The following is a 57671-nucleotide window of genomic DNA, read 5'->3' as shown; positions in this document are numbered from 1 at the left end:
CGCTGGCGGGCAGGCCGAGCATGTCGGTGTAGTAGTCCGCCGGCTGGAGCGTGGCCGAGAACAGCGTGGTGGCATGCGCGCCGGCAAAGCGCGGACGCAGGAACGGCGCGGGCAGCAGGTTGCGCACGCAGAGCTGGGCCTGCACGCCGCCGCGCGGGCCGGGCGTGCGCGTGATCTCGAACAGCGAGTGCTGGCCCCCGTGGTCGGGTAGCTGTTCGGTCAGGCGCAGGAAGTGCAGGGCGTCGAAGTAGAAGCGCTCCAGCGTGGCGTCGTGCTGGCCGGGATGGGCGCTCAGATGTTCGAGGATCGCGCCGCATAGCTGGGCCAGCGCCTCCACCAGCGTGCCGGGGGCAGTCGAGTGGGTTTCGAAGTTCGCGCGGGTTGACGATTCGGCCCGCGCCAGCGCCTGCCATGCCCGATGGACGCGGTTCACCGGCCCCGACAGCGCCTTGGGCGCAGCCAGCCGCGCGCCCCGGAAGGCCGCGGGGTCGAGCGTGGCCGTGTACATGGCGCGACCGCGCTCCACCAGATTGTGGGCCTCGTCCACCAGCACGCTGGCGCGCCAGCCGTTCAGCACGGTCAGCGCGTACAGCATGGCGCTGCGGTCGAAGTAGTAGTTGTAGTCCGCCACGACCAGATCGCTCCAGCGGATCATCTCCTGGGCGAGGTAGTAGGGGCAGACGCTGTGCTGGCGGGCGATCCCGCGCACGGCGTCCCGGTCCAGCAGCGGCACGGCGGCGGCGGCTTCGCGGGCGGCAGGCAGGCGGTCGTAGAAGCCCTGCGCGAGCGGGCAGGATTCGCCGTGGCAGGCCAGATCGGGGTGTTCGCACGCCTTGTCGCGGGCGGTCAGCTCCAGCACGCGCAGGGGCAATGGGTCGCAACCCCGGTCGCCCTCGCTCCGAAGTTGTGCGGCGGCCTGCAATGCCACCGCGCGGCCCGTGGTGCGGGCGGAGAGGAAGAACAGCTTGTCGAGGCGCTGCCCTGGCATCGACTTCAGCGCCGGAAACACCGTGCCGATCGACTTGCCGATGCCCGTGGGCGCCTGCGCCAGCAGCGTGCGCGCCGCCACATTGGCCTTGTAGACCGACTCCGCCAGCACGCGCTGGCCGGGCCGGAAATCGCCATGCGGGAAGGTCAGCGCCRCCAGCCCGGCATCGCGTGCCTGACGGTGGGCGATCTCGCGCTCGGCCCATTGCAGGAAGCGTCGGCAACTGGCCTCGAAGAAGGCACGCAGCGTGGYGGCGTCGTGGCGCTCCTGCTCCACGCGTTCGCGCTGGCTCAGRATGTCGAAATAGACCACGGCGATGTCGATCTCGGCCAGCCCACGCGTCTGGCATAGCAGCCAGCCGTAGACCTTGGCCTGCGCCCAGTGCAGTGCCCGGTGGTTGGCGGGCACCTCGACCCCTTCGCCGCGCACCGTCTTGATTTCCTCGAGGCGATTGGCGGYGGGGTCGTAGCCATCGGCGCGGCCCCGCACGTGCAGCCCTTCGAACGTGCCGGAGAGGGACACCTCGGCCTCATAGCCCGCGCCGCGCCGGCCCGTGACCACGCCGTGSCCGGCCACGCCTTCCTGCGCGGTGGGCGAAGGCGTGAAGCGCAGGTCGAGGTCACCCGCCTTGGCTGTGAACTCGCACAGCGCCCGCACGGCAACCGTGTAGCGGGGCAGAGCACGCGATTCTGGGATGGATRTGGCGGACAAGGCGCAGCAGGCAAGGGCAACGAAAGAACTGTATAAATATACAGTCTTTGCGCCGGAAGGAAAGCACGCGACGCTATCGAAACCTGCTGAAACTTGCCGATGGTGTTGCCACTTCGCACAGGAGAGCCGATGTCCCGCTTCAAGATCGCCACCTTCAATATCAACGGCATTCGCACCCGCCTGCCGGCGCTGCKGGACTGGCTGGCGCGCGAGGCGCCCGACGTGGCCTGTCTYCAGGAACTGAAGACCRTCGACACGGCGTTTCCGATCGACGAGATCCGCGCCGCCGGCTACGGCGCCATCTGGCACGGGCAGAAGTCGTGGAACGGCGTGGCCATCCTCGCCCGTGGCACGGACCCGATCGAGGCGCGCCGCGGCCTGCCCGGCGACGAGGCCGACACCCACAGCCGCTACCTGGAAGCCGCCATCAACGGCGTGCTGGTGGCCTGCCTCTACCTGCCGAACGGCAACCCGCAGCCGGGACCGAAGTTCGACTACAAGCTGGCGTGGTTCGAGCGCCTGATCCGTCACGCACAGGGTTTGTATGACAGCGGCCACCCGGTGGTGCTGGCCGGCGACTTCAACGTGGTGCCGACCGACGAAGACATCTACAACCCGCGCTCGTGGCTCAAGGACGCGCTGCTGCAGCCTGAGAGCCGGGAGTGCTACCGCCGCCTGTTGGCGCAAGGCTGGACGGACGCCCTGCGCACGCGCTACCCGGACGAGCGCATCTACACCTTCTGGGATTACTTCCGCCAGCACTGGCAGACCAACTCGGGGCTGCGCATCGACCATCTGTTGCTGAATGCCGAACTGGCGCCGCGCATGGTCGATGCCGGTGTGGACAAATGGGTGCGGGGCGAAGCGCGCGCGAGCGATCACGCGCCGACATGGATCGAACTGGATCTGGGGGAGGTGCCGGCGAAGAAGGTGCCGGCAAAGAAGGTCGCGGCAGAGAAAGCCCCCGCCAAAACGACAAAGGCGCCCGCCGCAAAGCGACGGGCGCCACGCGCCTGATGCCGGAGGTTGGACCTTACACCGCCACGGCCTCTTCGGCCTTTGCCGATACCGGTACGGGGTGCGCCACGGCGCCAAGCAGCATATCCGCCGCCGCGTCCAGGCGGTCACTCGACCCCGACATCCGCGCCGTGATCATCCCGTTCTGGATCGCGCCATACAACACCTTGGCGAAGGCCGACGGCGGCAGCGGGTAGGGCTGGCCACGCTCGGCTTCGGCGCGGCGCAGCAGYTCGGCAATCCACGCCTCGTGCATGCGGAAGTGATCCTGCAGCAGCGCGCCGATGGCCGGCGGCAGCATCATCACCTCGGCGGACAGCATGCCGACCAGACAGACCTGCCCGTTGTCCGAGCCGCCACGCAGCGGCTCGATATAGCGCTGGGCCTGCTCGGCCAGCGGCAGCGTGGTGTCGATGGCCCCGATCCGCGCCGTGGCGGTCTCGCGGTAGCACCGCACCACCTCCAGTACCAGGTCGTCCTTCGACGGAAAGTAGTAATGGATGCTAGACGTCTTGACGCCAACCAGCTCCGCCAGATCGCGGTAGCTAAAACCGTTGTAGCCCCGGCGCCGAATCAGCACTGACGCGTGTTCCAGCAATTGCTCGCGTACGGGTTGCGTTTTCATGGCGACTGTCTCCCTTATGGGAGACCCTCCGGTTCATGCCGCCGCCGATCAGATCGGATCAGATCAGACCGACAGCGACTGCGCGACGAGAGAAAGCAGTGATCCGCTGGCAATGCAGAGCACTACCCATCCGCCCAGGATCAGGGCGCTGTCACGCAAACTCATGATGAAACTCCTTGTTCGATCTAGGCCGTGCGCCCGGTTTCGCTACCAGGCGATTACCGGGCGCGCGGCGCTGCACTAGGCTCAGGCCAGCGCGCCGTCGGTGTACACGTCGAAGGTGCGCGACGGTTCGCTCGACACACCGGTGCGGTCCAGGCCAGCCACGATGCGGGCGCCGTCCGTGTACGGGTCGAACTTGCCGGCACGGGCGCCGTCGGTGAAGGCATCCACCGTGCGGGCCGGGCTGGCCGAGACGCCCTGGGTGTCCAGGCCGGCAACGGTGCGGGCACCATCGGTGTACGGGTCGGTCTTGCCGACGCGGGCGCCGTCGCTGAACGGGCTGCGTTGGTCATTCACGCGGGCACCGTCGACAAACGGGTTGCGGGGTTCGTTCACGCCGCTGGCACGGGCGCCATCGGTGAAGGGGCTGCGCTGGTCGTTGACGCGATAGCTGTAACCGTAGACTTCGCCGGTGCTGTTACCGGGAGCGGCTTGGGCGGCGCCCGTCACGAAAGCGGCGGCGAGGGCGGCGGCGGAGAGGATGGTCTTGGCGTTCATGGTGTTGCTCCTTGTCTTTGGTTTGACCGGGCGATCTCGGTTAGAGGTGGATCGCGGGGCCGATGTCTTGCTGCGTTGTAACGGTCCTTGCTGCTGCTATCTACTGGTAGGTAGAGGGTCAGGGCTAAAAAAAAGACCGTCTTCCGGTACCAACCAACTACATGTACTGCGTGGACTTGGACTGCATCGCGGGGCTTGTTTCTGTTTGCCGGGTGGTGCAGCGCCGTCCATGAGCCAAATATTATCTACTACTAGATAGATAGGCAAGGACTTTTTAAAGAAATTTCGATTGTGGGGCAGAGGGGTGTCTGGTGTGCCGCGCGTGTCTACATCGTAAATCGATGATTGATAAAGAAAAACGGCGCCGATCCCCGTGTGGATCGGCGCCGTCTGGCGACCTTGCGAACCCTCGGATCAGCGCTTGCCGATCGTGAAAGCGATCTCGCCGAGGCCGTCTACGCCACCCGTGACCACGTCGCCCGGGTTCAGCGCGCCCACGCCGGCGGGCGTGCCGGTGAAGATCACGTCACCCGGGGCCAGCGTCATGCTCTCCGAGATATAGGCGATCACATCGGCCACGGGCCAGATCAGTTCGTCGAGGTCGCCCTGCTGGCGGGCCTCGCCGTTGACCTTGAGCCAGATCGCGCCCTTGGCCGGATGGCCGACCTTCGACACCGGATGCAGCGGGCCGCAGGGGCCGGAAGCGTCGAACGCCTTCGACCAGTCCCAGGGGCGGCTCATCTTCTTGGCCACGTCCTGCAGGTCGCGGCGGGTGAGGTCGACGCCGACCGCATAGCCCCACACCAGATCCAGYGCCTGCGCCGGGGTGACGTTGGCGCCACCCTTGCCGATGGCCACCACGAGTTCGATCTCATGGTGCAGATTCTCCGTCAGCGGCGGATAGGCCACGGTGCCTTCGGCCGCCACCACGGCATCAGCCGGCTTGGTGAAGAAGAACGGCGGTTCGCGGTCCGGATCCTTGCCCATCTCGCGGGCGTGCGCGGCGTAGTTGCGGCCGACGCAGAACACGCGACGGATSGGGAAGCGGGCCTGGCTGCCGGCCACGGCCACGCTGGCCTGCGGGGCCGGCTGGATAACGAATTCGGTCATGTCTCGCTCTTCTCTTGTGGGTCTGGGTTTGATGGGGACGACTTGGCGATTACTTKGCGAACACCTGGCTCAGGTCGCCGAATGCCTTGAACTCGAGCGCGTTGCCCGACGGGTCCAGGAAGAACATGGTGGCCTGCTCGCCCACCTGGCCCTTGAAGCGCACATGCGGCTCGATCACGAACTTGGTGTTGGCGGCGCGCAGCTTGTCGGCCAGCGCTTCCCACGTCCCCATCGGCAGGATGGCGCCGAAATGGCGTACCGGCACATCGTCGCCATCGACCGCGCTGGTGCCGCGATGGCCGCATTCGTCCGGCGAGAGATGCGCCACCACTTGATGGCCGTAGAAGTCGAAATCGACCCAGGCGTCGGAGCTGCGGCCTTCCGGGCAGCCCAGCAGGTCGCCGTAGAACTGGCGCGCGGCGGCAAGGTCGTGCACGGGGAAGGCAAGGTGGAACAGGGGCATCGTGCTCATGGCAATCCTTTCGTGGGCAGGGATGTTTKGATCTGTCGTTGATTGTAATCAGCAGAACTCGTAATATGAAACGAATGATTTCTGGTCTGAGTATCAGAAATTTCGATATGCGMCTGCCTACGCTGCTACGCCCGTGATTCGCTACTTCCGCACCTTCCTGATGGCCGCCGAGACGGCGTCGTTTTCCGCCGCCGGCGCGCGGCTCGGCCTGACGCAGTCGGCGGTGAGCACGCAGATCCGCCGGCTGGAGGAGGATCTCGGCTACGCGCTGTTCGACCGCTCGGGCAAGTCCGTCGCGCTGAGCGAGGAGGGCCGGCAACTGCTGCCGGACGCCACGCGCTTCGTGGCGCTCTATGAGTCGATGAAGGGCAGCGCCCAGGCGCGGCCGGACACGGCGCCGCTGGATCTGGGCGCGGTCTCCACGGTGCAGTCGACGCTGCTGCCCAAGGCGATGCAGCGCTTCCGCGTCGCCTACCCGGACACCCACGTCAACATCGTGCCCGGCATGTCCACGCAGCTGCTGACCCAGGTCGATGCGCGCGAGCTGGACATCGCCGTGCTGGTGAAGCCCCGCCTGGGGATTCCGCCTGAACTGAAATGGGTGCCGCTGCTGCACGAGCGCTTTGTGGCGATTGCGCCGGTGGGCGGCCCGGCGGACCTGAAGACGCTGCTCGCCACCGTGCCGTTCATCCGCTACAACCGGCATTCCACGGGCGGGCARCTGGTGGACCGCTACCTCAAGCGGCACCGGCTGTGGGTGCGCGAAGGCATGGAGCTGGACGAGCCGGCCGTGATCCTGCAGATGGTGGGCGAGGGACTCGGCTGCGCGATCATCCCCGCCGATCTGGTGCCGTTGCGGCAGACGCCGAACATCGAGGAAGTGCCGATGCCCGGCCCGCCGCTGTTCCGCGAGATCGGCGTGCTGGTGCGGCAGTCGGCGCTCAAGCGCGCCCCGGCGGCGGCGCTGATCGACGCCTTCGTGGCCGTCGCACCGCCGCCTGCCCAGGCTGGCGAACCTGGCGAGGCCGGTGTTAAGCCTGCGCCGCCGCCTGAGGCGGGGTAGCGGCCGGCGCCTTGCGGCGCACCGCGAGCGCCATCAACGCAGCCACCAGGCAGGCTCCGCCCGCCACGTACAGTGCGGGCGAATAGGTCAGCAGCAGCGTGCGCGAGAGCCCTGCGCCGAACGCCGCCGTGGCCGCGCCGATCTGGTGGGCGGCGAAGATCCAGCCGAACACCATCGGCGCACGCTCGCGGCCAAACGTGGTGGCAGCCAGCTTCACCGTCGGCGGCACCGTGGCAATCCAGTCCAGGCCGTAGAACATCGCGAAGATGGACAGGCCGTAGAGCGTGAACTCCGAATGCGGCAGCCAGAACAGCGAGAGGCCGCGCAGCGCGTAGTACCAGAACAGCAGCTTGCGGCTGTCGTACCGGTCCGAAAGCCAGCCAGACAGGATCGTGCCGACGAAGTCGAATGCGCCCATCATGGCCAGCGCCGAGGCCGCCGGTACCGCCGTCATGCCGAAGTCCGCGCACAGGGCGATGAAGTGSGTCTGGATCAGGCCGTTGGTGGACAATCCGCAGATAAAGAACGTGCCGGCCAGCAGCCAGAAGGTCTGCGTGCGCGCGGCGTCGCGCAGCACGACGAAGGGGCCGCGCAGCGTTAGCGGCATGGGCGGGCCGGACGGCGCCGGCGCCGTGCCGGGCAGTTCGCCGAACGCGGGCAGGCCGACATCGCCGGGCCGGTTGCGCATCAGCGCGAAGACGAGCAGTGCCAGCGCGGCGCAGGCCACGAGCACCGGAACCACCGCCGTGCGCCATCCCATATGCTCGATCAGCCATGCCGCAACCGGCAGGAACGCAAGCTGGCCGGTGGCCGAACTCGCCGTGAGGATGCCGATCACCAGCCCGCGCCGCGCGGTGAACCAGCGGTTGGCCACCACGGCGGCCAGCACCAGCGCGGTCATGCCCGAGCCGATGCCGAGCATCAGCCCCCAGGCGACGAACAACTGCCACAACTCCGTGGCCACCGTGGCCAGCGCCATGCCGCCCGCGATCAGCGCGAGCGCTGCACAGACCACATTCTTCACGCCGAAGCGTTCCATCAGGATGGCCGAGAACGGCGCCATCAGGCCGAACAGCGCGAAGCGGAAGGCGAGGATCGACGAGATCTGGTCGGTGTTCCAGCCCATCTCCTGCGTCAGCGGTTTCAGGAACGCGCCGGGCAGGCCGAGCGCGGCGGAAGTGGTCAGCATCACGCAGAAGGTGATGGAGGCAACGATCCACGCATAGTGGATGCCGCGCCGGTCCAGCCGGCTGGAAAGGGCTTGCGCAAACATGGGGGTCTTGGTTTGGGTGGGTCGGATGTGTGGAGAAAAGGTGTCCGCGCCGGCCTCAGCCGGCAGCGGGTTCGGGGGCAGGCTCGGCGGCCGGTTCGTCAACATCCGCGCCCAGCAGCCACGCACGCGTGGCATCGAGGATTGCCTCGGAGAGCGGGTCGCCGGTCGTGGCACGGGCCAGCATCAGCGCGCCGGCCATGGCCGACACCTCCACCAGCGCCTGCTGGCGGGCGTCGGCTTCGGGCAGGTCGGCCGGGGCAGTCGAGCGCCATTTGTCGATCAGCGCCGAGAGCCCTTCGCGGTACACGGGGCGCACGGGTTTGTCGGCATCCTCGCGCGCCACATCGGCGGCCAGCGCGGCGGCGGCGCAGCCCTCGGCGGCGTGGTCGCGGTGCACGGGGGTGAGGTAGGCCGCCACCAGCGCGCGCCGGGCGGCCTGGCGGTCGCCGTCCGCGCTGGCGATGCGCCGGTCCCAGCGCTGGTCGCCTTCTTCGAACGCGCGCCGGCAGGCCACGGCCACGAGGTCGTCCTTCGACGCGAAATGGCCGTAGAAGCCGCCGTGGGTCAGCCCGGCATTCGCCATGATTTCTGCCACACTGACTGCGTGCGGYCCGCGTTCCCGGAWCAACTTTGCCGATGCTTCCTCGATGGCCACCTTGTGCTGGCTGGCCACTGCTCGTGATGCGCGCGCCATCTGACGCCTCCCTCTGGAAATCTGACTGAAACTTGCCTTGACCGCAGTTTAGATGACGTCCATACTTTATTCAATAGATGCTGATCATCATTTAAGATAAGTGGCTGGCATCGTTGTTGTCATGTCGTCCCATCGATCCAAGGAGATTCCTGCTATGTCCAAACTGTTCGACCTGTCCGGCCGCGTCGCGGTGATTACCGGCTCCACCAAAGGCATGGGGCTCGAGATGGCCCGCGCGCTGGGCCAGCAAGGCGCCCGCGTGGTGGTCTCGGGCCGCGATGGCGCGGTGTCMGAGCGCGTGGCGGCCACCTTGAAGGCCGAAGGCATCGACGCCACCGGCATCCCCTGCGATATCGCCGACCTCGTCAGCGTGCGCGCCTTTGCCGACAAGGTGCTGTCCACCTTCGGCCGCGTGGATGCCCTCCTGCTCAACGCCGCCGCCAGCGGCGTGGTCGGCTCGATGCTGGAGCAGGGCGAGAAAGAGTTCGATGACGTGATGGCCGGCAACGTGCGCGGCAATTTTGTGCTGGTCAACGCACTCGCACCGCAGATGATCGAACGCCGCGATGGCTCGATCGTCTTCATGTCGAGCATCGCCGGCCGCCGCGGTTCGGCCTTCCTGCCGCTGTACAGCGTCTCCAAGGGCGCCATCGACGCCGTGATGCGCAACTTCGCGCTGACGCTGGCGCCGCACAACATCAACGTGAACAGCATCAACCCGGGCCCGGTGCGCACCGATTTTTCGCGCGACGCGCTGTGGGGGGATCCCGAGCGCGAGAAGGCCCTGAGCGGTGCCATCCCGATGCGGCGCATCGCTGAGGCGAGTGACGTAGCCGGTCTGGCCGTGCTGCTCGCCTCGCCGGCGGGCCGCTACATCACGGGTCAGGTGATCGGCCTCGACGGCGGCGCCACGGCCTGATTTTCGCCCCGCCGCCGTGCTTTGCGCACCGTGCGCGTGCGGCGGCGGCACCGTGTTTGTGCAGTGCGAAAAATAGCGGGGAAAGTGGCTTTATTCCTTCGAATCGGGACCGATACAGCGTGAAATCAGTCCTCGACATCAAGGAGCCCCGTGACCGCTTTCCTCACCCCTGCAAAGCATCTGATGGCGCGTCTCACGATCACGCGCAAGCTGGTGCTGCTGACCATCCTGTTCCTGATTCCGCTCTGCGGCGCGCTGGTYGCGGTGCTGAATCAGTCGGTACAGTCGATCCGTGCCACGCAGGATGAACAGCGCGGCCTGACGCTGGTCGGCCGCGCGCTCGACTTCATGCGCGAGACGCAGGTGCGCCGGGGCGCCGCCAATGGGCTGCTGCTCGGCAACGCCACCTTCCGGCCGACCTTCGATGCCGCCAACGGCAAGGCCGATGGGCATCTCAGCGCACTGCGCGCCGAGGTGGCGCGCGTGACATCGTTCAACGTCACGCAGGATGCGGCCAAGCTCGACGAAGCCTGGGCGCAGATCCGCAAGCTCGGTCTGGAAACCCCCGCCGCGCCGCTGTTCGAGCGCCATACCGCGCTGGTCAAGCAGACGCGGCTGTTTATTGGCGATGTGGCGGACCGCTCTTCGCTGGCGCTCGACCCGGACGCCGGCTCCTATTACCTGATCAACCTGATGGTCGGCCCGATGCCGAAGCTGGCCGAGCTGAGCGCGCTGGCGCGTGGCCGGGGCGCGGGCATCATCGCGCAGGGCGGCTATTCCGATGCAGCCCAGCAGGCCGATCTCGCCGCGCTGGCCGAGCAGATCCAGGACGGCCTGGAAGCCGTGCGGCGCGACATCGCCCGTGCCGAGCGCGGCGCGCCGGCCTTCAAGGACCGCATGGAAGCCGCCACCGCCAAGCTGGCCGCGATGGACAACTTCTACCGCACGCTCAAGGTGAGCATGCTGGGTTCCAGCGGCATCACGATCGATGCGAAGTCGTATTTTTCCGAAGGCACGGCGGCGATCGAGGCGGTGTCGGCGCTCAATCAGGAGTTCGCCGCGCTGACGGGCGAGATGCTGGCCCAGCGCGTGGCCGCCGAGCAGCGCCAGCTGGTGCTGCTGGTCGTCATCGCGCTGGTCACGGTGGGCGGCGCGCTCTACCTGTTTGCCGGCTTCAGCCAGGGCATGCGCACCGATGTGCAGGACGTGGCGACGCTGGTGGCGCGCATCAACGCCGGCGACCTCACCGTGCGCATCGACGCCCATGGCCGGGACGAGTTGAGCGACGTCAAACGGCACCTGATGTCGATGGTGGAGACGTGGCGCGGCATCATCGGCGAGACCAAGGACGGCGCGCAGAACGTGCTGGTGGCGGCGGGGCAGATCGCGCAGGGCAATGCCGATCTGTCGCAGCGCACGGAGGAGCAGGCGTCGTCGCTGGAGCAGACCGCCGCGAGCATGGAGGAGCTGACCGCCATCGTCCAGCAGAACGCGGGCAACGCCRATGAGGCCAGCGCGCTGGCGGCGGAGGCGTCGGCGATTGCGGTGGCGGGCGGGGAGTCGGTGTCGCGCGTGCGCGAGACCATGGGCGAGATCGAGGCGGATTCGAAGCGGATTGTCGAGATCATCGCCGTGATCGACAGCATCGCCTTCCAGACCAATATCCTGGCGCTGAACGCGGCCGTGGAGGCGGCGCGCGCGGGGGAACTGGGCCGGGGCTTCGCCGTGGTGGCCAGCGAGGTGCGCACGCTGGCCCAGCGCGCCGGCCATTCGGCGAAGGAAATCCGCGCGCTGATCTCGCAGTCGACCAGCCGGGTGACGGCGGGCACGGCGCTGGCCGGGGAGGCCGCCGCGACCATGGRGCGCATCGTCACGGCCGTGCAGCGCGTGACGACGATGATGGACGAGATCAGCCGCGCCTCCCACGAGCAGAGCGGCGGCATCACGCAGGTGAATCAGGCGGTGACGCAGATGGATCAGGTCACGCAGCAGAACGCCGCGCTGGTCGAGGAAGCCGCCGCCGCCGCCGAGGCGCTGCAGGAACAGGCGCTGCGCATGGAGCAGAGCGTCAGCGTGTTCCGGCTGGCGGCTTGATCAGGAGGATGGCGGGGAAGTTGGCACGGGCGGSGCGCGCAGCAACGGATAGGGGTTGATCGCCCCGGTCCCGGTGTAGACGCCGAAATGCAGGTGCGGCGGTGTGCCGCGCGCGTTGCCGGTGGTGCCGACGTAGCCGAGCACTGCGCCCGGCGCCACGCGGTCGCCGATGCTCACATCGGCATAGTCATCCAGATGCGCGTAGTAGTGCATCTGACGACCCGGCCCGAGCACCCAGACCACCTTGCCGCCCAGGCTGTTGGTGCCCACGCGCGAGACGATGCCCTCCGTGGCGGCCAGCACCGGCGTGCCGCGTGCGGCAAAGATGTCGATGCCTTCGTGCTTGCGCCCGCCGGAGCGCGCCCCGTGCCAGGTGTCCCGCAGCCCGCGCTGGGCCACGCCCTGCACCGGCAYCGCCAGCGCGGTGGGSGCCGGCATCGATGCCAGCCGCACCGCGTACAGCGCAYTATCTATATAGGGTTTGACGTAGGGCCAGCCCAGCGCGCCCGCYGCCAGCAGCGCAGCCAGCCACAGCCAGCCGGCGTAGGAGCGTGGCTGGGGCTGCGGTTGGGGTTGGGGCTGGCCGGCCGGGCGCGTCACCATGGGTGGCTCCGGCCGGTGGGGATGGACTCACCAGCCGTTGGAGCCGGCGCTGGTGCCGCCGGCGGGCGCTTCGCGCTTCTCGACGCGGATGTTGTTTTCGACTTCGGTAACGCCGAACGTGTTATCGGCGATGTCCTCGATGGCATATTTCTGGCTCCGCTGATGGACGGTGCCGGATAGCGTGACCTTGCCCTTGTCCACGTCGACGCTGACTTCGCCCACATCCACGCCGCTGGTAAAGGTCAGCCGTTCGCAGATCTGGTCGCGAATGCGCTCGTCGGTGCGGGTGTAGCCGCGCGGGACGTTGCGCTTGTCGATGTCATCGTCGTCGTGGCCGAAGAAGTTGCTGACGGCTTCGCCGATCCGGTGGCCGAGATTGTAGAGCGCGCCGTGCTCCTCGCCTTGATCGCGGTCATCGTCATCGTCCGACCAGCGCCGTGGCGAGCGGTAGCCGAGTTCCTCGTCGTAGCCGCTGGTGCCGGCGCTGGTGCCAGGGTAGTCGCGCCCGTAGGACTGGGCGTAGGGCTGGCGGCCGGCGTAGCGGTCAGACCCACCCGAGGGGCGGGATTCTCCCCACTCGTCGCGTGGCTCGGTCCAGTAGCGGGTGTCGCTGCGCAGGTCGTTGAAGTAGGCGTCATGCCCGGACCCGCCGGCCTGCCAGGGTTCGCGCTGCTGGGCGCGGCGCAGCCATTGCTGRTCGGCGCTGCCGAAGCCCTGCTGGCCGCGCTGACCTTGCTGCCCTTGCTGATAGTCGCGTTGACCCCGACCCTGTTCCCATCCGCGCTCGCCGCCGTAGCCGCGTGCTTCCTGATTGCCTTGATAGCCTCGGTTGCCGCGATTGCCTTGCGGGCCGCCGTAGTCCTCGAAGTCCCCATAGTCGCCAAACTCGCTGGCCTGGCGGCGGCTGCGGTACGCCTGCTGGCGGCGCTGGGCGTCGTCTTCCGGCGAGTCGCTGCTGGCGTAGCCGCCGTTGAGCCCGTAGCGCAGGTTGCTGCCCTGCCATTGGCCGCTGTCCCGGTAGGCGCCGGCATAGCCGCTGCGGGGCGGGCCGCCGTCGCTGGTTTGTCCCGGGGTCAGGCGCTGGCGCCGGCGGGCATCGTCCCATTCATCGCTGGCGGACTCGGGCTGCCAGTCCTGATCGCGCGCACGCAGCCCCCGGTTGTCGCTCCATGCATCGTCGCGCCATGGATCGTAAGCGTCGTCGTCGCGGACATTTTCAAAGGCCCGCCAGGTCTGGCCCCGGCGATAACGCTCGGTGTTGTGGTCGCCCATTGCTGATCTCCTGAAGTTGCGGGTGTGCCATTACTGGCAATCCAGAAGAGGGGCAAGATTCGTACCGCGCCGGCTGGCCCTTGTCAGGGCTGGCCTTGCGGGATTTAGGGTGCTGCGGGTGCGCTTCACGCCCATGCAAGCCTTGCGCGGGCGCGTGTAAAGACTGCTCGGCAGCAGGAGGGGAGCAACCGGGACGGGTTAATGGGCCGTCACACGGCGCAGCGAGCCCGGCGGATGGGCCAGCACGGCAGCCGGGATCATCGGCGTGGAAGGTGCTGCCGGTGCGGGATCGGTCCGCTCGGTACGGGTCGGGCGCACCGGGGCGATGCCTTCGACAGCGCCCAGCGCCTGGCCGTTCTCGTAGCCGGTGGACACCGCCTCGAGATAGCCGGGCGAGAACTTCTGCTCGGGCGTGACGGCCGGGGCCGGGGCCAGCGCGGGCTGCGCATACACCGCCGTGTGGGCGCAGAGCGCCAGCACGCGGAGCAGCAGGATGCCGCCACGCATGCGGTAGAGCAGGGCGAGGGGCGTGAGAGGCGAAAGAGGACGAGGCTGGTGGAGGGGCGCGGCGTCGGTGGGGCGCAACTGTGGCGGGATCTTCATGATGGTTCTCCAAAGGAGCTTTCGCTCCGGCTGAAAAGGTGCTGCGGGACGAGCATCGCGGCGCCGCGCTCGTCCTTCCTTTTCGCAGGGAACATGCCACCATCATTTCGGCCCCGGGCGGGCAGGCCGGGCCACTTTCACGGGGAAAACAGGGGGTTGTGGGCCAACACGTCGCGAGGAACGGTTGGGGCCGGGCCAACATCCCACCAACCTCCACCCATCAGATCCAGACGTCGTTTTGCGCAGTGCGCTCGCCCACGTCGTCGCCCGTATTGCGCACGCCGCGCGGCTCGATCAGCAGCATGCGCACCTCGCCATCGGCAAACGGTTTGTGCTCGATGCCACGCGGCACCACGTACATCTCGCCGGCGCGCAGGTCCACGTGGCCGTCGCGGAAGTCGATGCGCAGGTGGCCGTCCAGCACGATGAAGGTCTCGTCGGTGTCGGCGTGGCTGTGCCAGACGAAGTCCCCCRCGATGCGGACGATCTTGAACTGGTAGTCGTTCATCTCGGCAATCACGCGCGGCTGCCAGTGGTCCGAAAACAGGGCGAGCTTCTCGGCGAAGTTGATGGCGCGGTAGGGGGTGGGATTGGGGGTGGGATTGGGAGTGGGGGACATGGGGCGCTCCTTCGGATGGGATGAAGGCCCGAGCATGCGCCGCCGGCGGGCGGGCCGTCTTGTACGATCGTGCAGCTACGGCGTGCGCCCCAGCGTGCGAAGCCAGCGCGCCGGCGTGATGCCGAAGGTGCGCGCGAAGTGCCGCGTCATATGGGCCTGGTCGGTGAAGCCGGCCCACGCGGCGGCGTCGGCCAGGGTCTGGCCGGCCACGATCAACCGGCGGGCCATGTCGAGCCGGCGCATGGTCAGGTAGCGGTACGGGCTGGTGCCGAACAGTCCACGGAAATCGCGCGACAGGCGCCAGCGGTCCCGGCCGGTGGCGGCTTCGAGTTCGTCCAGCGTGACGATGCGCGCCACGTTGTCGAGCAKGAAGGTCCGGGCCGTCTCGGCGGCACGGTAGTCGAGCGCCTGCCAGCGCCCCGGCGTAGTGCCGCCGGCGACGGCCGCCAGCGCGTGGGCCAGGTCGTAGAGCGCGTCGTCTTCCTCGAGCGGGTCGATCGGGCTRTCCATCGCGCGGAGCAGGGTCTCGGTGGCGGCGAACAGCCGGGGGTCGTCCGATCGGCCGCCCGGGATGAACGGCAACGGCCGGCCGCCCAGCGCGCGCTGCACGTGCGCGGGCTCGACATAGATCATCCGGTACTGGAAGCCGGCCTCGGTGCCGGCCTGGCCGTCGTGCGGCTCGTCGGGGTGCAGGACGATGGTGCCACCCGGCAGGCTGTTGCAGACGCCGCGCCGATAGGAAAAGCGCTGCACGCCGGTCAGCGTGCGGCCAATCGCGTAGGTGTCGTGGCGATGCATGTCGTAGCCATGGCCGCCGATAAACGCCTCGATCCGCTCCATGCGCTGGGCGGACGCATCCCGCCGCATCCAGTCGCGCCGGCCCGGCAGTACCCCGTCACCCATGCGTGTGGCCGGGGTGGCTGTGCGAGTGGCTGGGGGCGGCGTGCGTGTGGATGTGGTCCGCCTCCGGGGGCGGGGAAAGATCGGCGCTGCAGCTGGGCGACGACTCATCGTGGCTATGCGGCTCCAGCGCGCCGGGCACGCGGCGGCTCTTCAGGCCATCGGCACGCAGCCAGGCCACGGTGGCTTCGGCGGCGCGGTCGATCAGCTCGCCGCAGCGCGTGTAGTCATAGGGCGAGACATCGAGCGGACAAAGCGGCGGCACCACGGCGATATGCGCGTGGTCGGCCCAGCGCTCCAGGTCATGCACGAGTTGCCGCGCCACCAGCAGGGACAGCGCATTGAGCGCGTGTTCCACGGCGCCGCGCGGCGGGCGGCGCTCGGCGCAGGCGAAGCCGGCCGGCAGCACCACGATGCGCGTGGCGCCCAGCCGCACGGCCGTGGAAACGGGCGTGTTGTTGGCCACGCCGCCATCGATCAGCGCGCGGCCTTCCACCTGCACCGGCGGAAACACGCCCGGAATGGCCGCGCTGGCCAGCACCGCATCGACGATATTGCCCGAGGACAGCACCACTTCGTCGCCGGTATGCATGTCCGTCGCCACCACATAGAGCGGCAGGCTGGCATGTTCGAGCCGGGATTCGCCGAAGTGGCGCGAAAGTAACTTCTGGAGGCCGAACGATTCGACCAGATGCCCGCGCCGCCCGCCCAGCATGCCGAGCATGCTGCGCCAGGACCAGGGCAGCACCTCGGCCCGGCGAATGCCGCGCCAGAGGCTCTCCAGCTTGGCCGTGCCTTCCTCGTGCGGATGGCAGGCGAAATACGCGCCGTTGATGGCGCCGGCCGAGGCGCCGATCACCATGTCGGGCGCCAGGCCCCACTTCACCAGTTCCCGCAACATRCCGACCTCGATGGCACCGAGGCTGCCTCCACCGGCAAAGACGAATGCTGTTTTTTCCATGGCTGGGCGCGCGGGGAGCCATCCTCCCCGGATTCTCGATCTGTTAGTGGCCACAGCATAGGCCACTTCCGGGCGGGAGCGAAAGAGTCTGTTAGTGCGGGAGTGTCGGGCGCTTGTTATGCAATTAACCGCCAGGAATTTAGCGCGACTGCAGAGGCCGGCTGGCAGGGGATGGGGTCGAAGCATGATGCGGACACCGCACGCGGYACGCGAACGCCAAATACGAAAAAGGCGCCGGCAGCGGAATCCCGCTGTCGGCGCCTCGCGGCAGTCCAACCTGGCGCGCTAGAGAAGCAAAAGCCCGATCAGAAGCCGGGAGCCGGCGTTTCCGGAATCTGGTTGCGCAGGCTCAGGTTCATCACGTTCCAGCCTCGGATGGCGGCGATGGTGTACGACAGCTCGGCGATTTCCTGCTCGCTGAACTGCTCGCGCAGGGCCGGCCAGGCGGCGTCGGTCAGGTCCTGGTGGGGCAGTGCGTTGACGGCCTCGGCCCAGCCCAGCGCGGCGCGCTCGCGGGCGTTGAAGAACGAGGCGGGGGCTTCACGCCAGCCGGCGATGGCGTTCACGTGGCGCGGGTCCAGGCCCTGCTTGATCAGGTCGCGCCAGTGCATGTCCACGCAGACGCCGCACTGGTTGATCTGGGACACACGCAACTGCACGATCTCCACCAGACGCGGGCCCAGCGAGCTTTGCTTGACCGAACCCGACAGCGCGATCATGGCCTTCAGGTTGGCCGGGGCGAGCTGGAAGAAGTTAATACGCGATGCACTCATGATGGTTCCTCACGGTAGTTCAAGGGAGTTGGCGTGCGCCCTTTGCGCTTGCCTTTCCCTGTAAGACGTACCGTGAACCCGGCTTGTGACAGCTTTTCCGAAAATTTTTAACCCAGCCATTCCCGGAAGGTGAGCACGAGCATGGCCGCGTTCATGGCGATGATGATGCCGACCGTCAGCGAGGCCAGGATCACCACGCTGCGCGGGTTGGCGTAGGCGCCCATGCGGGCGCGGCTGCTGGTGAAACGCACCAGCGGAATCGCCGCGAACGGCAGTTGCAGGCTCAGCACCACCTGGCTGGCGATCAGCAGCTGCGCCACGCCTTTGTCGGCATACAGCCACGCCACGATCAGCGCCGGCACGATGGCCACGCCGCGCGTGACCAGCCGCCGCGCCCACGGCGCCAGCCGCGTGCGGATAAAACCCTCCATGACCACCTGCCCGGCCAGCGTGGCGGTGACGGCCGAGCTTTGGCCCGAGGCCAGCAGCGCCACGGCGAAGATCACGCTGGCCCAGGCGGCGCCGGTCAGCGGGGAGAGCAGGTGGAAGGCCTCCTGGATCTCGGCCACCTCCGCATGGCCGCTGCGGTGGAACACGCCGGCCGCCGTGACCAGGATCGCACTATTAATAAAGAAGGCGATGGCGAGTGCCACCAGCGTGTCGATGGCCGTGTAGCGCAGCGCCCGTTGCAGCGCCGGCGCATTGTCCTCGACGGTGCGCGTCTTGACCGCCGCCGAGTGCAGGTAGAGGTTGTGCGGCATCACCGTGGCGCCGATGATGCCCGTGGCGATGACCACGGCGTTGGCGTCGGTGAGCGAGCGCGGCGAAGGCAGCAGCCCCCAGCCCACCTCCGACCAGGACGGCTCGGCGATGATCAGCATCGCCACGAAGCACAGCAGCACCAGCGTAATCATGCTGATGACGAAGGCTTCCAGCCGCCGGAAGCCGCGCTGCTGCAGGATCAGCACCAGCAGCACGTCCAGCACGGTCAGCGCCACGCCAGCCAGCAGGGGGATGTTGAACAGCAGGTTGAGGGCGATGGCCGTGCCGATGACTTCGGCGAGATCGGTGGCGCAGATCGCCAGTTCGGCCAGGACCCATTGCGACCAGGCCGACCAGCGCGAGGCGCCGTGCCGGCACGCCTGCGCCAGATCCATGCCGGTGACCAGCCCGAGCCGGCTGGCCAGCACCTGGAGCAGCATCGCCATCAGGCTGGACATCGCCACGACCCAGAGCAGGGTGTAGCCGTAGGCGGAACCGCCCGCGAGGTCGGTGGCCCAGTTGCCGGGGTCCATATAGCCCACGGCCACGAGGTAGGCCGGTCCGAGGAAGCGGACGAACTCCCGCCACCTGGCGGCGGGGCGGCTAGGGATGACGACCGACACGTGCCCATCCTACGAGGTGATGACCGCGCATGGCGCTCCCGTTCACGTTGTGTGTGGCTCAGGTCGCTTGCACGACCAAGGCAGCCAATTTAGCCGAATTTTTCGATCGATGCGCTGAGGGCACATTGCCGGTGCGGTCATCCGGCGCCGGCATCGAGCGGGGCTAGGTGTGCTGCGCCACGGGCTTGGCGCGTGCCGCCTGGGCACGCAGGCAGCGCAGCAGTTCCTCCGCATAAGGCAGCACCACGAACAGGCCGAGCGCAGCGAACAGGCCGATCAGGTAGGACGACGGCAGGGGATCGCGTTTCGGGGTCAGGGTGAGGCGGGGCGGCTCGGCGCCGGCGCCGAACAGCGCCAGGAACTGGTCCCAGTGGGCGGCGGCCAGCATGACCACGGCCGTGATCGGCAGCATYTCCAGCAGGCTGTGCATGTGCTGCTCGTTCGGGGGCACCGTGCGCCGGGTCACCGCGTAGCGGACGTCGACCCAGGCGGTGACCGCGTGGACGACCACAGCGACGATCATGATGGCGAACAGCAGCGCGTTCACCTCGAAGAACAGCACCAGCAGGACCGGGACGCCCACCTGGACCATCATCAGGCTGTGCAGGGCCGATTCCCGGACGCCCGCGTTGATCTCGATGCGCTGGCGCCGATGGAACCACCAGTCGCCCAGCCCCGCGAGGATCCAGAGCGGGATCAGGCCGTACATCAGGATCAGGCGAACCGGTTCTTGCATGGCGTCTCCAGCGGTGGCGGGAGCGCGCCACCTTCCGGCACGGTGCAAGTGCCGTTCCATGCCGAAAAGGGCCCGTGGGAGGCCCGTAGGAGGCAGCCGGCAGCCGGGCGGGATGTAAAAACCGCCCGGTCGTGCAGAAACGTCAGGCCGCCAGCGGCGCGGCTTCGATTGGCTCGAGGGCCGTCGCCCGGGATGCCGGCAGCATGGTGCCGTGCTCGCGATAGTTCAGATGCCACGCAAACGCCTCTTCCAGCAGGTGCGGGGTCTGGCCGCCGCGCGTCTGGGCCCGGCGGAAATAGTCGAGCAGGCCGTCGCGGTAGGCCGGGTCGGCGCAATTGCGGATCACCTGGAGCGCCCGCTCGCGTGGCGCCAGCCCGCGCAGGTCGGCGAGGCCGTGCTCGGTGACGAGGATGTCCACGTCGTGCTCGCTGTTATCCACGTGGGAGACCATCGGCACGATGCTGGAAATCCGCCCGTCCTTGGCCACGGACTTGGTCACGAAGACCGACAGGTAGGCATTGCGCGCGAAGTCCCCCGAGCCGCCGATGCCGTTCATCATGTGCGTGCCGCCCACGTGCGTGGAGTTGACGTTGCCGTAGATATCGCACTCCAGCGCGGTGTTGATGGTGATCAACCCCAGCCGGCGCAGCACCTCGGGATGGTTGCTGATCTCCTGCGGCCGCAGCACCAGCCGCGACTTGTAGCGGTCGATCTCCTCCAGCACGCGGCGATAGACCGGCCCGGACAGCGTCATCGACGACGCCGAGGCAAAGCGCAGCTTGCCGGCGTCGAGCAGCGAGATGGTGCTGTCCTGCAAGACCTCCGAGTACATCGTCAGGTCATGAAATGGCGAATCTACGAGCCCGTGCAGCACCGCGTTGGCAATCGTGCCGATGCCGGCCTGCAAGGGCTGGAGCGACGGGGAGAGCCGCCCGGCGCGCACCTCGCGCTCGAACAGCGCGTTGAGATGGCCGGCGATCAGGCGCGTGTCGCCGTCGGGCGGCAGCGCGTTGGACGGGCTGTCGTCGCGCGCGGTGAGCACGATGGCCGCAATACGTGACGGATCGACGGGGATATAGGGCAGGCCGATGCGCTGCTCGACGGCAATCAGCGGAATCGGCTGGCGATACGGGCGCTGCACCGGGAAGTAGATGTCGTGCAGCCCTTCCAGCGCGGCCGGCATATTGGTGTTGATCTCGACGATGACCTTCTTGGCCATCATCGCGAAACTCGCCGAATTGCCAACCGAGGTGGTCGGCACGATGCCGCCGGTCTCGGTGATGGCGGCGGCTTCGATCACGGCGATGTCCACCGGGGCGAGCTGGCCGCTGCGCAGCTGCTCCACGGTCTCGCCCAGATGCTGGTCGATGAACATGACCTCGCCGTCGTTGATCTTGCGGCGCAGGGTGGCGTCGGACTGGAACGGCAGGCGGCGCGCCAGCACGTTGCTTTCGGCCAGGATCTTGTCGATGTCGTTGCCGAGCGAGGCGCCCGTGATCAGCGTGATCTGGAGCGGGTCGGCGGCGGCGCGGCGGGCCAGGGCGAAGGGCACGGCCTTGCAGTCGCCGGCGCGGGTGAAGCCGCTCATGCCGACCGTCATGCCGTCCTGGATCAGCGCGGCGGCCGCATCGGCCGACATGATCCGGTCCTGCAGGGCGGCCAGGCGAATGCGATCACGGTACATCTCGTCTCCTTGCTTGTTGGCTTCTGTAGCCTGTGGGGGCGTTGTCGGGGCCAGTGTAGCGAGCGCTGAATATTCTCACCATGATTTAAATCGCTAGAAGCCAGTCGGTTTTTTCATGGGTGACGCCGCCGTGCAAAGTGCCGCGCGCCGGGCAATTCGGCAAGCAACGGTGGCCATCGCTTCCTAAAATCTTCATGTGTGTTTCGTAGCCACGCCGGCTACTATCTCAGTCGAGTACGCAGTCGAGTCCTGTCCTACCTAGACCGAAATTGAGGGGAGTCGCATGGAGATGACGCAGGGAGCTTCGCAGCCCGAAGCCAGTCCGGACCCGGTTGCTGATCWGGTCGCCAATCAGGCCGCACATGAGCCGGTGGTAGGGCTGGAGGCGCCGTTTTCGGTGCTGGAAACCCGCAAGCACCAGATGTTTCCGACCCTGACGCCGGCCGAGATCGAGCGCGTGCGGCGCTTTGGCGCGGTGGAATCGTTCAAGGCCGGCCAGACGCTGTTCCGCGTCGGCGACCCGGCGCCGGGCATGCATCTGATCCTGACCGGCAAGCTCCAGATCATCCAGCGCGACGGGCTGGGCAACAGTTTCCCGATCAACGACGAGGGCCCGGGCCAGTTCCTGGCCGAGGTGGGCCAGCTCTCCGGCAAGCCGGCGCTGGTGGATGCCGTGGCGCTGGAGGACTCCACCGCGCTGGTGGTGCCGCCCGAACGGCTGCGCGCGCTGCTGGTGGCCGAGGCGGATCTGGGCGAGCGCATCATGCGCGCGCTGATCCTGCGCCGGGTGGGCCTGATCGAGCGCGGCGGCGGCCCGGTGCTGGTCGGCAAGGGCACCCAGCCGCTGCTGCTGGCGCTGCAAGCCTTCCTGCGCCGCAACGGCTATCCGCACAAGGTGGTCGATATCGACACCGACCCGGACGCCATGGCGCTGCTGGACGTCAGCAACGCGCCCGCGAGCGATTTCCCGATGGTGATTTGCCCCGACGGCGGCATACTGCGCGCGCCGGACGAGGGCCAGCTCGCCTCATGCCTCGGTTTGGTGCCTGAATTCGCGCCGGACCATATCTATGACGTGGTGGTGGTCGGCGCCGGCCCCGCAGGGCTGGCGACGGCGGTCTATGCCGCGTCCGARGGGCTGTCCGTGGCCGTGATCGACTGCCGGTCCCCGGGCGGGCAGGCCGGCGCGAGCGCCCGGATCGAGAACTACCTCGGTTTTCCCACGGGCATCTCGGGCCAGGCGCTGGCCGGGCGGGCCTTCGTCCAGGCGCTCAAGTTCGGGGCCCACGTGGCGATTCCGCTCGAGGTGAGCGCGCTCCATTGCGGCGAGAACCCGATCCGGATCGAGCTGACCGATGGCCGCATGGTGCCCACGCGCACCGTGGTGATTGCCAGCGGCGCCCAGTACCGGCGCGCGGAGATCGAATCGCTGGATCAGTACGAGGGGCGGGGCGTCTATTACTGGGCGTCGCCGGTGGAGGCCAAGCTCTGCAAGGACGAGCACGCGATGCTGGTCGGCGGCGGCAACTCGGCGGGGCAGGCGGCGGTGTATCTCGCCTCGCACGCGGCCGAGGTGCATATGCTGGTGCGCGGCGAGGGGCTCGAGGCCACCATGTCGCGCTACCTGATCGACCGCCTGAAGAGCCTGCCGAATGTCTTCCTGCACACGCACGCGCAGATCACGGCGATGGAGGGCGAGGGCTGGCTCTCCACGGTGCGCTACAGGGAGCGCTCCTGCGGCCCGGACTGCATCTCCCGGCCGATGCGCCACGTGTTCCTGTTTATCGGCGCCGCGCCGAACACGGAATGGCTGCGGTCCTGCAACGTGACCACGGACCCCAAGGGCTTCGTGCTGACCGGCTATGAAGCCCACCAGTCCTGCACCGAGCGCGCCGACTACACGCTGGAGACCAGCGTGCCRGGCGTSTTCGCGATCGGGGATGTGCGCTCGGGCTCGACCAAGCGCGTGGCCGCCGCGGTAGGCGAGGGCGCTGCGGTCGTGGCGCAGATCCATCGCTACCTGGCGGGCATGCAGGCCGGCCAGACCATGCAGGCGGTGGCCTAGGCGGCGCGGGCGGTACTCAGGCCGCCCACGCCACCGTCCGCCATCATCGAACCGCCGTCAGGCCGCCATCGCCGGAATCGGCACGCCGGCGGCGGGCATCGCGTACATCAGCGGTCCCATGGCGGCCTCGATGCGCGCCATCTGCCCGGCATCGACCATCCCGCCCAGCAGCTTGCTGAAGCGCGGTTCCAGCATGCCCGAGACGATGTAGGTCCAGCGGTACGCCTTGAGCACCACGGCTTCCACCTCGGCGGCGCGCGGGGCGTCTGGCGTGCCACGGATCACGCGCATGACGTAGTGCGCGTCGGCGGTGGCCTGGGCCTGCAGGATCTCGTCCACGGCGCCCACCAGCGCGATCAGGTCGTCGATGGCGGCATCACGCGAGGTGCGGCACATGCGGGCGTCYTCGCGCAGCCATTCCAGCTCGTCGAGGTTGGCGTGCTGGGACTCCTCGCGCCAGTGGTACAGGAACACGTCCTTGAACAGGTCGGACAGGTCCGGCGCGGTGCCGATGCTGCCGCGATAGTGCGCCTGTGACAGCAGTTCGACATGGCAGGTCAGCGCCAGCACCGCCCAGGTGCACTTGGAGAGCACGAAGGCAGCCACGGCGTTGGCGTCCGCCCCGAAGGTGTAGCCCGCCGGCATGCCCTGCGCGGCCAGTTGCTCGATGCGGCGGAACAGCTCCTGGTGCTTCAGTTCCTCGTCGGTGAAGCGCACCAGCGCCTCCAGCGCGACCTGATCGCCAACGCTGTGGGCCTGCGTCAGCTCCACCACCTTGGCCGAGACGAAGCGCTCCACCAGCCCGAACATATTGGCGTAGGTGCGGCCCTGCACCTGGCTCACGAAGCGGCGTTCGGCCGCGCTGAGGAACGGTAGTTCGTCGGCCAGGGACAGCCCGTCGGGCAGGAACTTGTGGGAGAGGTCGAAGGTGCGGTCGCGGATGACGTCACGGTCGATGTCCCAGCGGATGCGCTTGGATGCGGCGATACAGCGGGCGTAGCGGGCGGTGTCGGCTGACAGGGATACGGCTTGCATTGCAAAACTCCTCTGGAATGAACGGCGTCCATGCAGAAGGTGCCTGACAGGACGTAGGCGGATCATTCCAGCGGCACGCGCCGCCAACATGAGACGGGTGTCCCGGGTTTGGCGCGCTTCGAGGGTTTTGGAGTGGGGCGGTTGTCCTGCTTTAGGGCTTACCCTCTAACTGCCGTTTCTCGCCGCTTCATTTCGCTGAAGCCCCCGCGGAAGCGCGCCAGCGCCTCCGCCACCCCCCGGTAATTACCCGCGCCCGGGACCCTTGTCCCACGGAATCCCCCCGCACAGACCCTGACGAATCCCGCAAACCGGGACACCCGCCTCATGTTCGCCCGCACCCCGCTGCCCACAATCGGCCCCTCGAACAAGGAGCAGTGCGGCTCAGGCGATCCCCACACCGTTCCTTCATCCTGAGCTGTGATCGCCTTCCTGACGTTGTAGTTGGAGTTTGCGATGTACACGAATCTTGCCAAGACCCTCTTGACCGCTTCCTCGCTGGCCATCGGCCTGTGCAACCTGGCGTATGCCGGGCTGGGCGGCGATCGTTCCTCTTTCACCACCACCGCGGCGCAGGCCGGCATGTCTGCCTGCAAGGGCGGCAAGTTCGATCCGTACCAGGACGGCCTGCGCACCAGCAAGCCGGATCCCTACACCGACGGCGCCCGGATGGATCAGCGCGACCCCTACACCGATGGCGCCCGCATGGGTCAGCGCGACCCGTTCACCGATGGGGCCCGGATGGGCGCTGCCGGTGGCGGATGTCTGCTGCGCAACGCCTGACCGCGGATAATGCGCCGGGCACGGTATGCACCACGTCTGGCTTTCCGCACTTCGCGGGGCCAGCTGGCCGTGGTTTTGCCTGCACGCTGGGGATCGTTGACTAAGATTAGTCAATCGCCCGTTCCAAGCGGACGTGGTGAGCTATCGCCCCGGCGCCCTGCACCGGCCGTACCCTGTCCCGCGCGCGATCCCACCATGCCGATGCTGAAGCAGCAGATACGCCTTTGCACCAGCCTTGACCGGGTGCGACTGGCGTATGCCATCACGGGCAGCGGACCGCCGCTCGTGAAGGCCGCCAACTGGATGAGCCACCTCGAATTCGACGTGGGGAGTCCGGTCTGGAGCCACATGCTGTGCGCGCTGTCAGAGAACCACACGCTCGTGCGCTACGACGAACGCGGCTGTGGCCTCTCTGATCGCCACGTGGAGGACCTGTCCTTCGAGGCGTGGCTGCGTGATCTCGAAACCATCGTGGACGCCACCGGCGTCGATCATTTCCCCTTGCTGGGYATTTCCCARGGCGCGTCGATCGCCGTGGCGTACGCGGTGGCGCATCCCGAACGGGTGAGCCACCTCGTGYTGCACGGCGGCTACGCCCGGGGGCGCCTCAAGCGCAACCTCGGGGCCGAGATGCGCGAAGAAGCCGAGCTGATGGCGCGGCTGGCCGAACTGGGCTGGGGGCAGGAGAACCCGGCCTTCCGCCAGTTCTTCACCACSCAGTTCATCCCGGGCGGCACGGCGGAGCAGCACCGCTGGTTCAACGAGCTGGAGCGCGTGTCCACCTCGCCGGYCAACGCGGCGCGCTTCATGCGSATCTTCAACGACATCGAYGTGGTGGAACTGCTGCCGCTGGTGACCTGCCCCACGCTGGTGCTCCACGCCGTGCGCGACGCGCGCGTGCCGTTCGACGAAGGCCGGCTGATCGCCAGCATGATCCCGAACGCGCGCTTCGTGCCATTGGAGAGCGGCAACCACCTGCTGCTGGAGACGGAGCCGGCATGGGACCGGTGGCTCGAGGAAGTACGCGCCTTCCTGCCCGCGCCGGTGCCGGTCGACGACCCGGCGTTCCACACCTTGACCCGGCGCGAGCGCGACATTGTCGTGCTGATCGCGCAGGGCCGCGACAACGCACAGATCGCCGCCTACCTCGGGCTGTGCGAGAAAACCGTGCGCAACCACATCACGAGCATCTTCTCGAAGCTCGAGGTGGAAAACCGCTCGCAGGCCATCGTGCTCGCGCGTGAGGCCGGGTTCAACCGGTCCCGCGCGTAAGCCGGCGGACCTGCCGGGCGCACAATCAGGAGACTCCCATCATGACGACTACCCCCGACGCTGCCGCTGCCCCGGCGACTTCGCCCGACCTTGCCGCCCTGAAAGGCCGCCAGCAGGTGGCCTGGGCCAGCGGCGACTATGCCGTGATCGGCACCACGCTCCAGATCGTGGGCGAGCAGCTTGCTGAAKCCTGYGACCTGCGCTGCGACGAGCGCGTGCTCGACGTGGCCGCCGGCAACGGCAACGCCACGCTGGCGGCGGCGCGCCGTGGCTGCATCGTGACGTCCACCGACTATGTCGGCGCACTGCTGGAGCGCGGCGCCGAGCGCGCCAAGGCCGAGCGGCTGGAGGTCTCCTTCCAGCAGGCCGACGCCGAGGCGCTGCCCTTCGACGACGCGAGCTTCGACGCCGTGCTCTCCACCTTCGGCGTGATGTTCGCCCCGGACCAGCCCAAGTGCGCCGCCGAGATGGCGCGCGTGACCCGGCCCGGCGGCCGCATCGGGCTGGCGAACTGGACGCCGCAGGGCTTCGTCGGCCAGATGTTCAAGACGCTGGGCGCCTACGTGCCGCCGCCGGCGGGGGTGTCGCCGCCGTCCAAATGGGGGGTGGAGGAGCACCTGCGCACGCTGTTCGCACCGCATGGGGTCGATGTCCGCGTGACGGCGCGCCAGTTCAACTTCCGCTATCGCTCGGCGGCGCACTTTATCGAGGTGTTCCGCACGTGGTACGGCCCGGTCCACAAGGCGTTCGCCTCGCTGCCGGCCGACAAGGCCAGCGCGCTGGAAGCCGACCTGACCACGTTGCTCAACAGCTTGAACGTGGCCGGCAAGGATTCGATGGTGGTGCCGAGCGAGTACCTGGAGGTGGTGGCGACGAAGCGGTAGGGGGGGCGGGCGCGGTCGCCCACCTCCCGAAAATCTCCTTGACATACAGATCTGTCTACTTCACGATAGTAGACAGATCTGTCTCATTCCGGCGATAGCCAWCCCATCCTCAAGGAGCTTCGATGTCGACCCAACCCGAATCCCGTCCRCCGTTTCCGCCCTTTACCCGCGAGAGCGCCGCCCAGAAGGTCCGGGGGGCCGAGGATGGGTGGAACAGTCGCGATCCGGCGCGCGTGGCGCTGGCCTATACCGTCGACAGCCAATGGCGCAACCGGGCGGAGTTCGTCACGGGGCGTGCCGCGATCGAGGCYTTTTTGTCGCGCAAGTGGCAGAAGGARCTCGATTACCGGCTGATCAAGGAGTTGTGGGCGCACGATGGCAAYCGYATYGCGGTGCGATTTGCGTACGAATGGCATGACGACTCGGGCAACTGGTACCGGTCGTATGGCAATGAAAACTGGGAATTCGACCAGAACGGTCTGATGCAGCGGCGCTTTGCCTGCATCAACGATGCCCCGATGCGCGAGGCGGACCGCAAGTTCCACTGGCCGCTGGGCCGCCGCCCGGATGACCACCCGAGCCTGAGCGACCTGGGGCTGTAAAGATGTAAAARCCGGCATGCGGGGGGGGCGCCGCTGCACCCCCGCCGCGCATGCCGGCGCCGGCTTACTGCATGGTGTCCAGATTGCCGATGCGGACCAGCATCTCGGTGAACATCTGCATGTCCAGGTTCAGGTCGGCCACTTCCTTGTACTCCTTGGCGTTGTGCGCGGTGTACTTCTTGCCGGGCATGGCCGGGCCGAAGTTGATGGCGTTCGGCATCAGCTTGGCCGTGGTGCTGCCGGCCGTGGGCACYGGCTTGGCTTCGAGCCCRGTGGTGTCGCCGTAGATATTCAGCAGGGTAGAGAGCCAGGCGCCCTTGGGGTCACGCGCCATCCAGTTGCCCTGGTCGTGCTGGATCTCGACCGCCGTCTGCGTGGCGCTGGCCCAGGCGTTGATCCTGGTCGCCACCCGGGYGCGCAGTTCGTCCGGCGTGGCGCCGCGCGGCATACGCACGTTGGCGGTGACTTCAAGCTTGCCGTTGCGCTCGCGGATCAGCGTGGGCGACATCGTCAGCGGGCCCATGAAATCGTCCCGATAGCCCACATCCATCTTCTCGCCCAGATAGCCGGTGCCGTACAGGTCGCCRAGGTAGCGGATGGCGCGCGCGTACTGGTTGTCCGCGAACGGCACGCCGGCGCCTTGCAGGAACAGCGCCAGGCGCGGTACCGGGTTCACGCCTTCTTCGGGCCGGGAGCCATGGGCCGACGAGCCGGTCACCTTGACGTCCACGCCGCCGGCGCCCGGTGTCACGTCGATCGAGAACTTGCCCTGCGCGGCATGCTGGGCGATGAACGGCTCGCGCGCCTTCTCCAGCGCGGCAGCCACGGCGGCCGGATCGCCGCCCGTGATGCGTGCCGTGGCGGTCTGCGGAATCGCGTTGGCGGACGCCGCGCCAGCCATTGCCACGATGGCGGGGGCCTTGCCGTCCGTCGGCCGGTCCGCGAAGCGCACCGTCAGCGCGCCCGAACCCTTCTCGGCCACCACCGCCGGGTACTTGCTGTCCAGCACGATGTTGTACGCCGGCAGCGTGGTGTGCGCCTGGTAGTACTTCATGCCGTCGCCGCCGGTTTCCTCGGTGGTTTCGATCATCAGACGGATCGTGCGGGCCAGCGGCACGCCGCTCTCGCGCACGGTCTTCATCGCGTACATTGCCGCCGCGATCGAACCCTTGTCGTCAATGGTGCCGCGCCCGTACAGGTAGTCGCCCACGCGGGTCACCTTGAACGGGTCGAGCTTGGTGCCATCGTCGAGCACCCATTCGTCGGCCACCACGGGCACTACGTCGGCGTGCGTGAGGATGCCGAAGGTGTCCGCGCCGGTGCCGGGCAGGATCACCTCGAACACGCGGTTGTCCACGTTGCGATAGGTCAGGCCGAAGTCCCGGGACATGCGTTCGACCACCTTGCCGAACGCGATGATGGCGGGGTTTTCGTGCTGCGGCACCTTTTCGTCGCGCACGGTGCGGATCGCCACCATCTCGGTGATGCTGTCCAGCACGGCGGTTTCGTTGTGGAGCCGGTTATAGACACCGAGCAGCCGGCCGATGTTGACGAGATYGTCGCCCTTGAGCGGCTTCTTCGCCCGGTAGGCCCGCACGGCCGGSGCCAGCTTCGGCTCGGTCTTYACGGCGGCGGTCAGGAAGGCGTTGAAGCTGGCCGGCGGCTTGGCCGACTGGCTGGCGACCARATGGTCCAGCGCRGGCTTGGCCAGCGTCTCGGCCAGCGCCGCGCCGGGGATCGACATRGCGAGCAGCGGGGCGAGCAAGGCAGCCAGCAAGGCGGCCCGCAGGGGGGAGGTCGGCACGGCAGGCAGGCGGTTCATCGATGTCTCTCGTACGGGTCTTGTGATGGATGCGCATGATAGCAGCGCCTCCATCGCCCGCGTCGACCGCGCCGGGGGTCAGGCGGCGTCGTGCCGGCCCATGATGCGGGTGCCCAGTGCCATGCCCCAGCGCACGAGTTGCGCGCCAGCTGGCAGCTGCGTGCGCTCCCACTGGGACAGCGCGGTGTCGATGCCACCGCGGTTGGCGTGCAGCGCRCGSCCCAGCGCCACCGCATTGCCGGCCGCCTTGCCCGCGCCGGCGCCGGTATGGGGGCGTGCGACGAAGGCCGCGTCGCCGGTCAGCACCACGCGGCCGAACACCATGCGTGGCGCCTCGTAGTCGTGGATCAGTTGCAGGAAGGGATCGGGCGTGCCGGTGACCAGCGCGGCGAGGTCCGGCGCGAGGTCGCGCACCGCCGCGTGGCGCAGGCCATCGATCTCGCCGTCGCGCATGACGCCCGGCGGGAGCGAATGGAGGTGCTGGTGCCCCACGCGGTCCCGCAGCGCCGCGTCGCGCGCCGGGCCGCTTGGTAATGGGCGATACCAGACCCAGTTCTGCCGGCGCTGCCCCGGGGCGGTCTCGCCGTTTTCGCCGGGAATCAGGTAGGTCAGCAACTGGTGGCCGTGCCCTTCCTCGAAGGCGAAGTTGTTGTGCAGGAGCTGGCGCGTGGCGTCTGGCAGGGCCGACTCGGGCAGCACGCCGCGCCAGGCCGCGTAGCCGGCGTAGGCCGGTGCGGCGCCGGGCAGCAGTTGCGCGCGCACGGTGGAGAGCGGCCCGTCCGCCGCCACGAGCAGGTCGGCGGTCTCCGTGCGGCCCGACGCGAAGCAGGCGGTCACGCGCGCGCCATGCTGGCGCAGCGCCAGGAAGGTCTCGCCCGCATGCACGGCGCGGGGGCCGAGCGCCTGCCGCATGTGACCGTACAGGCCGTTCCAGGCGATCTGCGTCTGCGGCATGTAGACGCGGCGCACGTCGCCGTCACGCGTGACGAAGATGCGGCCGCCCGAGGGCACCCCGAAGTCCTCGGGCAACGGCACGCCGGCAAAGCCGAGTGCGTCGGCCACATCGGGCTGCAGGACGAGGCCGCCGCCCCGGCTGTCCAGCGCCTGGGGCGAGCGTTCGAACACATCCACGTGCCAGCCGATGGCGCGCAGGCAGAGGGCCGTGAACAGGCCGCCGAGAGAGCCGCCGATGATCACGGCGCGAGGGGTGGAGGTTGGATGCATGGTCGTCAGGGAGGTGGAGGCGTCTTCGCATCGTAGGGGCGGGCCCGGATGCCGCCAATCGGCCACAGGTTTGCGGCGTGTGACACGAAGGTATAGGCACCCGCCCTAGCGGCGTTCCAATCGACAAAAAGCCGGCGGACGCGCCATCCTCGCAGCACCGGCGTGCCAACAATTCGCTCCGAGGGGGKCCTGCTCCCGTATTCAAGGAGTTGTCATGAATATCCAGTCGCGTTCATCGGCGGGACGGCCGCTTGCCGCCGCGTGCGCCGCTGCCTGTGCGATGGCGGGCCTCGCCGCCGTTGTCGGGCACTGGTGGATCGAGGGGCGCCATTTCGAATCCACGGATGACGCTTATGTGGCCGGCAAGATCGTGGATGCCGCGCCGCGCGCTGCCGGCGCAGTGGTGGCGATCGTTGCCCCGGACACGCGGGGCGTGCCATCAGACGCGGTGTGGGTCGATGCGCGGTTCAAGAAGCACCAGCTTGCGCGGCTGCGCGCCGGCCAGCCGGTGACGTTGTACGCCGACGCATATGGCGCGAAGGTGCGCTATCACGGCACGGTGGCCGGATTCTCGGCAAGGAACGGTGCGGCGCTCACGCCGCAACCCGCCCACGGCGCCATCTGCCAATGGATCAAGCCGCCGCAGCGGTTGCCGGTGCGCATCGCGCTGAACCGGGCGGAACTCGCCGCCCATCCGCTGCGTGTGGGGTTGTCGATGTACGTGACGGTAGACGTGCGTACGCGGACCGGGCAGGGCCAGGTGGTATCGAACCAGAGGCCGCTAGCGTAGCGCGCGCTGCCAGATGGCGACGGCAGCGATGCCCAGGCAGATGACGGCGACCACCGCCAGCATGTTCGCCGACGCCACCAGCACGGCCTGCTGGTCGATTAACTGCGACAGCGTGGCCAGCGCGGTGGCGTCGAGCGGGGCGGGCAGCCCGTAGGGCGTGACACGGCCAATGAGGTGCGTGCGCGCCACGGCTTCCCCGGCCTGCAGCCACTGCCCGGCCAGTCCGGTGCCGCCCATCAGCGCCACCTGCCGGAGGATGTTCTTGAACTGGTAGGCGTGGGGGAAGTCCTCGAGCGAGGTCTCCATGAAGGTGAGTTTGGCGACGAGGATCAGCGTGAACGGCAGCGCCACGCTTTGCAGCAGCAGCGCTGGCAGGACGGCGGAGACGGGCAGCCCGTCCGACAGGCGCGTGGCGAACAGCCACGCCGCCGCCGCCGTCATGCCGTAGCCGAGCGCCAGGTAGCGCCGCGCGCCGGGCAGGCGCGATCCCATCAGCATGAAGGCGACGCCGGCCACCAGCCCGCCGAGCGCCGACAGGGTCAGCACCATGCCGGTGGTCTCGAACGTGAAACCGAGGCCGAGCTGCATCACGTTGGAGACCGTAAAGGTCCAGAGTCCACTCAGGCAGGCAAAGATCGAGTAATAGGCCAGCCCCGTGAAGTAGCGGCGGCCGTTCAGGCGGCGCGGGCTGAGCCAGGCGTCCGGCGCGCGGTGCAGCCGGATGAAGGCGAGCACGACGACGACCAGACCGGCCAGCGGCGCGGCGGCCACGCGCAGGGAGTCGCCGGTGGCATAGAGCCGCAGCGAGGCCAGGCCATGCACCAGCACCAGCGCGCCGGCGCCGACCAGCAGCACGGTGAGCCAGTCCATGCCGGCCACGTCGTCGAGGTCCGGCGTGCGTGGCGGGCGGGCGCGGTGCGGGTAGACGCAGAATACGAACAGGGCCGTCAGCGCGGCCAGCAGCGCCTGCACGAGGAAGATCATGCGCCAGCCGGTGTCGAGCATCAGCGTGGCGGTCAGCCAGGGCGCAATCGCCGGCAGGCCAATCGTGCCAATCACGAAGCCCGTCAGCAGCCGTGGGCGCTCCGCTGGCGTGGCAATCAGCTGGATCAACACGCGCGACGCCGAGAACAGCCCGCCGGCGCCCAGCCCCTGCACCGCCAGTGCCGCGGACAGTTCCGCGACGTTGGACGACGCGGCGCACAGCAGGCAGCCGACGAAGGCGATGACGAGGCCGAGCAGCGTGAAGCCGCGGTAGCTGAGATCGTCGGCGAGGCGCCGCGTCAGCAGGTTGGCGACGATGGCCGCACCGGCATACGCGGTCAGGCACCACAGGAAGTCGTCGGGCGTGGCGTAGATGCCGGCGCGGATGTGGAGCGTCCCGGTGGCGAGCATCGACGTGGCGACGAAGTCCACGCCCGTTGCGCAGCCCAGCGCGAGGCCCAGCCACTGCACGCGCGCCCGGGACAGCTCGGGGAGCGCCTCCAGCGGTACCGCGTCAGCCGGCATGCTGCGCAAGAGGAAGCGTGAAGGGGAAGGCGATTCGGGACATGCATCTCTCCGGGGATCAGGCCGGCATCCGGCAGGTCTCCAGCTTAGGCGTGTCCCGCCGCCAGCACACTCGTCCCCGCGCATGGGGGCGCCTGTGCATCGGTTTGTGACGACTATCCCCGGGTATGGAATGTCTGGAATGTGCGGCGGCTGGCGCTCCGGTCCCTCACCCGCCCAGCGGCCAACACAGCGGCAGCGTGAACGAGAACTCGGTGCCGTGCGGCGTGCGCGCCGTGGCGCGGAGCCGGCCCTTGTGGGCTTCGACGATGGAGCGGCAGATGGCCAGCCCCATGCCCATGCCGTTCTCCTTGGTCGTGTAGAACGGTTCGAACACCTGGTCGATGGCGCCCTCGTCGAGCCCCGCCCCGGTGTCCGAAACGCTGACTTCCAGCATGTTGTCGCCGGTGATGCGCGTGCCCATCGTCAGCAGGCGGGCGCGGTTGGTGATGTCGCCCATCGCCTCCACGGCATTGACCACGAGGTTCAGCAGCACCTGCTGGAGCTGCACGCCGTCACCGAACACGCAGAAGGCGTCGGCATGCAGCGCCAGTTGCACGGACACCTGCCGGCGTTCGATCTCGCTGCGCGAGATGGCGAGGATATGGCGGATGGACTCGTGCATGTCCACCTCGGCCAGCACGGGCGCGGCGTTGCGCGTAAGCCCCTGCAGGCTGCGGATCATGTCGCCGGCGCGCTGCCCCTCGCTGGCGATGGCCTGGAGGCCCTCGCGCGCGTACTCGATCTCGGGCTTGCTGCGCGCCAGCCAGCGCAGGCTTGCGCCGGCATTCGAGACGATGGACATCAGCGGCTGGTTGATCTCGTGAGCGATGGAGGCCGTGAGCTGGCCCACCGTGGTGGCACGCGCCACCCGCGCGAGGTCGGCCTGCGCGTTGCGCAGCGCGTCGTCGGCATGGCGGCGCGTGGTCACGTCCGTGACCGTGCCGACGTACTCGAGTATCTCGCCGTCCGTCACCAGCGGCTTGCCAATGCCTTCCACATGGCGGACCGCGCCGTCGCCGCGCACGATGCGGTACTCCAGGTGGATGGGCACCTTGTCGGACACGCACTGGATGATGGTGTGCAGCGCGGCGGCGCGGTCGTCGGGATGCATCCGGGCGCCGAAATCCTCCAGCGCGAAGTGGGCGCGCGCCGTGTCGAGTTCGAAGATGCGGCGCATCTCATCGGAGCAAGAGATCGCTTGCAGCCGCAGGTCCCAGCGCCAGCTACCGGTGTGGCTGACGCTCTCGCCCATGCTCAGCGAGGCCTGGCTCGCACGCAGCGCGCGTTCCACCTGCTGCCGGCGGTCGTTCTCGGCCAGCAGGTCTTCGTAGAGCCGTGCCGTGCGCAGCGAAATAGCGGCCTGCGAGGCGATCAGTTCGAGCACCTCGGTCTGCTCGGGCGTGAAGCCGTCGCCGAGCAGGCGATTTTCGAGGTACAGCGCGCCAATCAGCGTGTTGTGCCGCGACATCGGGATGCAGATGGCCGCGCACTGCGTGTGGGCCGCGAAGTAGGGGTCGAGCCCGAACGGGTTGGTGCCGGTCGCGTGGCCCACCATCACCGGTCGGCCGGTGCGGATGACGGTGTGGAACATCGACATCGGCAGGTCATCGGCGGCGGGGGCGCCCTGCGCCAGCTGCACGCGGATACCGGCGGGCGAGGTGTGGGCGCGCGCCTCGATGATCGGCGCCTTGCCCTGGAGGCGGATCAGCAGCCCMCGCTGCGCGGCGGCGTATTCGAGCGTGATGGTCATCAGCGTGTCCACCAGYTTGTCGAGCCGGATCTCGTCGGTCAGCGCGCGCGAGGCGCGGATCACGCTTTCCACGTCGCGGATGCGCTTGCCGTTGGCGAGCACATAGGCCGGGCCACGCGCCGCATCGAACAATTGCGGGTAGGTGGCGGCCATGTGGCGAGCCTTGCCCGTCGCGCCCCATTGCCGATAGCGGTCATGCGCCGCGCGCAGGTGGCCGCGTGCGGCGGTGGTCAGGCCGGCCGCCATGCAATAGTGGCCGGCGCGTTCGTGCGCCAGCGCGGCCGTGTGCACGAAGCCGTGCGCCGTGGCATGGGCGATGGCCTGCTCGTAGCGCGTCATCGCTCCCAGTCCGTCGCCATCGAGCCGCGCCAGCTCCCCTTCCACGAGCAGCGCCTTGTCGGTGAAGGTGAKCGGATTGGCGTCGGCCCAGCGGCGCAGCTTGCTGGCGTCCTCGGTAAGCGTGGCGCGCGCCGCCGCGTCGGGCGTGCTGGCGGCCAGCGTCAGCGCGCGATAGAGATGGAAATCGACCTGATGGATATGGGCCGGCGCGGACCACGCGAGCGTCCCGGCCGTCTCCAGGCTCGCGGCGGCTTCGGCGTGCCTGCCAGCCAGGTATTGCAGCGTGGCGCGATAGAGCCAGTACCAGAACTCCAGCGTGGACATGCGCTCCCGCGCCGGCGTGCGGGCGAGGTCGTGGCCGTCGAGCGCGGTGGGCGCGTCGGCGCCGAGCGGGAATTCCGCTTCGCGCAGCCCGTCGACAAAGCGCTGTTGCAGCAGCAGGATGGCTTCCACGTCGTGGAAGCCGGTCTGCCGCACGAAGTTGAGTCCGCTGGTGATTTCGGCGGAAACCTCGTCGAGCGTGTCGCCGCGTGCTAGCCGGTTGCTCACCAGATGGCAGCAGAGGAAACACGCCGTGGTCACGTCGCCGTTGGCGACGCCGGCCGCGAAGCCCGCCCGGGCGCAGTCGGTCGAGTAGCCCAGCGGCTGCGTCCACACGCTGAGCTGGTCGAGCGGCAGCAGCGTGCGGGCTTCATACGCGACGTAGCCATGCCGCGTGACCAGTTCCCGCGCCATCTCGCCGTAGCGGAAGCCGTCCTCGTAGGCCGCGAAGCGGTGGCAGACCAGCACGCCGAGCCAGCCCAGCGCAGCGGTGGACGGGCCGCTGATGCCGTGCGCGAGCGTCAGCCACATCATCTCGCACAGCTCCAGGAACACCAGGTGCTCGTCGACGAAACTGGCGGGCACGGAGAGCGCGGCCAGCAGCGCCATGGCCGCCTTCACATCGGGGTCCGACATCTGCGGAAGGTGCGCCAGCGCCTTGAGTCCAGGGCGATCCAGCCGCGCCGCGATGGCCCGGTAGGCGGCGTCGGCGTCCGCTGCCGATGGATGCGCGGACAGCGAAATGCCGAACATCCGCAGCCCCCGGATGGCCGTTTCCACCGCCAGCGCGTTCTCCGAGCGCCGGGTATGCAGTTCGGTCTTGAGCCGGTAGACCTCGGCAAGCTGGCGGGCGGGCGCGTCCGCATCGAGCAGCGTTTCGGCCAGCGTCAGCGCCTCCGGCAGCCGGCCTTGCTGGAGCAGGCACGCGCAGCGCTCGCGCAGCAGCGCGAATTCCACCTCGCCGGCACCGGCATGGCCTTGCACACGCGCGGTGCGCACGAAGGCGAGGCCGGCGGTGACGGCGTCCAGCGCGGCCGGATAGGCGATGGCGCGGCGTGCGCGCGTGGCGGCGGCCAGGCTCAGCCGCGCGGACTGGATGGCCTCGTCGGCATCGGTGATCAGCTCTACCACCTGCGCCAGCATCTCGGTGGCGCGGAACAGGGTGTCGTCGCGCAGGGTGCCTTCGGCCGTATCGGAGGCATCGCGCAGCAGCCGGCCTACGCGCAGGTGCACGCGGTCGCGCTCCTCGGGCGTCAGCAGCGCGTGGGCGGCCTCCTGCACGCGGTCGTGCGAGAACACGTAGTGGGGCTCCTGCAGGCCGATGGCGTCGGCGGCGCGCGCCGGGGCCAGCAGGGCGTGCAGCGCCCCTTCCTCCACCTCGAACGCGGCGCAGACCAGCGCCACGTCCGACTGCCGGCCCAGGCACGCCATGCCGCCGAGCAGTTGGCGCGTGCGCGGCGGCAGCCGCTCCAGGCGCTGGAGCACCATGTCGGCGACGTTGTCGGTGTAGGCGTGCTGCGCAATGCGCTGGAAGTCGTACTGCCAGCTGCCCTCGTCGGGCGAGTAGGTGACGAGCCGGTCATCGACCATGGTCTTGATGAACTGGCCGACGAAGAACGGGTTGCCGAAGGTCTTGGCGTGGACCAGCCCCGCCAGCGGCTGGAGGTCGCGGCGGCGGGCGCGCAGCGTTTCGGCCAGCAGCGTGCCGACAGCCTCCACGTCGAGTGGTTGCAGCGCGAGATGGTGGTCCTGCGGGCGATCTTGTGGGGGATCTACCGATCGACCGTCTGATTGACCCAGCGCATCGCCCGCCGCTCGCGTGCTGCCCACGAGCAGCAGCGGCAGCGGCGTGGCGCAGTCCAGCAGGCGCGCCAGTAGCTGCCGGGAAGATGGGTCGAGCCACTGGAAATCCTCGATCACCAGCACCAGCGGACGCTCCGGCAGCCCGAACGTGCCGACGAGGTTGCGCATCGCCAGATCGAAATGCACGGCCGTATCGGCGCCGCTCCCCCTCGGCGGGGCGGGCAGCGGGCCGGTCAGCGCCGCGAGCGCGGGCGCGATGCCCACGGCGGTGCGCGCATACGGGCCCAGGCTGTGGCTGACGCGCGCCTGCCAGTGGCGCACGCGCTCCTCGGGCTGGCCGAGGATGTCGATGACCAGCCCGTGGAAGGCTTCCGCGATAGCCGCGTAGGGGGTCTCGTGCCGGAACTGGTCGGCCTTGCCCACCGCGCAGCAGACCTGCTGCTGGCGCAGGCCATCGACAAACGCCCGCATCAGGGCGGACTTGCCGATGCCGGACGGCCCGCTTACCGTCACCAGCGCATGCTGGCCCGTGAGGGCGACGTGCGCGTAGGCTTCGGCGAGTTCGCGCAGCTCGGCGTCGCGGGCGTGGAGCCGGTCCGGCAGTTCGAGTTCGGCGGGCTGGTCGCGGCGGCCCAGTTCGAAGACGTCGATGCGGCCGAGCGTGCTCCACGCGGCCCGGCAACGCCGGATATCCGCTTCCAGCCCCGCCGCGGACTGGTAGCGCCGGCTCGGGCGCTTGTCGAGCAGCTTCATGATCAGCAGCGACAGCGCTTCCGGCACGCCGGCCGCCAGCCGATGGGGCGGCAGCGGTTCGCTGGCCACGTGGGCGTGGATCCACTCGTTGGCGTCGGCCGGATCGCGCGCGGCGAACGGTAGCTGGCCCGTGGCCAGGCGGTAGAGCACCACGCCGAGCGAATAGAGGTCGCTGCGCGCGTCCAGCCCGTTGCGGGTGCGGCCGGTGTGCTCGGGCGACATATAGGCCAGCCCCTCGCTCCCGGCCAGCGTGTGGGGCGCCAGCGCGTCGGCGATGTCACACTGCTGCGCGGCGGCCAGCCCGAAGCGCGTGAGCCGGCACCGGCCGTGCGCGTCGACGAGCAGGGCCGACGGCATGATCGCCTTGTGGATCAGCCCCGCCTCGTGCGCGGCACGCAGGGCCTGGCTGGCACTCTCGGCAACGGACAGCAGCCGTGTCACCGGCAGCGGCGCGGGCGGCAAGTTCGCCAGCGGCACCGCGCCGGTGTCCTCGTACACCAGTGCCACGCCGCCCTGGTACTGCACGCAGGCGCGCGGCACCATCGCCCAGGCCGGTTGCAGCAGGGCGACGAGACCGAATTCATTGTGGAACCGGCGCACGGCCTCGCCCTCGGTGAGTACCGACGCCGCGTGCGCCACCAGCAGGATGCTGCCATCCTCGACGTGGAAGCCGCGCGAGAGCGCGACGATGCCGTTGTGGCAGAGCGGCGTGAGGGCGTACTCGTCCAGCGATACTGCGGCGGCCTGGCTTGTGTCGTACGGCGTCATCGTGAGGCGTCTATTGCTGGCCGCCGCACCGGTGGGGCTGGTGCGGACAACGGGGCGGGGGTGGGGCGTTGCGCCGCGCTAGGCGCCGGGATCTTCCGGGGCGGGCGCCAGCGCGCGCTCGATGCACGCAATGATAGCCGTGTCGAGGAAAGGCTTGTGCAGGAAGCATGCCGCGCCGGCGGCCACGGCGCGGGCTTCGTAGCCCGCCTGCGCGAACGCGGTCATGAAGATCACGGGCATGTGCAGGTCGCGCGCCCGCAGGGCCTCGCACAGCTCGAACCCGTTCATCTCGGGCATCTGTACGTCGGTTATCAGGCAGGAAACCGTATCGAGGGCGGCCGATTGCAGCAGTTCCTCGCCGCTGCCGTACAGCGCGACGGCGAGGTCGAACGAGCGCACGAGCCGTCCCAGGGCGTGTCGGACCGACGCGTCGTCGTCGACGATGGCGATCACCGGGGTGGCAGTCACACGGGATTCCTTGAGTAGTCCGGAGCGATGACGGGGCCGATTCGGGGCCCCCATCGCTTGCTCACAGCATACTGCCAGGCGGGCGCGGCCCATATCATACGGTGGTATTGTCGGCGCCCGTCCCACACGGCAGCCGCGCCGGACCGCGCSGGCGGACTCATACCTAGGTATGTCTTGCAGCGCTTCAGAAATAGTGGCGCATGCCCAGGGCAAAGGTCTGCGGATCGGCCCCCGCGCTGACGCCAAGCTCGTTGATGGCGAAGTCGTAGACCGCGTTCGGGCGGTTGTTGATCCGGCTATACCAGGCGAACAGGGCCGTGCGCTTGGAGAGCGGGTAGTCGTAGCCAACCGTCACCTGCGTGGCGCCCGTGCCGGAGCCGCTCCGGAAAAAGCCGACGGTGTCCGTGGACGAGCCCGTGCCATTGGCGGCATAGGCGAAGCCGATCCGCACGCTGCCGGGGCCGAGCTGCTGCACCAGCGAGGCATAGTAGCCGTTGCGCTGGAGGTCGCCGGTGTCGGTGCGGTAGTGCAGGTGCTCGTAGATGGCGGAGACGCGCGTGCCGGCGAACAGCTGGTAGGCCACGCCGACCTTGATGGCGTCGTCGTTGCGGCCGGCGGCCTGGTAGTGCTGGTGCACCTCGTAGGCCAGGGTGGCGTTCAGCGGGCCGCGCTCGTAGACCGCCGCCGCCGAGTACAGCGCCGGATTGCGCGCCACGGTGGTCTTCTCCTCCGGCAGCCCCCAGCCCAGCCAGACGCTTACGCCACCGAACTGCGGCGAGCGATATTGCACGATGTTCTTCTGGCGGCGATCGAACGAACTGGTGTCCTGCACGTTGTCCGACGAGGACGTGGAGCCGTTGCCGATCAGCGCCATGTAGCCGGCGGTGGTCGGGTAGTACGGGTCGTAGGCCGCCGTCGACTCGGTATAGGGCGTCTGCCAGTGCCCCATGAACAGCAGGCCGTAGTCGCCCTGGAGGCCGACGCGCGAGTTGCGGCTGGCGATCTGGCCCTGGCCGGTATCGAGCGACAGGTTGCTCTCGATCTGCCACAGCGCCTTCAGGCTGCCGCCGAGACCTTCCTCGCCGCGCAGGCCGAACACGGAGCGGTAGTTGGTCTGCCGCACCACGCTGCCCAGCGCGGTGCCGTCGGTGGCCGTGCTGGCGCGGCTATATTCGATGGCCGTGTTGAGGCGGCCGTAGATGGTCACGGAACTCTGCGCTGCGGCAGGCCCGCCGGCCACGCACAGTCCCAACCCCAACCCCAGCGCGGCGACGCGCGGCGATACAAGACGTCGGTACGGCATGGGGTCAGCGCTGGCTCTCGTTGGGGTTGGCGGCCTCGGCCTTGTTGGCTGCGGTCAGCGTGCTGGGCGGCGCGCCGGTGATCTTCGGCACGCATTCGCTGTGGAACCACGCGGCGGTGACCGGCTCGCCGGCCAGCATGCGCTTGATCGGCGGCACGACCTGCTCGCCGATCAGCATGCCCAGCAGGCCGATCAGTGCCACCACGGGCGGCGCCGGGGAGCGCACCTGCATCAGCGCGTAGATGATGCCGACGAGAATGCCGGCGCCCAGGGAGACGAGATAGAGCTTCATGATGGTCTCGATATGAATGGGAGGGGTCAGACAGCCGGCTTGCCCGGGGGCAGGCCAACGCCCAGCAGGTGGCGCACGCGGGGCGGCGTGGCGCCGGTGTGGTAGCGCGTGACATCGCGCTGGAGGTCGGCGTCGGCGTGGTGCACGCGCTCGTGCTGGCGCATGTGTTCGGCCCAGGATTCGACCAGGAACCACTCGGTCAGCAGTTCGGGGTCGGCCGGGTCCTCCATCACGCCCCAGTTGAACGCGCCGTCGCGCAGGCGCTCGTCGGACAGCTTGTGCACGGCGCGCAGGAAGGCGTCGCGGTCCGCGGCGGTGACGCAGTACTCGATCAGGATCATGACCGGGCCACGGTCCTGGGCGATCTCACCCGCCATCTCCGGCTGAGGCCAGTGCCGTGCCGGGACAAGGTCTTCCTCGCCCTGCGGCAGGCGCAGGCGGTGCAGGAGCAGCGCGGCCACGACCAGCCCCGCCGCCGCGATCAGCAGCGCGTTCGGCGTGCCGGTCTCTTGTGCCACGAAGCCCCACAGCAGGCTGCCGCCGGCCATCGCCCCGTTGAACACCATCTGGTAGACCGCCAGCGCACGGCCGCGCACCCAGTTCGGCAGAATCGCCTGCGCCACGCCGCCGAGCGTGGTCAGCGCGGAAATCCATGCCGCACCGAGCAGCAACAGCAGCGGCAGGGCGATCCAGACCGGCGGCGCCACGGACAGCACCGCCATGACGCCCGCCGTGACGAGGGCGGAGAGCAGCACCATGCCATCGGCATCGAGCCGGCGTTGCAGCTTGGGCATGATCAGCGCGCCGAGGATGGCGCCGGCGCCCACGCCGCCCAGCAGCACGCCGTAGAGGCTGGCGCCCCCGTGCAGCAACTGCTTGGCGACCAGCGGCAGCAGCGCCCAGATGCTGCTGCCGAACGCGAAATGGACGGCGGCGCGCGCCAGTACTACGTGGAGTTGGCTGTGGGCGCGCGTGAAGCGCAGGCCGGCGCGGAAGGCGCCGAAGAAATGCTCGCGCAGCGGGTCGGTGGCGCGCTCGGGGCGCTTCCACCAGAGCAGCGCGGCAATCACGAAGATATAGCTGAGCAGGTCCAGCCCGTAGGTGGTGGCCGCGCCGAACGCGGCCAGCAGCAGGCCGCCGGCAGCAGGCCCGATGGCGCGCGCGATGTTCACGCCCAGCGCGTTGAGCGCCACGGCGCGCTTCAGCTCCTGCATCGGCACCAGTTCCGGCACGATCGACTGCCASGTGGGCCCCATCATGGCCGCGCCGATGCCGCCGGCGAAGGCCATCGCGATCAGGATCTCGATGGTTAGCGCCTGATTCCAGGCGAGCAGCATCAGCGTGCCGCTGACCGCCGCCATGCCGAACTGGATGACGATCAGGAAGCGGCGCCGGTCGAGGATGTCCGACAGCACGCCGGCCGGAATGGCCAGCAGGAACACGGGCAGCGTGGCGGCGGCCTGGATCGTGGCCACGGCGGCGGGGGAGGAAGACAGGTCCGTGGCCAGCCATGCGCTGGCCACGTCGCGCATAAAGCTGCCGATGTTGCCGAGAATGGTGGCGGCCCAGAGCACGGCGAACGTGCTCTGGGCGAGCGGTGCGAAGGTGCCGCCGGCAGGGCTGGCGGCAGTGGTGGAGGAGGAGCGGGAATCGGCCATGGAATCAGTGTCTGCGGAGGTCTTCCCACGCCACGAGCACGAAGGCCCCGGCCAGGCCCAGATGCTCGAAGAAGGCGTTGGCGAGCATGAAGCGGGCTTCGGGCGGCGCGCTCCAGAAGCGGTTGGCCATGAACGTGGCGGCGACCGTGAACACGGCCAGCGCCAGCGCGCCCAGCCAGCGCCAGCGGCCGAGCAGAATCAGCGCGGCGGCGCCCAGCTCCAGCACGATCGTGGCGACGGCCATGGGCACGGCCGGCGTGAGGCCGAAGTGCTCCATCTCGGCCACCGCGCCGGGGAAGTCGAACAGCTTGACGAGGCCGCCCTGGATATAGGCGCCGCAGAGCAGCAGTAGGGCGACCCAGCGCACCCAGCGCGGCAGGATGCCCGAGCCGGCCGTGGCCGATCTCATCGAGGAAGTGGTATCAGCCATGGCCGGTCTCCGGTCAGCAATCAAGGAACAGGGGCATCAGAACGCCCAGCACGAGCAGCCCAGCGCGCCCCAGAACGAGCTTTCGTCAGCCGTCGGCACGCTCGACGTCCACGCCTTGGCGTGCGCGTGGCCGTGCACGCCGCAGGAGCTGGCGCAGCCGCAGGCGGTGGCCAGCGCGAGAGCCTTCGCTTGCGGGCGCGGCTGGTACTGGCTGCCGTGGCGGGCCGGCGACCAGTCCGGCATGGCTGGCGGAATCTCGGGCGAGAGCTTGTTGAACTCGCTGTCGCCGTAGACCACCTTGCCGCCCAGGATCGTCATCACCGAGGTGATGTCCTGGATGTCGTCGCCCGGCACGCTGAAGTAGTCCTGCGACAGCACGGCCACGTCGGCCAGCTGGCCCACCTTGATCTGGCCCTTCTTGCCGACTTCCGACGAGAACCACGTGTTGGCCTCGGTCCAGAGGCGCAGCGCGGTTTCGCGGTCGAGCAGGTTGGCCTGCGGGTACATCGCCATGCCGCCCACGGTCTTGCCCGTGGTCAGCCAGTACAGCGAGACCCACGGGTTGTAGGACGCCACGCGCGTGGCATCGGTGCCGGCGCCCACCTTGACGCCTTTCTCCAGCATCCGCTTGATCGGCGGCGTGGCCTCGGCGGCCTTGGCACCGTAGCGTTCGACGAAGTACTCGCCCTGGTAGGCCATGCGGTGCTGCACGGCGATGCCGCCGCCCAATGCCGCGATGCGGTCGATATTGCGATCGGTGATGGTCTCGGCGTGGTCGAAGAACCAGTTCAGGCCGTCGAACGGGATGTCCTTGGCCACTTTCTCGTAGACATCCAGCGCGCGCGTGATGGTCTCGTTGTAGGTGGCGTGCAGGCGCCACGGCCAGCGCTTCTCGGCCAGCAGGCGGATCACGGGCTCGAGGTCGCCTTCCATCGACGGGGGCATGTCGGGCCGCTCGACGCGGAAGTCCTCGAAGTCGGCCGCGGTGTAGACCAGCATCTCGCCGGCGCCATTGTGGCGGTAGAGATCATCGCCCTGGCCCGGCTTGACGGTCGAGGTCCAGGTCTTGAAGTCGCTCAGTTCTTCCTTGGGCTTCTGCGTGAACAGGTTATAGGCCAGCCGCACCGTGAGCTGGCCTTCCTTATGCAGTTCCTCGATGATGTTGTAGTCATCGGGATAGTTCTGGTAGCCGCCGCCGGCGTCGATCACGCCGGTCACGCCGAGCCGGTTCACTTCGCGCATGAAGTGGCGCGTGGAGTTCTTCTGGTACTCCGGCGGCAGCTTCGGGCCCTTGGCCAGCGTGGCGTACAGGATGGTAGCGTTGGGCTTGGCCAGCAGCAGGCCCGTGGGGTTGCCAGCCTTGTCGTGCACGATCTCGCCGCCCGGGGGATTCGGGGTGTCTTTGTTGTAGCCCACCGCACGCAGCGCGGCGCCGTTGAGGATGGCGCGGTCGTACAGGTGGAGGATGAAGACCGGGGTGTCCGGCGCGGCGGCGTTCAGTTCCTCGATGGTGGGCAGGCGTTTCTCGGCGAACTGGTGCTCGGTGAAGCCACCCACCACGCGCACCCATTGCGGAGCCGGGGTACGGGCCACCTGGTCCTTGAGCATGCGCATGGCGTCYGCCAGCGAGCGCACGCCGTCCCAGCGCAGTTCCATGTTGTAGTTCAGGCCACCCCGGATGATGTGCATGTGGCTGTCGATCAGCCCGGGAATGGCCCGCCGGCCGTTCAGGTCGACGATCTTCGTCTGCGTGCCGGCCAGTTTCATGATGTCCTGGCGCGTGCCCACGCCGACGAAGCGGCCATTCTGGATGGCGACGGCATCGGCCTGGGGGTTGGCGCGGTCGAGCGTGGCGAACTTGCCGTTGACAAGGATGAGGTCTGGCGTGGCGGATGTCATGGCGAAGAGCTCCGAAGAAGCCGCCGCACCGAGTGCGGCAGCCGAGGCAATGAAATGCCGGCGGGTAACTGACATGGTGCGGCTGGGATCAGGTGTTGAGGAAGGCGAGCAGGTCGGCGTTGATCTGGTCGGCGTGGGTCACGCACATGCCGTGCGGCGCGCCGGGGTAGACCTTCAGTGTGGCGTTCTTCACGATCTTGGCGGACAGCTTGCCGGCGTTGTCGATCGGCACGATCTGGTCGTCGTCGCCGTGCATGACCAGCGTCGGCACGTCGATCTTCTTCAGGTCGTTGGTGTAGTCCACCTCCGAGAATTCCTTGATGCACGCGTACTGGCCCAGGATGCCGCCGGCCATGCCCTGCGCCCAGAAGGCGTCGATGGTGCCTTGCGAGACCTTGGCGCCCGGACGGTTGAAGCCGAAGAACGGCACGGCCAGGTCCTTGTAGAACTGCGAGCGGTTATCCGTCACGCCCTTGCGGATGCCATCGAACACGTCCATCGGCAGGCCGTTGGGGTTGTTGGCGGTCTTGACCATGATAGGCGGCACGGCGCCGATCAGCACGGCCTTGGCGACGCGCTTGGTGCCGTGGCGGCCGATGTAGTGCGTGACTTCGCCGCCACCGGTGGAGTGGCCGACCAGCGTGGCGCCCTTGATGTCGAGCGCGTCGAGCAGCGCGGCGAGATCATCGGCGTAGGTGTCCATGTTGTTGCCCTGCGACGGCTGGCCCGAGCGGCCATGGCCGCGACGGTCATGAGCGATCACGCGGAAGCCCTTTTGCACCAGGAACAGCATTTGCGCGTCCCAGGCGTCCGCGTTGAGCGGCCAGCCGTGCGAGAACACGACCGGGCGACCCGAGCCCCAGTCCTTGTAGAAGATCTGCGTGCCGTCCTTGGTGGTGATGGTGCTCATGGTGTTGCCTCCTGCMGWRTGATGGGTRGCGCCAGCCTGCGGCTTGCCGGCTGCATTGGCYTGGGTSGTGGCGGAMAGCGCGGCGACGGCGGCCACGCCGACGGTGCCGGCGCCCGAGACCAGCAGCTTGCGACGCGAGGGATTGAGCGCTTCGATTTGTTCTTGGGGTTGCATGACGGTTCTGGCGAGGAATGTGAAGGATGCGACGGAGGAGCGCCCCGCTCCCGCAGGCGGCAGCGGGGCGGCGGACATCAGCGTGCGGCGACCGGCGCCACGGACTCGTGCGGCGTGGCGGTGCGCTGGGCGGCCTTGTGGACCATCGTGTAGGCGTAGTCCACGCCCATGCCGTAGGCGCCCGAGTGCTCCTTGACGAGCTTCATCACGGCGTCATAGGAGTCGCGGTGGGCCCAGTCGCGCTGCCACTCCAGCAGCACCTGCTGCCAGGTCACCGGCACCACGCCGGCCTGCACCATGCGCTGCATGGCGTAGTCGTGGGCTTCCTTCGAGGTGCCGCCCGAGGCATCGGCGACCATGTAGATCTCGTAGTCGCCTTCCAGCATCGCGCACAGCGCGAAGGTGGTGTTGCAGACTTCGGTCCAGAGACCGGCCACGACCACCTTCTTGCGGCCGTTGGCGGCCAGGGCGTCACGCACCTTCTGGTCGTCCCACGAGTTCATCGAGGTGCGCTCGAGCGTCTTCTGGTTCGGGAACACGTCCAGGATCTCCGGGTACGTGAAGCCCGAGAACGACTCGCTTTCCACCGTCGTGATGGTGGTCGGCACGTTGAAGATCTTGGCCGCCTTGGCCAGACCCACGACGTTGTTCTTCAGCGCCTGGCGGTCCATCGACTGGACGCCGAAGGCCATCTGCGGCTGGTGGTCGATGATGATGAGCTGGCTGTTTTGCGGGGTCAGGACTTCGAGCTTCGGATTGGACATGGTATTGCTCCAGGAAACATTGGCAAGGGATTGGGGCATGCTGGTGGTAACAGCCCGGCGGAAGACTAAGCGCCTGTCCCGCTGACAGCTACTGTTCGATCGTATTAGTTTCTCGTGCGATCGGCTAAGCGGCGGTCGACACCGGGCGGCAGGAAACCCGCCACGCGCGGCCAGTCGTGTTTGCGGATGACATGGTGGCGCCTGCGCCGCGTTTGGCCAACTAACCCGATGGTATGAATGGCATGTCCGCGCTGACTATGTTGAAATGCGGGGCGCTGCGTCCGTGGTGGCCGGCGGGGCATCTCGCTGTCCTCGATATAATTCGCAGCAGATACCCGGGACCACCCCCGCGGACAGGGAGAGAAAACGTGACATCGAATAGCCTGGAGCCCGCTGACGACAGCACGCGCGACAATGCGCTGGTGCTGGTTGTCGACGACGACGCGATGCTGCGCGCGGGCCTGGGCAACCTGTTCCGCTCGGTGGGCATGGAGGTGGCGCTGTTCGCCTCGGCCGCCGAACTGCTCGAGTTCACCATTCCCGACGTGCCGTGCTGCCTCGTGCTCGATGTGCGGCTGCGCGGGCCGAGCGGGCTCGACCTCCAGACCCGGCTGGCCCAGATGGGCGTCAACATCCCCATCATCTTCATGACCGGCTACGGCGACATTGCGATGACCGTGGCGGCGATGAAGGCTGGCGCCGAGGACTTCATGGCCAAGCCGATTCGCGACCAGGATTTGCTCGACGCGGTGTCTGCCGCGCTCGACAAGGATCGTGCACGCCGCCTGGAACTGCGGCAGGCGGCGACGCTGCGCGCCAGCTACGAGGCGCTGACGCCGCGCGAGACCGAGGTCATGACGCTGGCCGTGTCCGGCCTGCTCAACAAGCAGATCGCGAGCCAGATCGGTATCAGCGAGGTCACGGTCAAGATTCATCGCGGGCAGGCCATGCGCAAGATGCGTGCGCGTACGTTCGCCGATCTCGTCCTGATGGCGCAGCAGCTCGGCATCTGCAAGCAGCGCCTCTGAAAGATATTCTCGGAAGGGGACGCGGCTAGCCCGGCCCTTGCGTGGCGGGCGGCGGCAGGCGCAAGGTCGCTTGGAACAGCGGGCGCGGCGACAGCGCGAACGTGGGCGCCGCCGTGGCCTGGGCCACCCGGGCCAGGATGCCGGACATCAGGCGTTTCTGCTGCGCGAGCGCCTCAGGCCGAACATGATTCGTGACGTGCAAAGCCATAGCGTCCTTCCTTCCCGATTGTGCTGCTGATTGTCCTGTCAGCGTCCGGCCGCGTCACGCAGCGGAATTGCGCGCTGCCTGSCGTGCGCGTGAATTGCCGGATCACGCGTTCGCACAAAAAATCCATCTTTCGGGTCTGCGMCACGCAGACGTACTGCTGCACCGACGGGTGGGCGTCCACATGGTGGCGCATCGCCTGCAGCAGGGCCTCCGAGAACTGCCAGACCATGTGCGGGCAGGGCAGGCGCCAGAAGTCCGGCAGGAACATCGTGCCGTGGTCGGCCTCCACGCGCACCACCGTGACGAAGCGGGCCGCCTGRCCTGCCGGCTCATCCGCCAAGTCCTCGGGGACATCGGCAAAGAACATCACATAGCGCAAGTCGGCGAAGCCGATGCCGACGACCTCCAGGCCATCATCCACGCGCATCGTTTCCGTCACGTGAATGTCGCCACGTCCGCCTTGCGGCGGTAGCGTGGGAAATACGCGTGTAACCAGTGCGGGGCAAATGWAGTCGTACATCGGGCAACAAAAAATGCATCACAAAAAGCGGCATACCCGCCTTTACAAGCCCGGATGCTAACTGCCGTGCAGCCCGGCGGCCCGCTTCTTTACAACATTTCACGTCAACCGGGCAGCCTTGGAAATTCCGTGCGATAGAGAAAAGCAATCGGAAAACGCCGATTGATAATAGATTGTATCAATCGCCGAGGTAGGAACGATGAATTGTACAAATCACATGGCGATCGTCAGAATCCRTCCCATCGCTACGACACGTGGCGCCAATCCAACCCAGAGGAGTCTTACCAATGCTGCAATCCCGCGAAGGCCAACGCGTTCCCCAAGTCACCTTCCGTGTACGTGAGAACAATGAATGGAAGAACGTGACCACGGCCGAACTGTTCGACGGCAAGACCGTCGTGGTCTTCTCGCTGCCCGGCGCCTTCACGCCGACCTGCTCGTCGACCCACCTGCCGCGCTACAACGAACTGGCGTCGGTGTTCGCCAAGCATGGCGTGGACGACATCCTGTGCGTGTCCGTSAACGATACCTTCGTGATGAACGAGTGGTCCAAGGACCAGGAGTCGCAGAACATCACCATGATCCCCGACGGCAACGGTGAGTTCACCGACGGCATGGGCATGCTGGTGGACAAGGCCGACCTGGGCTTTGGCAAGCGCAGCTGGCGCTATTCGATGCTGGTCAAGGACGGCGTCGTGACCAAGATGTTCATCGAGCCGGAAGAGCCGGGCGACCCGTTCAAGGTCTCGGACGCCGACACGATGCTGAACCACATCGCCCCGAACGCGAAGGGCCCGGACCAGGTCGTGGTGTTCTCGAAGGTCGGCTGCTCGTTCTGTGCCAAGGCCAAGCAGCTGCTGTCGGACAACGGTTTCGAGTACATCGACGTGCCGCTGGAAAACAAGGTGCGCGGCAAGGTGCTGGGCGCGGTGTCCGGCAACATGACCGCCCCGCAGGTGTTCATCAACGGCAAGCTGATCGGCGGCGCCGAAGCGCTCGAGCAGTACCTGACGCGCTAAGCGCATCCCCCCACGCCTCCCCTGGCCCGGCTTCCCGCCGGTGTCCGGGGGGGACATTTCCCGAAGCACGACAGTCGTCGGATCCGATGACATCGGGCGCCCAGCCTGGCGCCGGTGTCATGCCGTCCGCTGATTGAGAAAAAAAGCAGCAAACCGCTCATTACCAGGAATCGCATCATGAAGACGACCATCCAGACCGACGTAGCCGTGATTGGCGCAGGCACCGCTGGCCTCGCGGCCTACCGGGCCGCCATCGCGGCTGGCAAACGCGCCGTGATCATCGAAGGCGGCGCCTACGGCACCACCTGTGCCCGCGTGGGATGCATGCCGTCGAAACTGCTGATCGCCGCCGCCGAGGCCGCCCACGAGGCGCGCCACACCAGCGCATTCGGCGTGCATGTGGATGGCTCGGTGCGCGTCGATGGCCGCGAGGTCATGGCCCGTGTGCGCAGCGAACGCGACCGCTTCGTGGGCTTTGTGGTGCGCGGCACGGAGAGCATTCCGGCGGCGGACCGCCTGATCGGCCGCGCGCGCTTCATCGACAACACGGTGCTGGAGATCGACGACCACACCACGGTGCGCGCCAGCCGCGTGGTGATTGCCACGGGTTCGCGTCCGGCCGTGCCGCCGTCGTTCCAGGTGTTTGGCGACCGGCTGATCATCAATGACGATGTGTTCGCCTGGGACGACCTGCCCGCCAGCGTGGCGGTGTTCGGCCCCGGCGTGATCGGGCTCGAACTGGGCCAGGCGCTGTCCCGGCTGGGCGTGCGGGTGCGCGTGTTTGGCATGGGCGGCTCAGTCGGCCCGTTCACCGATCCGGCCATCCGCGCCTATGCCGCGCAGGCGTTCAACCAGGAATTCTCGCTGCAGCCCGACGCCCACGTGACCGACATGCGCCGCGAGGGTGACGAAGCGGTGATCACGTTCGAGGATGCCGATGGCCAGCCCGTGACCGAGCGCTTTGCCTACGTGCTGGCAGCCACGGGCCGCCGCCCCAACGTCGACAACCTGGCGATAGAGAATGCCGGGCTGGCGCTCGATGCGCGCGGCGTGCCGGTCTTCGACCCGCTTACGCTCCAGTGCGGTACCGCGCCGGTGTTTATTGCCGGCGACGCCAACAACGTGCTGCCGCTGTTGCACGAGGCCGCCGACGAAGGCAAGGTCGCCGGCGACAACGCCGCGCGCTGGCCCGACGTGCGCCCGCTGGCCCGCCGCGCCATGCTGGCCGTGGTGTTCTCCGATCCGCAACTGGCCATCGTCGGCAACAGCTACGCCAGCCTGGAGCCGGGCAGCTTCGTCACGGGCGAGGTCAGCTTCGAGGATCAGGGCCGCAGCCGCGTGATGCTGAAGAACAAGGGCCTGATGCACGTCTATGCGGACATCGCCACGGGCCGCTTCCTTGGTGCCGAGTGGATGGGCCCGCGTGCAGAGAACATCGCCCACCTGTTGGCGTGGTCCTGCCAGCAAGGCCTGACCATCGCCCAGATGCTGGCCATGCCGTTCTACCACCCGGTGGTGGAAGAGGGCCTGCGCACCGCGCTGCGCGACGCGGAAGCCAAGCTGGCAGATGCGACAAAAAAGTGATGAATAAGTAKCAGCAGGACTGACCAGGGTCTGGTTGGGAGGGCCGGCAGCGGTGACGCTGTCGGCCCTTTTTTTCGTTCCGGAATTGGGTCCTGGGCAGGGTTTGAAACCGTTTTCGGGACGTTGCCCATCAGACAATGTGGCAGCAGGTTGAAATTTATCGGCTGTGGTACTATTTTTATCGAAATCGTTTTCGATTCATTTTCGAAACTCTCAACAGGAGTCAGACCATGAGCTTTCGTACAGTCAATCCGGCCACGGGCGAATTCGTGAAGGAATTTCCGCTGCAAACCGATGCGCAAGTCTTCGCGGCGCTGGACACCGCGGAAAAGCGCTATCGCGAGGACTGGAAGTTCCGTTCCGTGGCCGAGCGGGCCCGCATCGTGGGCCGGGCGGCCCAGATCCTGCGCGAGAAGCGCGATGAATACGCGAAGTATCCGACCCTGGAAATGGGCAAAGTGGTCCGCTTTGGCTATATGGAGATCGATCTTGTCGCGGACATCCTGGATTACTACGCCGAGCATGGCGAACGGCTGCTCGCGGCGCAGGCATTGCCCGGCGAGCCCGGCGCCACGGTGGTGGCCGAGCCCATCGGCGTGATCCTGGCGATTGAGCCCTGGAATTTCCCTTACTACCAGCTGGTGCGCGTGGCCGCGCCGCAATTGATCGCCGGCAACGTGGTGTTGATGAAGCATGCCGAGAACGTGCCGCAGTGCGCGCTCGCCTTCGCGCGGCTGTTCGAGGAAGCCGGCGCGCCGGAGGGCGTGTACACGAACCTGTTTTGCAGCATCGACCAGATCGCCAGCCTGATCGACGATTTCCGCGTGCGCGGCGTGGCGCTTACCGGCAGCGAGCGGGCGGGCACGTCCGTGGGCGAGCGGGCGGGCCGCAATCTCAAGAAGGTGATCCTGGAACTGGGCGGCAGCGATCCGGCGCTGATCCTGGAGGGCGCGCCGCTCGATCACGCGGTGGAACAGTGCGTGATGGGCCGCACGTTCAACTCGGGGCAGGGCTGCGTCAATATCAAGCGCGTGATCGTGGTGGGCAAGACTCGGGGCGCCCAGATGCTGGCGGCGCTGAAGGAGCGGTTTGCCGCCATCAAGGTGGGCGACCCCACGGACGAGACCACGTTGCTCGGCCCCCTTGTCAGCGAACGCGCGCTGGAAGGGCTGCTCAAGCAGATCGAGGACGCCAAGGCGGCCGGCGCGACGATCGTCTACGGCGGCAAGCGTGTGGACCGCCCCGGCTTCTACCTCGAGCCGACCATTATCACCGACATCGCCGAGGACAATCCGCTGTATCAACAGGAAGCCTTCGGCCCCGTGCTGTCCTTCTATGTGGTGGATAGCGAGGAAGCGGCTATCGCCCTGGCCAACGACTCCAAGTACGGCCTGGGCGCCTTTGTCTTCGACGCCGATATCGAGCATGCGAAGCAGGTGGCGTCCCGCATCGAGTCGGGCATGGTCTACATCAACTCGTGCTTCGTCGACTCCCCGGGCCTGCCGTTCGGTGGCGTCAAGAACTCGGGCTTTGGCCGTGAACTGTCCGAACAGGGCATTGGCGAGTTCCTCAACCGCAAGCTGATCCGCATCGCCGCCGCCGCCGGGAGCCAATGATGCGAACCATGCGCGCGGTGCAGGTGGCGCAGGCAGGCGGCCCGCTGGAGCTGGTGGATCGCGAGATCCCGGAGCCGCCCGCGGGGCATGTGCGGATCAAGGTGCAGGCCTGTGGCATCTGTCACAGCGACTCGCATACGCTGGATGGCTCGTGGCCGGGGATTCAGTATCCGCGTGTGCCGGGCCATGAGATTGCGGGCGTGATCGACGAGATCGGCGCTGGCGTGCAAGGCTGGCAGCCCGGGCAGCGGGTGGGCGTGGGCTGGCACGGTGGCCACTGCGGGCACTGTGACAACTGCCGGCATGGCGACTTCGTGCGCTGTGACAACCTGCGCGTGCCTGGCATCAGCTACGACGGTGGATATGCGGAGTACATGGTGGCGCCGCAGGAGGCGCTCGCCCGCATGCCGGACGCGCTTGCGGACGTCGATGCCGCGCCGCTGCTCTGCGCGGGCCTGACTACCTTCAACGCGCTGCGCCACAGCGGTGCGCGCGCCGGGGACGTGGTGGCCATCCTGGGCGTGGGCGGCCTCGGCCATATCGGCGTGCAGTTCGCGCGGCAGATGGGCTTCGTCACCGTAGCCATCGCGCTGGGGCAGGACAAGGCGACGCTGGTGTGCGACCTCGGCGCGCATCACTACATCGACGCCGCCACGCAGGATGTTGCCGAAGCGCTGCAGGCGCTCGGTGGCGCGCGCGTGATCCTGGCGACCGCGAACAGCGGCAAGGCGATGAGCGGCGCGCTCGGCGGGCTGGGCATGAACGGCAGGATGGTCATGCTCGGCTGGACCGAGGAGCCCATCGCCGTCTCGGCCACGCAGTTCATCATGCGCCGCAATGCCGTGGAAGGCTGGCCATCGGGCACGGCCGCGCAATCGCAGGAGACGCTGGCCTTCAGCGCGCTGTCCGGCGTGCGGCCGATGATCGAGCAGTACCCGCTGTCCCGCGCGGCGGAAGCCTACGAACGCATGAAGAGCGGAAAGGCCCGCTTCAAGATCGTGCTGACGCCAGACCCGTCACACTGATCCAACCTATCAACAGGGAATCCCAATCATGAAGGAAAGACAAGGCGGCTGCCTGTGCGGAGCCGTGCGTTACGTGATGAAGGGCGAGCCGGAGACGGCGGCCATCTGCCATTGCCGGCACTGCCAGAAACAGAGCGCCAGCCTGTTCTCGTTCAACCTCTTCGTGAAGGAGGCCAACTTCACGCAGCACGGCGAGACCAGGGTGTTCGAGGACCGGGGCGACAGCGGGCATCCCTCGTATCGCCATTTCTGCGGTAGTTGCGGGTCGCCCATCCTCACCCGGGTGTCGACGATGCCCGGCGTGGTGCTGGTGAAGGCAGGCACGCTGGACAGCCTGGCCGGCATCCAGCCGCCCGGCCTTGAGATCTATACCGATCGCGCGCCGTACTGGCTCGCGCCGGTGGACGGCACGCAGCGCTTCGCGCTCAGCCCCTGAGCGCTGGCGCATCCCCCCTAAACCGGAGCGGCACACATGGTAAGACTGGATATCAACGGCCGGCAGCACACGATCGATGCGCCGCCCGACATGCCCCTGCTGTGGGCGATTCGTGACCTCGTCGGCCTGACGGGCACCAAGTTCGGCTGCGGCATCGCCCAGTGCGGCGCGTGCACCGTCCACCTCGATGGCGTGGCGGTGCGGGCCTGCGTGATGCCGGTCTCGGCCGTTGGCGAGCGCAAGATCACCACGATCGAGGGCGTTAGCGCGACGCCGGCCGGCCAGCGCGTGCAGGCCGCGTGGCGCGCGCTCGATGTCGTGCAGTGCGGCTACTGCCAGTCGGGCCAGGTGATGTCGGCGGCGGCGCTGATCGCCAGCAATCCGAAGCCGAGCGACGCCGATATCGATGCCGCGATGGCAGGCAATATCTGCCGCTGCGGCACGTACAACCGCATCCGCGCCGCCGTCAGGCAGGCCGCGAAGGAAGCCTGACATGCATGGCGATGCACAGGAGACGGACGTCTCGCGCCGAGGCTTCCTCAAGTTCGCCGCGATGGTCGGCGCTGCCGGCGGCGGTGGCCTGCTGTTCGGCTTCAGCGTGCCGGCGCGCAGCCAGGGCGAAGGGCGCCGGTCGGTCATCGGCGGGGATGGCGTGGAGACGCCGCAGCCGGGCGTGTTCGCGCCCAACGCGTTCATCCAGATCGCGCGCAGCGGGCAGGTCACGCTGATCATGCCGAAGGTGGAGATGGGGCAGGGCGTCTATACGTCGATTCCCATGCTGTTGGCGGAGGAGCTGGAAGTGCCGCTGGAGCGCATCACGCTCGTCCATGCGCCGCCCGATGGCAAGCTGTTCAACGACCCGCTGCTGGGCGAGCAACTGACCGGCGCCTCGACCTCGATCCGCTACGCGTGGGAGCCGATGCGCAAGGCCGGCGCCAGCGCGCGGACGCTACTCGTCACGGCTGCCGCGCGGCGCTGGAAGGTCGATCCATCGACCTGTATCGCGCAGGCGGGCCGGGTAACGCATCCGCCCAGCCGCCGCAGCATCGGCTATGGCGAGCTGGTAGACGACGCGGCGAAGCTGCCGCCGCCGCAGGACGTCCGGCTCAAGGCGCCGAAGGATTTCCGGCTGATCGGCACGCGGGTGAAGCGGCTCGACTCCCCGGAGAAGGTCGACGGCACCGCCATGTTCGGCCTGGACGTGCGGCTGCCGGGCATGGTCTATGCGGCGATTGCCACGTGCCCGGTGTTCGGCGGCACGCTGGCCAGCGTCGATGACACGCACGCCCGCAAGATGCCCGGGGTGCAGCAGGTGGTCCGCTTCGACAACGGTGTGGCCGTGATCGGCGCCCACACCTGGGCGGCAAAGCGCGGGCTGCAGGCGCTGGTGATTCGCTGGAACGAAGGGCCGGRCGCCAAGGTATCGACGGAGACGATCGTCGCCGACCTCGTCAAGGCCTCGCGCCGCAGCGGCGCCGTGGCGCGCCGGGAAGGCGATGTCGACAAGGCATTCGCCAAGGCCCGCACGCGCATCGATGCGGTCTTYCAGCAGCCGTTCCTCGCGCACGCGACCATGGAGCCGGTGAACTGCACCGTGCATGTGCGCCCGGATGGCTGCGAAGTCTGGACCGGCACGCAGGTGCCCGGGCGCGTGGTCGATGCGGCCGCCAGGGTCACCGGACTGCCGCCCGGCAAGATCACCGTGCACAACTACCTGCTCGGCGGCGGCTTCGGCCGGCGGCTGGAAATCGACATGGTCACGCAGGCCGTGAAGATCGCCCGGCAACTGCGCGTGCCGGTGAAGGTGGTGTGGACGCGCGAGGAAGACATCCAGCACGACATGTACCGCCCGTACTACTACGACCGGATTTCCKCCGGGCTGGACGAYAGCGGCAAGCCGCTGGCCTGGCAGCACCGCATTGTCGGCTCCTCGATCATGGCCCGCTACGCGCCGGCCGCGATGATGCCGAATGGCGTCGATCCCGATGCCGTGGCGGTGGCGGCGGAATTGCCCTACGACCTGCCCAACCAGCTGGTTGACTACGTGCGCCAGGAGCCGCGGGACGTGCCAACGGCCTTCTGGCGCGGCGTCGGGCCCACGCGCGGCGCCTTTGTGGTCGAGAGCTTTATCGACATGCTGGCGCAAGCCGCCAAGGTGGACCCGGTGGCGTACCGGCGGGATCTGCTGCGCAAGTCCCCGCGCGCGTTGTATGTGCTGAACGAGGCGGTGCGGGCCTCCGGATGGAAGCCGGGCGTGTCCCAGGGCAATGGCCGGGGCAGCGGCGTCTCCGTGATGCATGCGTTCGACAGCTTTTTCGCGATGGTCGTCGATGTGACCGTGCAGAACGGCGAGGTGCGCGTGAACCGCGTCACCTGCGTGGTCGACTGCGGCATGGCGGTCAACCCGGACACGATCGAGGCGCAGATGCAGGGCGGCATCATCTTTGGCCTGACGGCGGCGCTCTACAGCCAGATCACGATCCGGGCGGGCCGSGTCGAGCAGAGCAACTTCAACGACTACCGGATGCTGCGCATCAACGAGACACCGGAGATCGACGTCCATATCGTCAAGAGCAGCGAGGCGCCGGGCGGCATCGGCGAGCCGGGAACGTCCGCGCTCCAGCCCGCGCTGGCCAACGCCATCCACGCGGCCACGGGCCGGCGGCTGCACACCCTGCCGGTGGGCGATCAACTGAAGGCGCGCACGTGAGCACAGAAACGATGAACAAGCTGAAATCCACGGGTGCGCTGCTCGGCACCGCGCTGCTGGCGTTCGGGGCGGCGCCCGCACAGGCCGCCACGGCGGTGGACCAGGCGCTGGTCGCGCGCGGCGAGTATCTGGCCAGGCTCGGCGACTGCGTGGCCTGCCACTCGGCGCCGGGCGGCAAGCCCTTCGCGGGCGGGCTGYCGATGACGACGCCGCTGGGCCGCATCTACACCACCAATATCACGCCCGATCCGGCCACCGGCATCGGCGGCTATACGCAGGCGGCGTTCAACCGTGCCATGCGCGAAGGCGTGGCGAAGGACGGCCACAACCTGTATCCGGCCATGCCGTATCCGTCCTACGCCAAGGTCAACGATGCCGACCTGACCGCGCTCTACGCGTATTTCATGCATGGTGTGCCGGCGGTGCGGCAGGCCAACCGGGCGTCCGACATCCGCTGGCCGATGAATATGCGCTGGCCGCTCAAGCTCTGGAACCTCGTCTTCCTCGAAAAGGCCGTCTATAAGGAAARGCCCGGCCAGGGCGCCGCGTGGAACCGCGGCGCCTATCTGGTGCAGGGGCTGGGGCATTGCGGCTCCTGCCACACGCCGCGTGGCGTCGGCTTCCAGGAGAAGGCGCTGGACGAGGG

At 68.1% G+C, this 57671-nt stretch carries 51 protein-coding genes (1 of these 51 running past the window's edge); 19 read left to right on the top strand and 32 right to left on the bottom strand.

Annotation, left to right across the window (positions count from 1 at the left end; all coding sequences use genetic code 11):
• On the bottom strand, nt 1-1699 hold the 5' portion of the coding sequence (locus AB4Z27_RS00255) for an ATP-dependent DNA helicase (protein WP_441643715.1). The gene continues 707 nt to the left of window position 1, outside the view; 1699 of the gene's 2406 nt are visible here — the first part of the coding sequence; its start codon is at nt 1697-1699; the stop codon falls past the left edge of the window.
• Nucleotides 1700-1828: 129 nt separating this feature from the next.
• Here AB4Z27_RS00255 and xth point away from each other — a divergent pair, with 129 nt between their 5' ends.
• Complete coding sequence (xth, locus tag AB4Z27_RS00250) at nt 1829-2716, top strand: exodeoxyribonuclease III (protein ID WP_441643714.1); 888 nt, start codon at nt 1829-1831, stop codon at nt 2714-2716.
• A gap of 16 nt (nt 2717-2732) precedes the next feature.
• On the opposite strand, the gene AB4Z27_RS00245 is transcribed toward xth, so the two are convergent.
• The 4 genes from AB4Z27_RS00245 to AB4Z27_RS00230 form a co-directional block, all read right to left on the bottom strand.
• Nucleotides 2733-3341, bottom strand: a complete 609-nt coding sequence (locus tag AB4Z27_RS00245) for a TetR/AcrR family transcriptional regulator (protein WP_092294759.1) — start codon at nt 3339-3341, stop codon at nt 2733-2735.
• 246 nt (nt 3342-3587) lie between these two features.
• The gene (locus AB4Z27_RS00240) at nt 3588-4061 is read right to left on the bottom strand and encodes a copper resistance protein CopQ (protein WP_441643713.1); all 474 of its coding nucleotides are present in this window, start codon (nt 4059-4061) and stop codon (nt 3588-3590) included.
• 414 nt (nt 4062-4475) lie between these two features.
• On the bottom strand, nt 4476-5171 hold the full coding sequence (locus AB4Z27_RS00235; RefSeq protein WP_092294763.1) for a fumarylacetoacetate hydrolase family protein: 696 nt from the start codon (nt 5169-5171) through the stop codon (nt 4476-4478).
• Nucleotides 5172-5220: 49 nt separating this feature from the next.
• Nucleotides 5221-5643: a VOC family protein gene (locus tag AB4Z27_RS00230; RefSeq protein WP_441643712.1), complete on the bottom strand. Its 423-nt coding sequence runs from the start codon at nt 5641-5643 to the stop codon at nt 5221-5223.
• A gap of 133 nt (nt 5644-5776) precedes the next feature.
• On the opposite strand from AB4Z27_RS00230, the gene AB4Z27_RS00225 reads away from it, so the two are divergent.
• Entirely contained in the window at nt 5777-6706 is a 930-nt protein-coding gene (locus tag AB4Z27_RS00225; protein ID WP_092294767.1) for a LysR family transcriptional regulator, read from the top strand.
• Here AB4Z27_RS00225 and AB4Z27_RS00220 read toward each other — a convergent pair.
• Both AB4Z27_RS00220 and AB4Z27_RS00215 read right to left on the bottom strand, forming a co-directional pair.
• Entirely contained in the window at nt 6675-7979 is a 1305-nt protein-coding gene (locus AB4Z27_RS00220; RefSeq protein ID WP_092294769.1) for an MFS transporter, read from the bottom strand. The two genes, AB4Z27_RS00225 and AB4Z27_RS00220, sit on opposite strands and share 32 nt — an antisense overlap.
• 55 nt (nt 7980-8034) lie before the next feature.
• A complete protein-coding gene (locus tag AB4Z27_RS00215; RefSeq protein ID WP_441643711.1) occupies nt 8035-8673 on the bottom strand; it encodes a TetR/AcrR family transcriptional regulator in 639 nt (212 codons plus the stop codon).
• Nucleotides 8674-8827: 154 nt separating this feature from the next.
• Here AB4Z27_RS00215 and AB4Z27_RS00210 point away from each other — a divergent pair, with 154 nt between their 5' ends.
• Nucleotides 8828-9592, top strand: coding sequence for an SDR family NAD(P)-dependent oxidoreductase (locus AB4Z27_RS00210; protein ID WP_092294773.1), 765 nt, complete (start codon nt 8828-8830; stop codon nt 9590-9592).
• 183 nt (nt 9593-9775) lie between these two features.
• On the top strand, nt 9776-11686 hold the full coding sequence (locus AB4Z27_RS00205; RefSeq protein WP_441643802.1) for a methyl-accepting chemotaxis protein: 1911 nt from the start codon (nt 9776-9778) through the stop codon (nt 11684-11686).
• On the opposite strand, the gene AB4Z27_RS00200 is transcribed toward AB4Z27_RS00205, so the two are convergent.
• The 10 genes from AB4Z27_RS00200 to AB4Z27_RS00155 all read right to left on the bottom strand — a co-directional run bounded on the left by AB4Z27_RS00200 (nt 11687) and on the right by AB4Z27_RS00155 (nt 21222).
• The gene (locus AB4Z27_RS00200; RefSeq protein ID WP_441643710.1) at nt 11687-12289 is read right to left on the bottom strand and encodes a M23 family metallopeptidase; all 603 of its coding nucleotides are present in this window, start codon (nt 12287-12289) and stop codon (nt 11687-11689) included.
• Nucleotides 12290-12316: 27 nt separating this feature from the next.
• On the bottom strand, nt 12317-13561 hold the full coding sequence (locus tag AB4Z27_RS00195) for a BON domain-containing protein (protein ID WP_441643709.1): 1245 nt from the start codon (nt 13559-13561) through the stop codon (nt 12317-12319).
• A 198-nt stretch (nt 13562-13759) separates the two neighbouring features.
• Complete coding sequence (locus tag AB4Z27_RS00190) at nt 13760-14164, bottom strand: hypothetical protein (RefSeq protein ID WP_255370818.1); 405 nt, start codon at nt 14162-14164, stop codon at nt 13760-13762.
• Nucleotides 14165-14384: 220 nt separating this feature from the next.
• On the bottom strand, nt 14385-14783 hold the full coding sequence (locus AB4Z27_RS00185; RefSeq protein ID WP_441643708.1) for a cupin domain-containing protein: 399 nt from the start codon (nt 14781-14783) through the stop codon (nt 14385-14387).
• A 75-nt stretch (nt 14784-14858) separates the two neighbouring features.
• The gene (locus AB4Z27_RS00180; protein WP_441643707.1) at nt 14859-15686 is read right to left on the bottom strand and encodes an AraC family transcriptional regulator; all 828 of its coding nucleotides are present in this window, start codon (nt 15684-15686) and stop codon (nt 14859-14861) included.
• Entirely contained in the window at nt 15679-16644 is a 966-nt protein-coding gene (locus tag AB4Z27_RS00175) for a patatin-like phospholipase family protein (protein ID WP_092294785.1), read from the bottom strand. The genes AB4Z27_RS00180 and AB4Z27_RS00175 overlap by 8 nt, the downstream gene beginning before the upstream one ends.
• A gap of 305 nt (nt 16645-16949) precedes the next feature.
• Nucleotides 16950-17417, bottom strand: a complete 468-nt coding sequence (locus tag AB4Z27_RS00170; protein ID WP_149138057.1) for a carboxymuconolactone decarboxylase family protein — start codon at nt 17415-17417, stop codon at nt 16950-16952.
• Nucleotides 17418-17524: 107 nt separating this feature from the next.
• A complete protein-coding gene (locus tag AB4Z27_RS00165) occupies nt 17525-18802 on the bottom strand; it encodes an Nramp family divalent metal transporter (protein WP_092294789.1) in 1278 nt (425 codons plus the stop codon).
• A 163-nt stretch (nt 18803-18965) separates the two neighbouring features.
• Nucleotides 18966-19538 carry a diguanylate cyclase gene (locus AB4Z27_RS00160; protein ID WP_441592772.1) on the bottom strand — a complete coding sequence of 191 codons (573 nt, stop codon included), beginning with the start codon at nt 19536-19538 and terminating at the stop codon, nt 18966-18968.
• 142 nt (nt 19539-19680) lie between these two features.
• A complete protein-coding gene (locus tag AB4Z27_RS00155; protein ID WP_441643706.1) occupies nt 19681-21222 on the bottom strand; it encodes an acetyl-CoA hydrolase/transferase family protein in 1542 nt (513 codons plus the stop codon).
• A gap of 283 nt (nt 21223-21505) precedes the next feature.
• On the opposite strand from AB4Z27_RS00155, the gene AB4Z27_RS00150 reads away from it, so the two are divergent.
• Entirely contained in the window at nt 21506-23287 is a 1782-nt protein-coding gene (locus tag AB4Z27_RS00150) for an FAD-dependent oxidoreductase (RefSeq protein ID WP_441643705.1), read from the top strand.
• Between the two features lie 57 nt (nt 23288-23344).
• Here the strand turns inward: AB4Z27_RS00150 and AB4Z27_RS00145 are convergent, their stop codons facing one another.
• The gene (locus AB4Z27_RS00145; RefSeq protein WP_441643704.1) at nt 23345-24322 is read right to left on the bottom strand and encodes a hypothetical protein; all 978 of its coding nucleotides are present in this window, start codon (nt 24320-24322) and stop codon (nt 23345-23347) included.
• 453 nt (nt 24323-24775) lie between these two features.
• Between AB4Z27_RS00145 and AB4Z27_RS00140 the strand changes: the two genes are divergently transcribed.
• The 4 genes from AB4Z27_RS00140 (at nt 24776) to AB4Z27_RS00125 (ending at nt 27860) form a co-directional block, all read left to right on the top strand.
• On the top strand, nt 24776-25102 hold the full coding sequence (locus AB4Z27_RS00140; RefSeq protein ID WP_092294799.1) for a hypothetical protein: 327 nt from the start codon (nt 24776-24778) through the stop codon (nt 25100-25102).
• A 195-nt stretch (nt 25103-25297) separates the two neighbouring features.
• Nucleotides 25298-26374 (top strand): alpha/beta fold hydrolase, encoded by a 1077-nt coding sequence (locus tag AB4Z27_RS00135; protein WP_441643703.1) that lies wholly within the window; start codon nt 25298-25300, stop codon nt 26372-26374.
• A 41-nt stretch (nt 26375-26415) separates the two neighbouring features.
• On the top strand, nt 26416-27258 hold the full coding sequence (locus AB4Z27_RS00130; RefSeq protein WP_441643702.1) for a class I SAM-dependent methyltransferase: 843 nt from the start codon (nt 26416-26418) through the stop codon (nt 27256-27258).
• A gap of 122 nt (nt 27259-27380) precedes the next feature.
• A complete protein-coding gene (locus AB4Z27_RS00125) occupies nt 27381-27860 on the top strand; it encodes a nuclear transport factor 2 family protein (protein WP_092294806.1) in 480 nt (159 codons plus the stop codon).
• A 64-nt stretch (nt 27861-27924) separates the two neighbouring features.
• On the opposite strand, the gene AB4Z27_RS00120 is transcribed toward AB4Z27_RS00125, so the two are convergent.
• On the bottom strand, nt 27925-29682 hold the full coding sequence (locus AB4Z27_RS00120) for a dipeptidase (RefSeq protein ID WP_441643701.1): 1758 nt from the start codon (nt 29680-29682) through the stop codon (nt 27925-27927).
• A 78-nt stretch (nt 29683-29760) separates the two neighbouring features.
• Nucleotides 29761-30906: an FAD binding domain-containing protein gene (locus tag AB4Z27_RS00115; RefSeq protein WP_092294810.1), complete on the bottom strand. Its 1146-nt coding sequence runs from the start codon at nt 30904-30906 to the stop codon at nt 29761-29763.
• 214 nt (nt 30907-31120) lie between these two features.
• On the opposite strand from AB4Z27_RS00115, the gene AB4Z27_RS00110 reads away from it, so the two are divergent.
• Complete coding sequence (locus AB4Z27_RS00110; RefSeq protein WP_092294812.1) at nt 31121-31696, top strand: HlyD family secretion protein; 576 nt, start codon at nt 31121-31123, stop codon at nt 31694-31696.
• Here AB4Z27_RS00110 and AB4Z27_RS00105 read toward each other — a convergent pair.
• From AB4Z27_RS00105 to AB4Z27_RS00060, 10 genes are all read right to left on the bottom strand, one after another.
• A complete protein-coding gene (locus AB4Z27_RS00105; protein WP_092294814.1) occupies nt 31688-33205 on the bottom strand; it encodes an MFS transporter in 1518 nt (505 codons plus the stop codon). The two genes, AB4Z27_RS00110 and AB4Z27_RS00105, sit on opposite strands and share 9 nt — an antisense overlap.
• Before the next feature lie 208 nt (nt 33206-33413).
• A complete protein-coding gene (locus AB4Z27_RS00100) occupies nt 33414-38981 on the bottom strand; it encodes a trifunctional serine/threonine-protein kinase/ATP-binding protein/sensor histidine kinase (RefSeq protein ID WP_441643700.1) in 5568 nt (1855 codons plus the stop codon).
• A gap of 78 nt (nt 38982-39059) precedes the next feature.
• Nucleotides 39060-39449, bottom strand: a complete 390-nt coding sequence (locus AB4Z27_RS00095; RefSeq protein WP_255370819.1) for a response regulator transcription factor — start codon at nt 39447-39449, stop codon at nt 39060-39062.
• Between the two features lie 184 nt (nt 39450-39633).
• Nucleotides 39634-40752 carry a porin gene (locus tag AB4Z27_RS00090; protein ID WP_092294820.1) on the bottom strand — a complete coding sequence of 373 codons (1119 nt, stop codon included), beginning with the start codon at nt 40750-40752 and terminating at the stop codon, nt 39634-39636.
• 4 nt (nt 40753-40756) lie between these two features.
• Nucleotides 40757-41044: a XapX domain-containing protein gene (locus tag AB4Z27_RS00085; RefSeq protein WP_092294822.1), complete on the bottom strand. Its 288-nt coding sequence runs from the start codon at nt 41042-41044 to the stop codon at nt 40757-40759.
• Nucleotides 41045-41070: 26 nt separating this feature from the next.
• Nucleotides 41071-42702 (bottom strand): MFS transporter, encoded by a 1632-nt coding sequence (locus tag AB4Z27_RS00080; protein WP_441592761.1) that lies wholly within the window; start codon nt 42700-42702, stop codon nt 41071-41073.
• Between the two features lie 4 nt (nt 42703-42706).
• The gene (locus tag AB4Z27_RS00075) at nt 42707-43132 is read right to left on the bottom strand and encodes a DoxX family protein (RefSeq protein ID WP_092294826.1); all 426 of its coding nucleotides are present in this window, start codon (nt 43130-43132) and stop codon (nt 42707-42709) included.
• A gap of 36 nt (nt 43133-43168) precedes the next feature.
• Nucleotides 43169-45106, bottom strand: coding sequence for an amidohydrolase (locus tag AB4Z27_RS00070; protein WP_092294828.1), 1938 nt, complete (start codon nt 45104-45106; stop codon nt 43169-43171).
• Nucleotides 45107-45119: 13 nt separating this feature from the next.
• On the bottom strand, nt 45120-45941 hold the full coding sequence (locus AB4Z27_RS00065; RefSeq protein WP_092295101.1) for an alpha/beta fold hydrolase: 822 nt from the start codon (nt 45939-45941) through the stop codon (nt 45120-45122).
• Nucleotides 45942-46192: 251 nt separating this feature from the next.
• Nucleotides 46193-46879 (bottom strand): hydrolase, encoded by a 687-nt coding sequence (locus tag AB4Z27_RS00060; protein ID WP_092294830.1) that lies wholly within the window; start codon nt 46877-46879, stop codon nt 46193-46195.
• A 368-nt stretch (nt 46880-47247) separates the two neighbouring features.
• On the opposite strand from AB4Z27_RS00060, the gene AB4Z27_RS00055 reads away from it, so the two are divergent.
• Complete coding sequence (locus AB4Z27_RS00055) at nt 47248-47907, top strand: response regulator transcription factor (protein WP_092294832.1); 660 nt, start codon at nt 47248-47250, stop codon at nt 47905-47907.
• A gap of 25 nt (nt 47908-47932) precedes the next feature.
• On the opposite strand, the gene AB4Z27_RS00050 is transcribed toward AB4Z27_RS00055, so the two are convergent.
• Both AB4Z27_RS00050 and AB4Z27_RS00045 read right to left on the bottom strand, forming a co-directional pair.
• The gene (locus AB4Z27_RS00050) at nt 47933-48055 is read right to left on the bottom strand and encodes a hypothetical protein (RefSeq protein WP_255370820.1); all 123 of its coding nucleotides are present in this window, start codon (nt 48053-48055) and stop codon (nt 47933-47935) included.
• A 25-nt stretch (nt 48056-48080) separates the two neighbouring features.
• Complete coding sequence (locus AB4Z27_RS00045) at nt 48081-48554, bottom strand: hypothetical protein (RefSeq protein WP_441643699.1); 474 nt, start codon at nt 48552-48554, stop codon at nt 48081-48083.
• Nucleotides 48555-48922: 368 nt separating this feature from the next.
• On the opposite strand from AB4Z27_RS00045, the gene AB4Z27_RS00040 reads away from it, so the two are divergent.
• The 8 genes from AB4Z27_RS00040 to AB4Z27_RS00005 form a co-directional block, all read left to right on the top strand.
• Nucleotides 48923-49654 (top strand): glutathione peroxidase, encoded by a 732-nt coding sequence (locus tag AB4Z27_RS00040; protein WP_092294836.1) that lies wholly within the window; start codon nt 48923-48925, stop codon nt 49652-49654.
• 177 nt (nt 49655-49831) lie between these two features.
• On the top strand, nt 49832-51238 hold the full coding sequence (locus tag AB4Z27_RS00035; RefSeq protein WP_441643698.1) for a dihydrolipoyl dehydrogenase: 1407 nt from the start codon (nt 49832-49834) through the stop codon (nt 51236-51238).
• 230 nt (nt 51239-51468) lie between these two features.
• Nucleotides 51469-52854: an NAD-dependent succinate-semialdehyde dehydrogenase gene (locus tag AB4Z27_RS00030; RefSeq protein WP_441643697.1), complete on the top strand. Its 1386-nt coding sequence runs from the start codon at nt 51469-51471 to the stop codon at nt 52852-52854.
• Nucleotides 52854-53879 carry an alcohol dehydrogenase gene (locus AB4Z27_RS00025; RefSeq protein WP_211942885.1) on the top strand — a complete coding sequence of 342 codons (1026 nt, stop codon included), beginning with the start codon at nt 52854-52856 and terminating at the stop codon, nt 53877-53879. The genes AB4Z27_RS00030 and AB4Z27_RS00025 overlap by 1 nt, the downstream gene beginning before the upstream one ends.
• A gap of 28 nt (nt 53880-53907) precedes the next feature.
• Nucleotides 53908-54315 carry a GFA family protein gene (locus AB4Z27_RS00020; protein ID WP_092294844.1) on the top strand — a complete coding sequence of 136 codons (408 nt, stop codon included), beginning with the start codon at nt 53908-53910 and terminating at the stop codon, nt 54313-54315.
• 36 nt (nt 54316-54351) lie between these two features.
• Nucleotides 54352-54807: a (2Fe-2S)-binding protein gene (locus AB4Z27_RS00015; protein WP_092294846.1), complete on the top strand. Its 456-nt coding sequence runs from the start codon at nt 54352-54354 to the stop codon at nt 54805-54807.
• Between the two features lies 1 nt (nt 54808).
• Nucleotides 54809-57025, top strand: coding sequence for a molybdopterin cofactor-binding domain-containing protein (locus tag AB4Z27_RS00010; protein ID WP_441643696.1), 2217 nt, complete (start codon nt 54809-54811; stop codon nt 57023-57025).
• 11 nt (nt 57026-57036) lie between these two features.
• Nucleotides 57037-57671, top strand: a 635-nt coding sequence (locus tag AB4Z27_RS00005; RefSeq protein WP_441643695.1) for a c-type cytochrome, incomplete at its 3' end; no start/stop codon positions are given.

Origin of the sequence: Cupriavidus sp. KB_39, assembly GCF_052114485.1 — a bacterium.
GTDB lineage: Bacteria > Pseudomonadota > Gammaproteobacteria > Burkholderiales > Burkholderiaceae > Cupriavidus.
Note: the sequence above shows the minus strand (reverse complement) of the source record. Positions and strands in the feature narration are given on the sequence as shown.

What these genes read in the sequence shown, in the direction of transcription:
- AB4Z27_RS00240 (WP_441643713.1), bottom strand. Translation starts at nt 4,061, where the DNA reads ATGAACGCCAAGACCATCCTCTCCGCCGCCGCCCTCGCCGCCGCTTTC.
- AB4Z27_RS00190 (WP_255370818.1), bottom strand. Translation starts at nt 14,164, where the DNA reads ATGAAGATCCCGCCACAGTTGCGCCCCACCGACGCCGCGCCCCTCCAC.
- AB4Z27_RS00170 (WP_149138057.1), bottom strand. Translation starts at nt 17,417, where the DNA reads ATGAGTGCATCGCGTATTAACTTCTTCCAGCTCGCCCCGGCCAACCTG.
- AB4Z27_RS00155 (WP_441643706.1), bottom strand. Translation starts at nt 21,222, where the DNA reads ATGTACCGTGATCGCATTCGCCTGGCCGCCCTGCAGGACCGGATCATG.
- AB4Z27_RS00140 (WP_092294799.1), top strand. Translation starts at nt 24,776, where the DNA reads ATGTACACGAATCTTGCCAAGACCCTCTTGACCGCTTCCTCGCTGGCC.
- AB4Z27_RS00110 (WP_092294812.1), top strand. Translation starts at nt 31,121, where the DNA reads ATGAATATCCAGTCGCGTTCATCGGCGGGACGGCCGCTTGCCGCCGCG.
- AB4Z27_RS00105 (WP_092294814.1), bottom strand. Translation starts at nt 33,205, where the DNA reads ATGCCGGCTGACGCGGTACCGCTGGAGGCGCTCCCCGAGCTGTCCCGG.
- AB4Z27_RS00090 (WP_092294820.1), bottom strand. Translation starts at nt 40,752, where the DNA reads ATGCCGTACCGACGTCTTGTATCGCCGCGCGTCGCCGCGCTGGGGTTG.
- AB4Z27_RS00085 (WP_092294822.1), bottom strand. Translation starts at nt 41,044, where the DNA reads ATGAAGCTCTATCTCGTCTCCCTGGGCGCCGGCATTCTCGTCGGCATC.
- AB4Z27_RS00075 (WP_092294826.1), bottom strand. Translation starts at nt 43,132, where the DNA reads ATGGCTGATACCACTTCCTCGATGAGATCGGCCACGGCCGGCTCGGGC.
- AB4Z27_RS00065 (WP_092295101.1), bottom strand. Translation starts at nt 45,941, where the DNA reads ATGAGCACCATCACCACCAAGGACGGCACGCAGATCTTCTACAAGGAC.
- AB4Z27_RS00060 (WP_092294830.1), bottom strand. Translation starts at nt 46,879, where the DNA reads ATGTCCAATCCGAAGCTCGAAGTCCTGACCCCGCAAAACAGCCAGCTC.
- AB4Z27_RS00050 (WP_255370820.1), bottom strand. Translation starts at nt 48,055, where the DNA reads ATGTCCGGCATCCTGGCCCGGGTGGCCCAGGCCACGGCGGCGCCCACG.
- AB4Z27_RS00035 (WP_441643698.1), top strand. Translation starts at nt 49,832, where the DNA reads ATGAAGACGACCATCCAGACCGACGTAGCCGTGATTGGCGCAGGCACC.
- AB4Z27_RS00030 (WP_441643697.1), top strand. Translation starts at nt 51,469, where the DNA reads ATGAGCTTTCGTACAGTCAATCCGGCCACGGGCGAATTCGTGAAGGAA.
- AB4Z27_RS00025 (WP_211942885.1), top strand. Translation starts at nt 52,854, where the DNA reads ATGCGAACCATGCGCGCGGTGCAGGTGGCGCAGGCAGGCGGCCCGCTG.
- AB4Z27_RS00020 (WP_092294844.1), top strand. Translation starts at nt 53,908, where the DNA reads ATGAAGGAAAGACAAGGCGGCTGCCTGTGCGGAGCCGTGCGTTACGTG.
- AB4Z27_RS00015 (WP_092294846.1), top strand. Translation starts at nt 54,352, where the DNA reads ATGGTAAGACTGGATATCAACGGCCGGCAGCACACGATCGATGCGCCG.